This window comes from Inquilinus sp. YAF38 (assembly GCF_052113205.1).
Lineage (GTDB): Bacteria > Pseudomonadota > Alphaproteobacteria > DSM-16000 > Inquilinaceae > Inquilinus.
In genome coordinates this window covers 56,037-113,707 of record NZ_JBFRCU010000011.1, presented here as the reverse complement: position 1 = coordinate 113,707, position 57,671 = coordinate 56,037, and the positions used below count along the sequence as shown (strand labels likewise).

The following is a 57,671-nucleotide window of genomic DNA, read 5'->3' as shown; positions in this document are numbered from 1 at the left end:
AAGCCGTTGCGCGAGTACACCGACAGCCAGGGCCGCCGCCGGGTCAAGGGCAATGTCGACATCGATCTGGCGATCGACGCGCTGGAGATGGCCGACCGGGCCGACCACATCCTGCTGTTCTCGGGTGACGGCGACTTCAAGCGGCTGGTCGAGGCGATCCAGCGCAAGGGCGTCCGCGTCACCGTGGTCTCGACCATCAAGTCGAGCCCGCCGATGGTGTCGGACGAGTTGCGCCGTCAGGCCGACAATTTTGTCGAACTGATGGAGCTGTCGCCGCACATCCAGCGCATGAATGCCCCGAACCGCACTCACGCCGCTCCGGCGGTCGAGGGCGATGACGGCAATGTCGAGGAGACGGTGCAGCAGGCTGGCAGCTACGCCCGCTCGGCTTGATGTGGCCCAGGCCGGTTTCCCCGTGAGGGAACCGGCCTGCCGCGATCAGCCGCGGTCGCGCAGGACGCGCGACTTTTCGCGCTGCCAGTCGCGGGCCTTGATGGCCTCGCGCTTGTCATGCGCCTTCTTGCCGCGGGCCAGGCCGAGATCGACCTTGGCGAAGCCGCGGGCATTGAAGTAGATCGACAGCGGGATCAGGGTCATGCCCTCCCGCTTCACCTTCCCCAACAGCTTGTCCCGTTCCCGCCGGCGCACCAGCAGCTTGCGCGGGCGCTTCAGCTCGTGGTTGAAGCGCTGTGCCGGCCCGTATTCCGGGATATGGGCGTTGAACAGGTACAGCTCGCCCTGCATCTCGCCGGCATAGGCGTCCTGCAGGTTGCCGCGGCCCTCGCGCAGCGACTTCACCTCGGTCCCGACCAGGACGATGCCGGCCTCGACATTCTCGTCGATGAAATAGTCGTGCCGTGCCCGCCGGTTCTGCGCGACAAGGCGGCCCGGGGTCTTCGGCTGTGCCATGGTTCTGAATCCGCTCCGGTCAGTTGATCAGGCCGGCGAAGACCATCGCCTCGCGCACCTCGGCCCGGGTCGCCTCGCCCGGCGGCACCAGCGGCAGCCGGACGCGGTCGTCGGACAGGCCGAGCAGCTTGGCGCCGTACTTCACCGGCCCTGGGCTGGTCTCCAGGAACAGCGCCCGGTGCAACGGCATCAGCAGGTCGCGGATCGCCTCCATCCGCTTCAGGTTGCCCTCGGCCCAGGCGGCATGCATCTCGGCGCAGAGCCGCGGCGCCACGTTCGCGGTGACCGAGATGCAGCCATGGCCGCCCTGCGCCAGGAATGCCGTGGCAGTGGCGTCCTCGCCCGAAAGCTGGCAGAACTCGGGACCGATCCGAAGCCGCGTCGCCAGCGGCCGCACCAGGTCGGCGGTCGCGTCCTTGACCCCGACGATGCGCGGCAGCTCGGCCAGGCGGGCCATGGTGTCGATCGACATGTCGACCACGCTGCGGCCCGGGATATTGTAGATCACGATCGGCAGATCGACCGCGTCATGGATGGCCCTGTAATGCTGGTAGAGACCTTCCTGCGTCGGCTTGTTGTAGTAGGGCGTGACGACCAGCGCGGCGTCCGCGCCGGCCTTCTGCGCGTGCCGGGTCAGGGAGATCGCCTCATCGGTCGAGTTCGAGCCGGTGCCGGCGATCACCGGAACGCGGCCCTTGGCGACCTCGACGCAGAGCTCGACCACCCGCTCGTGCTCGGGGTGGCTCAGCGTGGGGGACTCGCCGGTGGTGCCGCAGGGCACCACGCCCTGGGTGCCCTCGCGGATCTGCCAGTCGACGAAGCCCTGGAAGGCCTTCTCGTCCACCCCGCTCTCGGTGAACGGCGTAATCAGGGCGACGATCGATCCCTTGAACATGGAAGCTTCCGTGGGCTTTGGAATGGTAAACGCAGTGTCATAGCCGCTGTGGTGCGGGCCGGCAAGCGCACGGCGCTCGCCACCGCCGCGGCGGCGCTGCTGATCACCGCCGCCCCGGCCCTGGCCCAGCCGGCCACGCCGGCCGAGATCAAGGCGGCGCAGGCCCTGTTCTTCGCCGTCGACCGCAACGCCTGGGATGTGGTGCGGACGGTCGAGACCCAGATGGCCAGCACCCTGGTCGGCCGGCTGGCGGCCTGGGCCGACCTGTCGCGCCCGGACAGCACCGCCGGCTTCGAGGATCTCGCCGCCTTCATCGTCCGCAACCCGGACTGGCCGAATGTCCAGGCCCTGCGCCGCCGCGCCGAGCGGACGATGCCGGACGGGTTGCCGGCCGACGCGGTGGTGGCCTGGTTCGACGCCTTCGCCCCGCTGACGGCCGAGGGCGCGCTGCATTTCGGCACGGCGCTGCAGACGGTCGACCCGATCCGCGCCCGGATCTGGGCCCGCGACACCTGGCGCGGCATCGCCCTGACCGGCACGCAGGAAACCGAGTTCCTGGGGCGCTTCGGCAACCTGCTGAATGCGGACGACCACTGGGCGCGGCTCGATGCCCTGCTGTGGGCCGAGCGTGGCGACGAGGCGCGCCGCATGCTGTCCCGGGTCTCAGGCGACCGCCACCTCGTCGCCGATGCCCGGCTGAAGCTGATGGCGCGCACGCCGGACGCCTCGACCGCGGTACGGGCCCTGTCGGCGAAGCTGCTGCAGGATGAGGGAATCCTGTACGAGCGCACCCGCTGGCGCCGCCGCAACGACGACGAGGCCGGCGCCATCGAGATGCTGGCGCAGCAGCCGAAGACCACGGCCCATGCCAAGGCGTGGTGGCTGGAGCGGCACATCATCGCCCGCCGGCTATTCGATGAGCAGTCCTACCGCAAGGCGTATCAGCTGGTCACCGCGCGCGAGCAGAGCGATCCGGTGGACCGGGCCGACAAGGATTTTCTCGCCGGCTGGCTGGCGCTGCGCTTCCTCGACCGGCCGGACGACGCCGTCGAGCATTTCGAGAAGCTGTATGCCGACGTCTCGATGCCGATCAGCCTGGCCCGCGGCGCCTATTGGGCCGGTCGGGCGCATGAGGCCGCCGGCCACAAGCAGAAGGCGGCGGATTGGTACCGGACGGCGGCGAAGCAGACACTGACCTTCTACGGCCAGCTCGCCGCCGACAAGCTCGACCAGCCCAGCATCGCCGCGCTGCCGGTGTCGGCGACGCCGAGCCCCCAGGCGGTGGACAATTATGGCGGCGACCTGGCCCGCGCTGCCCGGCTGCTCGACGCCGTCGGCCAGCGCGACCGCGCCGACCTGTTCCTGCGCAAGCTGATGGTCGACGCCGACACGGCGGAGAAGAACCGGCTGCTGGCGACGCTGGCGACCTCGATGAACTACCCCTTCGTCGCCGTCCGCGCCGGCAAGGCGGCGGCGCGCGAGGGCCTGACCGTAATCGACGCCGCCTATCCGCTGGTGCCGCTGCCCGATGATCTGAGCGGCCTGCCGCCGGCCCTGGTGCTGGGCCTGGCGCGGCAGGAGAGCGAGTTCAACAGCACCGCCGTGTCCAGCGCCGGGGCGATCGGGCTGATGCAGCTTCTCCCTGGCACTGCCCGCGACGTCTCCCGGGCGCTCGGCGTCGATCATACCACCGGCATGCTCAGCGGCGACCCGGTGCACAATCTGCGCCTCGGCAGCCGCTACCTGGCCGATCTGATCCGGCGCTACGACGGCAACTGGCCGCGGGCGATCGCCGCCTACAACGCCGGCTTCGGCCGGGTCGACACCTGGGCGCCGACGCCTTCGAAGACGCCGGAGCAGGTGGTGGACTGGATCGAATCCATCCCGCTGCCCGAGACGCGCAGCTATGTCCAGCGCGTGCTGGAGAACACGCAGGTCTACCGCCTGCGCCTGGGCGAGGCGCCGAAGGCCGGGGCGCTGGAGGCGGACCTGCTGCGGTGAAGCTTATGCTTCCCATAGCCTTCTGGCCCCTTTCCCCGTCATGGCGAGGCGCGAAGCGCCGTGGCCATCCAGAGGGCGGTGCCGCTGGATGGCCACGCCCCTGCGGGGCTCGCCATGACGGATCAATAACTTGTACCGTCAGTATTATAGACAAGCTTAAAAATCACCTTCATCTGTCTGAGAAAAAACGATGATCGTCTCCATCACCGACATCGAGGCCGCCGCCGGCCGTCTCCGTGGCCAGGCCGTGCGCACGCCGCTGCTGAGATCGCCGCTGCTCGACGCCCGGGCCGGGCGCGAGGTGCTGGTCAAGGCCGAGCCGCTGCAGCGCACCGGATCCTTCAAGTTCCGCGGCGCCTATAACCGCATCGCCATGATCCCCGAAGTCGACCGGGCCCGCGGCGTGGTCGCCTTCTCCAGCGGCAACCACGCCCAGGGCGTGGCGGCGGCGGCCAGGCTGTTCGGCATCAAGGCCACGATCGTGATGCCGGCCGATGCCCCGGCGATCAAGCGGCGCAACACCGGATCCTACGGCGCGACCGTCGTGGCCTATGACCGCTTCGGCGAGGACCGCGAAGTGGTGGCGGCGAAAATCCAGGCCGAGACCGGCGCCACGCTGGTGAAGCCCTATGACGACCCCGGAATCATCGCCGGCCAGGGCACCATCGGGCTGGAGATCGCCGAGCAATGCGCCGAGTTGGGCGTGCGGCCGGACGCGGTGTTGGTCGGCTGCAGCGGCGGCGGCCTGGTCTCCGGCATCTCGGTGGCGGTGAAGGCGCGGCTGCCGGGCACCCGGATCTATGCGGCCGAGCCGGAGGCGCTGGACGACATGCGGCGGTCGCTGGCCGCCGGGGAGCGGGTGAAGAACGATCCCGCGGCACGGTCGATCTGCGACGCGCTGCAATCCCCCACCCCGGGCGAGATCACCTTCGCGATCGCGCGCGAGACGCTGTCGGGCGGCGTCACCGCCCCGGACGACGCGGTGCTGCGGGCCATGGGCGTCGCCTTCGACACGCTGAAGCTGGTGGTCGAGCCCGGCGGCGCCATCGGCCTGGCGGCGACGCTGGAGCGGCGGATCCCGGACGACATCCGCTGCGTCGTCATCGTCTGCTCCGGCGGCAATGTCGACGCCGCCACCTTCCGCGACGCCCTCGCGACGCTGTGACCCGATGACCGGCCGCCCAGCCTTCTTCGACCGGCTGCAGGGCTGGTGGGACGGCCGCGCCGAGGGCGGGCGGCCGCCGCATCGCGACGCGCTGAGCCCGGTCGAGATCATGCCGATGCTGCCGCATCTGCTGATGCTCGACCTGTCCGGCCCGGCGCGGGTGCTGTGGGCCGGCACCGCGGTGAAGGAGGTGCTGGGCGGCAATCCGGGCGACCAGCCGCTGGACCGGACGCCGCTGGGCGGGCCGGAGGCCGAGGCCGCGATCGCCCGGATGATCGCCGAAGCCCGGCCGATCGAGGCCCGGCTCGGCGGCCGGCCGGTACTGCTGTGCCCGCTGGCAGACGGTAGCGGCGCAATCGGCGCGGTTCTGGCCGGGCTGGCGCCGCCGGATCCCTGATCCCGAATTCCGCCACAACCGCCCGTCACTCTATGGGCAGATCGTCCGATCCATCGCGGGCGTATCAAATTTTTCTGGAGAGACGACCCGGCCACAGCGGCCGCAAGGTCGCGAGCATCGAGTCAGTCCGGCACGCCGTTTTCATCGCTGCATAGTGTGACCGATTGAGGACCACCATGCCCGGATTCCGACGGATCGTTGCGATCCTGCTGCCGCTGCTGGCGCTCTCCCTTCCCGCCCTTGCCGCGGTCCCGAACGGCCCGCATCCCCGCATCTGGCTAACGCCGCAGGTGGTCGCCAGCTGGCAGGCGGCGCAATCCGTGCCCGGCAGCCCGGTGGCCCGCGCCATCGCCAAATGCACCGACGCCCGGCTGAATCCGGCCAGCTACGCCAGCGGCCAGTACCAGGGCTTCCGCTGGGTCGAGGCGCTGGATGCCTGCCTGGTGGCCCGCGCCGCCACCGGATCGACCCTGCACCGCGACACCGCGATCAAGTACTGGCAAGCACTGCTGGACGACGCCGACATCATCGGCGACGCCAACGGGCCGCGCTATCCGAACCTGACCGGCCCGGCCACGCCGTTCGGCATCGCCGCGCGCGATTCCGGCTATTCGATGCGCACCAATGGGGCCTGGGGCGCACTCGGCTATGACTGGCTGTACAACGATCTGAGCCCGGCGCTGCGGGCCAAGGCCGCCACCCGCTTCGCCCAGTGGATCACCTTCCACCAAGCTCCCGACACCTATCAGCGGGCCGAGGCCGGGGCCAACTACCATGCCGGCCACGTCCTGGCGGTCACCCTGATCGCGATCGGCCATGCCGATGCCATGGACGCCGCCAGCCCGGGCAGCGGCACGGCGCTGTGGACCTACGTCACCAACACCATGTGGGCCCAAGTGATGGCCGGCGGCATGGGCGCGCGCCAGCCGCTGCCCGGCGGCGACTGGGCCGAGGGCTGGCAGTACGGGCCGCTGTCGGTGCTGTCCTATGCCCTGGCCGGCCGCGCCATGACCGAGCGCGGCGTGCCCCAGCCCTGGATCGCCGCCTGGCTGCACCAGTCGCTGTACCGTTATGTCTACGGGTTGACGCCGGACGACCGGATGTTCGTCGGCGGCGACACCGACGACCCGACGCCGACGCTGGACGCCAACCCCCTGCCCCTCTACGCCGTGCTGGCCGGCCCGGCCGCCGCGATCGACAAGGCCCAGGCCAAGGCCGAGCTCGCCCGCCTGGCCCTGCCGGCGCCGCCGGCCAATGGCGATTTCACTTTGCTGTTCCAGGCGCTGGCCGCGGCCAAGCCGGTGACGGCCCAGCCGATCGACCGCGCCGCCCTGCCATCGGGCTGGCTGGCCGCCGGCGCCGGCAATTTCTACGCCCGCACCGGCTTCAGCCCCGGCGCCACCTGGATGGTCAGCCAGTGCCGCGGCATCATCAGCGCGCACCAGCATCTCGATGCCGGCAACATCGTGCTGTCGCGCGGCGCCGATGCGCTGGTGGTCGATCCATCGCCCTACGGCTCGCAATCGACGCTGACCGGCAACGCGCCGACCATGAGCCAGCCGCATTTCGCCGCCGATTACCGGCCGAGCCAGGGCGGCTGGGGCGAGGAGAACCCTCCCGATGTGCTGCCGCTGGCCCTGACCACCCGCTTCCTGTTCGCCGGATCCAGCGCGTCCTCGGGCGTGGCGGCGACGCAATGCGCCTATACCGGCCAGTTCCGCTTCCAGGGCAACGCCTCCGCGATCGTCTGGGGCACGCGGCGCGACCTGGTGCTGCTGCCCGGCGCGACCGGCGCCTCGGTGGTGGTGCGCGACCTGGTCCGCACCAATCCTGCGTGGAACCAGACGCCGAACCCGCTGCTGCTGCGCTTCCGCTCGCCCGGCACCTTCGTCCAGGGGCCTGGCGGCGACCGGGCGCGCGCGGTGGTCGGCGGGTCGGCGCTGCTGGTGCGGCGGCTGTCCGGCACCGCCACCACCGTGGCCCRCGCCGTGCCGGTGGATGATTTCTGCGACGAGCAGGGGTCCTGCATCGATGGCCGGTTCCCGGCGGGTGAATGGGCGGTGACGGTGCCCGGGCCGGACCCGGGCGCGATCCATCTGCTGGACGCCGATGCCGGCACCGCCGTGGCCCCGACCGCCTCCGCCATCCGCACCGGCTCGGTCATCCTGACCTCGGTGCTGCGCGAGGGCCGGCAATACTATGTCGCGTCGCACACCGTGGTCAGCGGCGCGGTGACCGGCTATGACGCCCCGGCGGTCGCCAGCACCCAGATCGTGCTCGACCCGCCTGCCGGCGCCCGGGTCAGCGTCACCGCGACCCTGAACCCGACGGCCCATACCTGCCGCTTCGCCCTGGCTGCGACTAGCGGCACCGCCGGGCTGCGGAGCCAGCCTCTGATCATGCGGGTCGGGCCTACCTGCGCCGTCCAGGAATAGGCCGGAACCATCGCCTCGCGCTGCTCGCTGACGTTCATCGAACCGTCATCAACCTGAAACAAATCAAACATTACAGATCGGTAAGGTCCGCCCCGGATTCGAAGCCCGCCGCCACGGCAGCCAGCCCAGAGGGGACCGAGATGGACCAGGATTCCACCCTGTCGCGCGTTCAGCGCTACGAGCAGCAGGACGACCGCAGCAGCAACCTCTCCGACAACCCCACCATGGGCGACATCGTCAACGCCCGTTTCGGCCGGCGCGGCATGCTGCGCGGCGCCCTGGCCGTCTCGGCGATCAGCGCGGTGGCGGGTCCGGCAGCGTTCCTGTCGAACAGCCGCCCGGCGCAGGCGACTGTGCCGTCGCGCTACGTCTTCGAGGAGCTAGAGGCCGGCGTCGACACCAAGCATCATGTGGCCAAGGGCTATGACGCCGACATCCTGATCCGCTGGGGCGACCCGGTGGTCAAGGGCGYGCCGGCCTTCGACGTGCAGAAGCAGACCGCCGACGCGCAGGAGAAGCAGTTCGGCTACAACAACGACTACATCGGCTATGTGCCGCTGCCGCTGGGCTCGAATTCGAGCGACCACGGCCTGCTGGTGGTGAATCACGAATACACCGACGCCGCGATCATGTTCCCCGGCCTCGTCGACGCGAAGGGCGAGTTCGAGCTGGCGCAGCAGAGCAAGGAGCAGGTCGACATCGAGATGGCGGCGCACGGCCAGTCGGTGATCGAGATCAAGCGCGGCGCCGACGGCAAATGGGCCGTGGTGCCCGACAGCGCCTATGGCCGCCGCATCACCGCGCGCTCGACCGAGTTCCTGGTCACCGGCCCGGCCGCCGGCCATGACCGCCTAAAGACCAAGGCCGACCCGACCGGAACCAAGGTGATCGGCACCATCAACAACTGCGCCGGCGGCACCACCCCCTGGGGCACCACGGTGCACGCCGAGGAGAACTTCAACGGCTATTTCGGCGGCGAGCTGAAGGACGACCATCCGGAGGCGCGCAACTACAAGCGCTACGGCATGGGCGAGGCGGAGTACGGCTGGAGCCTGCACCACGACCGGTTCGACGTGACCAAGGAGCCGAATGAGGCCAACCGCTTCGGCTGGGTCGTCGAGATCGACCCGACCGACCCGACCTCGACCCCGAAGAAGCGCACCGCGCTGGGCCGCTTCAAGCATGAGGGCGCCGAGAGCATCGTCGCCAAGGACGGCCGCGTGGTCGTCTACATGGGCGACGATCAGCGCTTCGACTACCTGTACAAGTTCGTCACCGCCGGCACGTTCAATGCGAACGACCGCAAGGCGAACATGGACCTGCTGGACCAGGGCACGCTCTACGTCGCCAGGTTCGACGCCGGCGGCAAGGTCGCCTGGATGCCGGTGGTGTTCGGCCAGGGCCCGCTGACCGAAGCGAACGGCTTCAACAGCCAGGCCGACGTGCTGATCGAGACCCGCCGCGCCGCCGACCTGCTGGGCGCCACCAAGATGGACCGGCCGGAGGACGTGCAGCCGAACCCGGTCAACGGCAAGGTCTATGTCATCCTGACCAACAACGACAAGCGCAAGGCCGAGCAGGTCGACGCCGCCAACCCGCGGCCGGAGAACAGGTTCGGCCACATCGTCGAGATCACCCCGGCCGATGGCGACCACACCGCCACCGCCGCCGCCTGGGACTTGCTGGTGAAATGCGGCGACCCGTCCGTGGCCGCGGTCGGCGCCACCTTCCATCCCGGCACCAGCAAGAACGGCTGGTTCGGGTCGCCCGACAATTGCGAGATCGACGCCGACGGCCGGCTGTGGGTCGCCACCGACGGCAACAACTACAAATACAGCGGCCGCGCGGACGGTATCTGGGGGCTTGAGACCGAGGGCGAGGCCCGCGGCACCGGCAAGCTGTTCTTCCGGGTCCCGGTCGGCGCCGAGATGTGCGGCCCGAAGATCACCCCGGACCTGACCACCTTCTTCGTGGCAGTGCAGCATCCCGGCGAAGGCGGCAAGGAATGGCCGGAATTCGGCCGCCCCAGCACCTTCGCCGACCCCTCGACCCGCTGGCCCGACTTCCAGGACGGCATGCCGCCGCGCCCCTCGGTGGTGGTGATCACCAAGCAGGGCGGCGGCAAGATCGGCGTGTAAGTCTCTGAAATAAACCGTCATTGCGAGCGCAGCGAAGCAATCCAGGGCCGCTTGGCGTGGCCCCTGGATTGCTTCGTCGGCTTCGCCTCCTCGCAATGACGGCGAGGGTTGTCTGACCCGAACCTCCCCTCGCGGGGAGTTTTTTTGTCGCTTCCCTGCCGTCGATCTTGCGGTGCGGTCGGCCCATATCGATAGTGGCGCGGGTTTCGCGAGACGATCGGACCACACGGATCATGAGACGCCTGAACGCGGCCGCCGCGGCCGCCATCATCGCCCTGCTCGGGTTGGTCAGCGCCGCCCGGGCGCAGAGTGACGACCTGTATGTGCTGGGCATCGCCCTGTTCGTCGCCTGCATCGGCGTGGTCATGCTGCTGCTCAAGCAGCATTTCGATGCCCGCGAGGACCGGCCGAGCCGCGCCTTCCTGCCGAGCGAGCCGGAGTCCTGCTTCGTGGTGACCTTCCTGCTGGGGCTCCTGGCCATAATCGGGCTGATCGCGGCAACATCGCCCGAACTGTACCGGGTCGGGCTGGGCGTGTTCATCGTCAGCGTCCTCGGCGCCGGCGCGGCGCTGAAACGGGGCTACGACCTGCTCGACCGCGGGCCTGCCCGGGACCATGCAGATGCGCATTGAAGCCATGCGTTGCGACGGCCCGCCGCAGCCCTCAACCCGGCCTTCGATTGCTTGACAATTCCGAATTCGCCCCCAAATCCATACTGCGGCCGGTGATGGTTCGTCCCCCCGACCATCACCAAGATCCTCCGATGGGATCGATTTAGCCGTCAGCCGGGCCGGACGCTCCCTCCCCTCCGAGCGGATCGGACCCAGGCTTAAGAACGGCCCCGACGCTTCCCCCCGCGTCGGGGCCACTTCTTTTTGTGCTTCAGGATCCAGCCGCAACGTATTGAATTATGTTGATTCGGCAGCAATGCCGATTTTTCGACGAGAGCTGACGACTTTCGAATCTGTCGCCGGTCGGCCGATATCCTTCGCCAAAGCGATTGACAAGCCCTTCGCAGCGCAACATGGATGCTTCACGCAGTTGCAGCATCGCGGCTGCCGCACGGGGATGCACCATGCCGGATACGCGCCCAGCCACGCCTCGGCCGGAGGACCTGCCCCTCGCCCGCGAGCTGACCCAGCTGCTGAAGCGCTACGAGAAGTCCCAGCGCGAGGATCCCTTCGCCAACCCGATCCAGCATCTGGCCCTGGAGCTGTCGCGCCGCCTGGCCGACGGTAAGCTGGGCTATCGCGACATCGAGGAGCTGATCGGCCATCTGACGGTCGAGGGCTTCAGCCACCGCGCCGCCCGGCTCGGCCGCTATCTCGGCGAGACCGAGCCCGAGGCCAATGATGCGACGCTGCGCGCCCTGTTCCAGCACCTGACACAGGATGAGGCGGGCAACACCGCGCCCTTCGCCGCCTTCCGCCGCCGGGTCGAGAGCGAGGCCTTCGGCGCCGTCTTCACCGCCCATCCGACCTTCAACTTGTCCGGCGCCCTGATGGCCGACCTGGCGGTGCTGGCGGTCGGCCGCAGCGCCGATGGCACGCCCCTGACCGAGGACGCCCGGGCCGCCCTGCTGGCCCGCGCCGCCGCGGCCGAGCACCGGCCGGACGAGGATCTGAGCCTGGCGCGCGAGCATGCGCTGTCGCTCGACGCCATCGCCAATGCCCGCGCCGCCCTTGGCCGGGCCTGGGGCATCCTGCTGGACGTCGCCCGCGACGCCTATCCGGAGGACTGGCGCAGCCTGACGCCGCGACTGGTCACCCTGGCCTCCTGGGTCGGCTACGACCTCGACGGCCGCTCCGACATCCGCTGGACCGACACGCTGCACAAGCGCCTGCTGGTCCAGGCGGTGCAGCTGGACCACTACCTGTTCGAGGTGCGGGCGATCCGGTCCGGGGTGCCGCGCGGCGCCGCCGACCTGCTGGAGACGCTGGACCTGCTGGAGAGCCGGGTGGCGCTGGCCATCGCCCAGATCGGGGACGAGGTCGCCGCCTTCGCAGTGGCCGATCCCGGCTCCGCCGCCGGGCGCGAGCAGATCCGCGTCATCAGCCAACGCATCCATGCCGGCCAGGCGCTGCGCCTGACCGAATCCGCCAGTCTGATCGCGATCGTCGACCGCGCCTTGGAGCGCACCGACGACCCCGACCTGTCGCGCCGCTTCTGCCTGCTGCGGGCCGAGCTGGCGACACACGGGCTGGGCGCCGCACACACCCATGTGCGGATCAACGCCACCCAGGTGCACAATGCCATCCGCAAGGCGGTCGGCATGGTGTCCGACCCGAACGACCCGCGCTACCGCCAATCCTATCTCGACCGGCTGAACGCCCTGCTCGACGCGGTCGAGCCGGTGACGGTCAATTTCGGCTCGCTGCTGTCGGAGCGCACCTCGGTCAAGCGCCTGTTCATGCTGCTGGCGCAGATGCTGAAATACAATGACCGCTCGGCGCCGATCCGCTTCCTGATCGCCGAGAGCGAGAGCGCCCTGACCTGCCTGACCGCGCTCTATTACGCCCGCCTGTTCGGGGTCGACGGCATGGTCGACATCTCGCCGCTGTTCGAGACCGAGAAGGCGCTGGAGAACGGCAGCCGGATCATCGAGCAACTGCTGGAGAACCCGCATTACCGCGCCTATGTCCAACGCCGCGGCCGCGTCTGCGTCCAGACCGGCTATTCCGACGCCGGGCGCTATCTCGGCCAGACCCCGGCCGGCGCCTCGATCGAGCGGCTGCGCCTCCGGCTCATCCGGGTGATCGCCAAGGCCGGCCTGCCGGACGTGCAGCTGCTGATCTTCGACACCCATGGCGAGTCGATCGGCCGCGGCTGCCATCCGGGCGGCATAGCCGACCGGCTGTCCTATGTCGACCCGCCGGCGACCCGGACCTTCATGGCCAGCCAGGGCGTCGGCTTCAAGCAGGAGGTCAGCTTCCAGGGCGGCGACGGCTACCTGTACTTCGCCCATCCCGACATGGCCTATGCCGTCGTCACCCGCATCCTCGAGCACATCCTGGCCGAGGTCGACGGCACCCAGGACGGCAAGATGGCGGACGACCCGTTCTACGACGAGGCCTCCTACATCCGCGAGTTCTTCACCACGGTGAAGGAGTTCCAGGTCCGGCTGATGCAGAGCCGCGACTACGGCGTGCTGCTGCAGGCGCTGGGTCCGAACCTGCTGTTCCCGTCCGGCAGCCGCGCCACCAAGCGGCAGCACGAGGACCCGAGCGAGCTGGACCACGCCATGCCGTCGCAGCTGCGCGCCATCCCACACAACGCGATCCTGATGCAGCTCGGCCTCTTGGCCAACAGCGTCGGCGGCGCCGGTGCCGCCATCGCCAAGGACCCGGAGCGGTTCCGCGAGCTCTACGCCGCCTCGCCGCGGTTCCGGCAGTTGATCGGCATCGTCACCTACGGCGCCTCGGCCAGCAACCCGGCGGCGATGCGGTCCTATATCGACGCGCTCGACCCCGGCTCCTGGATCATCCGCGCCGCCGCCACCGGCGACCGCGAGCTGGCGGACCGGATGGTGGCGCTGTCCGGCCATCTCGAGCCGATGCCGGTTTATGAGCGGCAGAGCCGCGTGTTCCGCGCCCTGCACAAGGATTTCATCCTGTTGCGCGAGGGGCTGGCGAGCGTGGCCGACGAGGCGCCGCATGTCGACCCGGCCAGCCGCGACGCGCTGGCCGTGCTGCACGCGGTGCGGCTGGCCCTGATCCAGGAGATCTTCCTGCTGGCGATGCGGATCCCGGAATTCTCCAGCCGGCACAACCTCACCGTGAAGCAGGTGATCGCCCGCATCCTGCATCTCGACGTGCTGCCGGCGGTGACGTCGCTGGAGGAGATCTTCCCGCTGACCGAGGACACCATCGCCGTGGCTGATTTCGGCGAGGCCGCGAGCTACAGCTCGGACGAGAGCCAGAACTATCAGTTCGAGAACGAGCGCATCTTCCGCCCGATGCGGCAGTTGTACGGCCTGGTGCGCGGAGTCTCGGCCGCGGTGGTGCATCGAACGGGGTTCTTCGGATAGACAGCCGGGCGAGGGCGTCGGTATGATAATATCATACCGGATGTCTCGAGGAGGCCGCATGTCCGCCACCGAAAAACGCACCTTCAGCCTGCCGGCCGAGCAGGCCGCCTTCATCGACCAGCTCGTTGCTTCGGGCGCCTATGCCACCAGCAGTGAAGTGATCCGTGCAGGCCTGCGTGCGCTCCAGGAACGCGATGCCGCCGTGGAGCGCTGGCTGCGGGAGGAAGTGGCGCCGACCTACGACGCCTGGAAGGAGGACCCTTCCAGAGTCATCCCGATCGACAATGTGTTCGACAGTATCCGCGCGCATCACGCCGCCCGCCTCAAGGGGGAGGCGTGAAGCGTCGCCGCGTCGTTCTGTTGCCGGAAGCGCAGGCGGACCTGCGATGGATATACGATACCATCGATCACGCCGCGGGCCCCGTCACGGCCATGCGCTATATCGAGCGTATCGAGACCTATTGTCGTGGTTTTGACTATGCCTCGAAACGCGGCACCCTCCGGAACGATCTGCGGCCTGGGCTTCGCATCGTCGGCTTCGAGCGCCGCGTGACCGTGGCCTTTGCTGTGGAAGCCGACGACGTGGTGATTTTCCGCTTGTTCTATGGCGGTGCCAACTGGGAGGCCGAACTGGCCGAGGGTAGCGAGACCTGATCCCTGCCCTTTTTGGTGCGACGCGCCAGGCACCGTCTTCAGGCAGGCGGACCGCGCGGCGGCGGCGTCCCGACCGCTCCCCCATTCCACCGCCGGCCGCGCTGGTCTAGACAGGAGATAACAACTCCTCCAGCGGCCGAGATCCGATGACCGATTCCACCAGCGCCCCGCGCACCGTCCGCCTCGCCGACTACCGCCTGCCCGACTTCCTGATCGACACGGTCGACCTGCATTTCGACCTGCGCGAGGACGGGGCGACGGTAACGTCGCGCCTGACCATGCGGCGCAACCCGGCGACCTCCGATCCCGCGGCGCCGCTGGTGCTGGACGGCCAGGGCCTGAGGCTGACCGGCGTCGCCCTGGACGGCGAGGCGCTGGGCGACAACCGCTACTCGGTCGATGCCGAGCACCTGACCCTGCCCGGCCTGCCCGGGTCTTTCACCCTCGAGATCACCACCGAGATCGAGCCGCAGAACAACACCTCGCTGCAGGGGCTCTACACCTCCGGCGGCAATTTCTGCACCCAGTGCGAGGCCGAGGGCTTCCGCCACATCACCTATTATCTCGACCGGCCGGACGTGCTGGCCCGCTACACCACCACCATCGTCGCCGACAAGGCCAAGGTCCCGGTGCTGCTGTCCAACGGCAACCCGGTCGGCTCCGGCGAGGCCGAGGGCGGCCGGCACTGGGCGAAGTGGGAGGACCCCTTCCCCAAGCCGTCCTACCTGTTCGCCCTGGTGGCCGGCGACCTGGTGGCGGTCGAGGACAGCTTCACCACCCGGTCCGGCCGGCCGATCGACCTCAAGATCTTCACCCGCAAGGGCGACGAGACCAAGGTCGGCCACGCCATGCGGTCGTTGAAGGCGTCGATGGCCTGGGACGAGCAGGCCTACGGCTTCGAATACGACCTCGACCTGTTCATGATCGTCGCCGTGTCCGACTTCAACATGGGGGCGATGGAGAACAAGGGCCTGAACATCTTCAACACGGCCCTGGTCCTGGCCAGCCGCGAGACCGCGACCGACGGCGACTTCCAGCGCGTCGAATCCGTGGTGGCGCATGAGTATTTCCACAACTGGACCGGCAACCGCATCACCTGCCGCGACTGGTTCCAGCTGTCGCTGAAGGAAGGCCTGACCGTCTTCCGTGACCAGGAGTTCTCGGCCGACACGAACAGCCGGCCGGTGCAGCGCATCGGCGATGTCCGGCGCCTGCGCGCCATCCAATTCCCGGAGGATGCCGGCCCGATCGCCCATCCGATCCGGCCGGAAAGCTATATCGAGATCAACAACTTCTACACGCCGACGGTCTATGAGAAGGGTGCGGAGGTCATCCGCATGATCCACACCCTGCTCGGGCCGGAGCGCTACCGGGAGGGCATCGACCTCTATGTCGAGCGCCATGACGGCGAGGCCGCGACCTGCGAGAACTTCGTCGCGGCGATGGAAGATGCGAGCGGCGTCGATCTGAAACTGTTCCGCCGCTGGTACTCCCAGGCGGGCACGCCCGAGATCGCGGTCGAGGAGGAATGGGCCGACGGCCGCTACAGCCTGACCCTGGCGCAGTCGACCGCGCCGACGCCGGGCCAGGCGGACAAACAGCCGCTGCACATCCCGGTCGCGCTCGGCCTGCTCGATGCGCAGGGCCGCGACCTGCCGGTACGGCTGGCGGGCGAGGCCGAGGCCGCGCCCGGCACGCGGATCCTGTCGCTGACAGAGGCGCGCCAGCGCTTCGTCTTCGAGGGGCTGGCCGTGCGGCCGGTGCCGTCACTGTTCCGCGGTTTCTCCGCCCCGATCAAGCTGGCGTCGCAGCCGCGCGAGCGGCTGGCCTTCCTGTTCGCCCATGACAGCGACCCGTTCAACCGCTGGGAGGCCGGCCAGCAGCTGGCGACGCAGCTGCTGCTGGAGGGGGTTGCCGCCCGCAAGGCCGGGCGCGAATGGCGGCTGGACCCGGATTTCGTCGCCGCCGTCGGCCGGCTGCTGGACGACCCGGCACTCGACGCCGCCTTCATCGCCGAGGCGATGGCGCTGCCGAGCGAATCCTTCCTCGCCGACCAGATGGCGCTGATCGACGTCGAGGGCATCCATGCGGTGCGCGAGGCGGCACGGCTGGTCATCGCCACGGCGCTGCGCGACCGGCTGCGGGCGCTGTATCGCGCCAATGACGACCAGGGGCCGTTCGACGTCTCCGCCGCCGCGGTCGGCCGGCGGGCGCTGAAGAATGCCTGCCTGGGGTATCTCGGCCTGCTGCCGGGCGACGCCGAGGCGACCGGGCTGGTTCTGGCCCAGGCCCGGAGCGGCGGCACCATGACCGACGTGCTGGCGGCGCTGACCGTGCTGCGTGACCGCGACATCCCGGAGCGGGCGCAGGCGCTGGAGGCGTTCTACGCCAAATGGCAGGACGAGCCGCTGGTGGTCGACAAGTGGTTCGCGCTGCAGGCGACCTCCGCCCTGCCCGGCACGCTGGACGCGATCAAGGCGCTGACCCGGCACCCGGCCTTCACCCTGCGCAACCCGAACCGGGCGCGGGCGCTAATCTCCAACCTGGCGATGGGCAACCCGCTGCATTTCCACGCGGCGGACGGCTCCGGCTACGCCTTCCTGGCCGACCAGGTGCTGGCGCTGAACGGGCCGAACCCGCAGCTGGCGGCGCGCATCCTGGTGCCGCTCGGCCGCTGGCAGCGGCACGAGCCCGGCCGGCGGGCGGCGATGCAGGCCGAGCTGGACCGGATCCTGGCGGCGCCCGACCTGTCGCGCGACGTCTACGAGATCGCGGCGAAGAGCCGGGCGTAAGGGCGCGTCGAAGCGTTGCAGATGAAACTTCGGCCGGGTCTCGGCCGAAGGAACAGGGGGAGGACGATCCGGATGACGCTATGGTCTGAGGGCAATTCCACGGCCTCGGCGCGAAACAGCTGCTTCACTTCGTGCCGTTGACCGGTCCGGGCTGGCACCTTACCTCGCCCTTGGCAGTCACTGGAGCACCGACCCCTTGGCCCCTACCTCGCCCCGATCAGCTTCGTCCGGCCCGATCGATCACCGCGCCGCCGGCCGCTGGCTGAAGCGGCAGGCCGGGCTGGCGCGCCGGCCGATCGGCCTGACCGCGGCGGCCGGCATCGCCCAGGGCCTGTGCGGCGTCGCCCAGGCCGGGCTGATCGCCTGGATCCTGCAGCGCGCGGTGTTGGAGGGCGCGGCGCTGTCCGACCTCTGGCCGCTCTTCGCCGGCCTCCTGGCCGCAGCCCTGCTGCGGGCCGGCGCCGCCTGGACCTGGGAGGCGCTGGGCGCGGTGGCGGCGACCCAGGTGAAAACCCGGCTGCGGCGGCAGATCCTGGATCGCGTCCACACCCTGGGCCCCGCCTGGCGGGCGGAGCGGCAGACCGGCGACCTGGCGGTCACGCTGATCGAACGAATCGAAGCGCTGGACGGCTACTACGCCCGCTTTCTGCCGCAGAGCCGGGTGGCGATGGTCCTGCCGATCCTGATCCTGGCCGCGGTCTACCCGATCGACTGGGTGTCCGGCGTGATCCTGACCGTCGCCGGGCCGTTCGTGCCGCTGATGATGGCGCTGATCGGCATGAAGGCGGCGGATGAGAGCCGCAAGCAGTTCCGCACCCTGGCGCGGATGAGCGCCTATTTCCTCGACCGGCTGCAGGGGCTGGCGACGCTGCGGCTGTTCGGCCGGGCCGAGGCGGAGGTCGAGGGCATCGCCCTGGCCGCCGACGCCTTCCGCGACCGCACCATGCGGGTGCTGCGCATCGCCTTCCTGTCCTCGGCCAGCCTGGAGTTCTTCGCCTCGGTCGCGGTCGCCGTCGTCGCCACCTATGTCGGCCTGGGCCTGCTCGGCCATATCGGCTGGGGCACGGCGCCGAACCTGACCCTGTTCAGCGGCCTGTTCGTGCTGCTGATGGCGCCCGACTTCTTCCAGCCGCTGCGGCTGCTGGCTGCCTATTACCACGACCGGGTGGCCGCGATCGGCGCCGCCGAGGGCCTGGCCGAGGTGCTGGACACGCCGGCCGACGCCCCTGCCGGCGTCCAGCCGATGCCGGAGGGCGAGCTCGAGATCGTGTTCGAGACTGTCTCGGTCGCCTTCGACGGCGGCACCCGCAGCGCCGTGCGCGGGGTCAGCCTGCGGATCGCGCCCGGCGACCACATCGCCCTGGTGGGGATGAGCGGCGCCGGCAAGTCGACCCTGCTGTCGCTGCTGCTGGGCTTCCGCCGGCCGGATGCCGGCCGGGTGCTGGTCAACGGCGTCGACCTGGCCGACATCGACCCCGAGGAGCTGCGCCGCCGCATCGCCTGGATCGGCCAGGCACCGGTGCTGTTCCACGGCACGCTGCGCGACAACATCCGGCTGGGGCGGCCGGAGGCTGACGACGCGGCGGTCGACCACGCCGCGGCCGAGGCGCGGGTGACGGAGTTCGCGGCGGCGCTGCCGCACGGGCTGGACACGCCGGTCGGCGAGCGCGGCATCGGCCTGTCCGGCGGCCAGGCCCAGCGCGTCGCCCTGGCCCGCGCCTTCCTGAAGGATGCGCCGCTGGTGCTGCTGGACGAGCCGACCGCGTCGCTAGACCGCGACACCGAGGCCGAGATCCTGGAGTCGATCCGCCGCCTGGCCCGCGGCCGCACCGTGGTGGTCGCGACCCACAGCCCGGCGGCGATGGCGATCGCTGACCGCCGGATCCTGCTCGACCAGGGTCGGGTGCAGGCGGAGGCCGCGTGATGGACCGTCGCGACCGCCCCCTGCTCGCCATCCTGCGCCTGGCGCGGCCGCAGCGGCGGAAGATGGCGTTCGGCCTGCTGCTCGCCATCGTCACCGCCCTGTCCGGGCTGGGCCTGCTGGTGCTGTCCGGCTGGTTCATCGCCGCCTCGGCCGTGGCCGGCGCGGCGGKCGCGACCGCCGCCGCCTTCAACTTCGCCAGCCCCTCGGCCGGCATCCGCGGCCTGGCCGTGCTGCGCACCGGGTCGCGCTATGCCGAGCGGCTGGTGACGCATGACGCCACCTTCCGCTTCCTGGCGGGCCTGCGGGTCTGGCTGTTCCGCGCCGCCATCCCGCTGGCCCCGGCGCGGCTGGAGGAGCAGCGCGGCGGCGACCTGCTGAACCGCATGACCGCCGACGTCGATGCCCTCGACGCCGTCTATCTGCGCGTGATCGTGCCCGCCGTGGTCGCGGTGCTCGCGGTGCTGCTGGTCGGCGGCGTGCTGCTGTGGCTGGATCCGGCCGCGGCGGCGATCGTGGTCGCGCTGGCGCTGCTGGTCGGCATCGCCCTGCCCTGGGCGATGCAGCGGATCGGCGCCCCGGTGGGCCGCGCGATCGCACTGGCCACGGCGGGGCTGCGCACCCGCATCGTCGAGGGCGTGCAGGGTCTGGCCGAGCTGAAGGTCTACCAGGCGGACAGCCGCCACACCGACGCGGTGCTGGCGGAGAACGAGACGCTGATGGCGGCGCAGCGGCACATGGCCCGGCTGTCCGGCGTCTCCACCGCGCTGTCCGGCCTGGCCGGGCAACTGGCGGCAGCGGCGATCCTGGCGCTCGGCGTGGCCGGTGTCGCCGCCGGGGTGCTGCCGGGGCCGGCGGTGGCGCTGATGATGCTGGGCGCGCTGGCGCTGTTCGACGCGCTGGTGCCGCTGCCCCTGGCCTTCCAGAATCTCGGCCGCACCCGCGCCGCCGCCCGCCGGCTGCTCGACTTCGCCAGGCTGGCGCCGCTGGTGCGCGACCCGGAGACGCCGGCCCCTGCCCCGGCCGGTAACAGCATCGTCCTGTCCGGCGTGTCCTACCGCTACCGCGCCGGCGACCGGCCGGCGCTGCACGACATCGACCTGGAGGTGCCGGAGGGAGGGCGGATCGCCCTGGTCGGCCCCAGCGGCAGTGGCAAGAGCACGCTGGCCGCCCTGATCCTGCGCTTCCGCGACCAGGATGCCGGCACCATCACCCTGGGCGGCGTCGAGCTGCGCCGCCTGCCGCAGGCCGAGATCTGGCGCCGCGTCGCCTACCTCTCCCAGCGCAGCCAGATCTTCGCCGGGACGATCCGCGACAACCTGCTGATCGGCGATCCCAAGGCCGGCGACGACCGGCTGGCCGCAGCGGTCGACGCCGCCGGCCTCTCGGCCTGGGTTGAGTCCCTGCCGCGCGGCCTGGACACCTGGGTCGGTGAGGCCGGGGTCCAGGTCTCCGGCGGCCAGGCCCGGCGCATCGCCCTGGCCCGCTGCATCCTGAAGGACGCGCCGATCCTGGTGCTGGACGAACCGACCGAGGGCCTCGACGCCGACACCGAGGCGCAGGTGATCGAGGCGCTGGAGCGGCTGACCGCCGGCCGCACCACGCTGGTGATCACCCACCGCCCGGCGCTGCTGCGCCTGGCCGACAGCGCCGTGCTGATGGCCGAGGGGCGGATCGCGGTGCAGGGCGTTCCGGCCGAGATCCTGGATGCCGCGCTGCCGGGGCGGGCGAAGCGCCATGCCGCGGTTTGACCTCAACCGGATCGGAGGCCTAGGCCCGACCACGCTGCGGTTGGTGCTGCAGCTGTTCGGCACGCTGTGCGTGATCGCCGGCATCATCGGAGTGTTCGTGCCGCTGTGGCCGACCACGATCTTCATGATCCTGGCGCTGTGGGCCTTCGCTCGGTCCTCGCCGCGGCTGCACAATTGGCTGCTGACCCATCGCCGCTTCGGCCCGCCGCTGCAGGCCTGGGAGCGGCACGGCGCGATCCCAGCCTGGGCCAAGCTGCTGGCGGTGGCCAGCCTGGCCGTCAGCCTGGCGATCCTGGCGTTCACCGTGCATTCGCATCTGGTGGTCGGGATCGTCGCCGCCTTCTTCGCGATCCTGATCCTGTACATCCTGACCCGCCCGAACGCCAAAATCTAACCGGGGCATGGGCCGGCCATGACACGCTTGTCATTTCCGAACCGCCCCGCCTCGTCGTAAGGTTCGGACCATGCGAATCCTCGTGATCGAAGACGACGCCCAGGCCGCGCAATACCTGACCAAGGGTCTGCGCGAGAGCGGATTCGTCGTGGACCATGCGCCGGACGGGCCGCAGGGCCTGTTCCTGGCGACCAGCGAGACCTATGACGCGATGATCGTCGACCGCATGCTGCCGGGCATGGACGGGCTGCTGATCGTCGAGACCATCCGGCGCAACGGCAACCAGACCCCGGTCTTGTTCCTGAGCGCAATGGGCCAGGTCGACGACCGGGTCCGCGGCCTGCGCGCCGGCGGCGACGACTATCTGACCAAGCCCTACGCCTTCACCGAGCTGCTGGCCCGGCTGGAGGCCCTGCTGCGCCGCGGCACCACGCCCGCGGCGGCGCAGACCGAGCTGCAGATCGGCGACCTGAAGATGGACCTGCTGTCGCGCAGCGTCACCCGGTCCGGCCGCAAGATCGACCTGCAGCAGCGTGAGTTCCAGATCCTGGAGTACCTGATGCGGCATTCCGGCCAGGTCGTCACCCGGACCATGCTGCTGGAGAATGTCTGGAACTATCACTTCGATCCGCAGACCAACGTGATCGACGTCCATATCAGCCGGCTGCGGCAGAAGATCGACCGGGACTTCGACGCGCCGCTGCTGCAGACCGTGCGCGGCGCCGGATATTGTCTCCGTGCATCTGATTAGGGTCCTCCGCAGCTCCACCTTCCGCTATGCGATCATCTACATGCTGGTGTTCGGGGTGTCCGTCGCCGGGGTGATGGGATTCGTGTACTGGCAGACGGTGCGGGTGATCGCCGCCCAGACCGACGACACCATCCAGGCCGAGATCACCGGCCTGGCCGAGCAGTACCGCCAGTTCGGCCTGGTCGGCCTGATGCGCATCATCCGCGAGCGCAGCCAGGCCGCCCCCGGCCGGCGCGGCCTGTACCTGCTGGCCGACCGCAACTACAACCGGATCGAGGGCAACCTGTCGTCCTGGCCGCCGATCGCGCGCAGCGCCTCCGACAGCACGGTCGATTTCCTGGTCGCGACCGATGCCGGCGGCGATTCCAAGCCCCAGGTGGCGCGGGCCCGCACCTTCGCCCTGGCCGGCGGCTTCTATCTGCTGGTCGGGCGCGACATGACCGAGCGCACCGATTTCACCAAGCTGATGACCGACGCGCTGATCGGCGGGCTGATCCTGACCGCGGTGTTCGGCATCGCCGGCGGCATCCTGATGAGCCGCAGCCTGCTGGCCCGGATCGAGGGCATCAACCGCGGCACCGAGGACATCCTGCAGGGCGACCTGACCCGGCGCATGCCGGTGCGCGGCAACCGCGACGAGTTCGACCGCCTGGCCACCAGCCTGAACGCGATGCTGGACCAGATCGACGGGCTGATGACCGGCATGCGCGGCGTCGCCGACAACATCGCGCACGACCTGCGCAGCCCGATCTCGCGGCTGCGCAGCCGGATGGAGGTCTCGCTGATGAGCGAGACCGGCGCCGACGGCTTCCGCCGGGCGATGGAGGATTCGATCCGCGAGGCCGACGGCATCCTCGCCACCTTCAACGCGCTCCTGGAGATCGCATTGGCCGAGGCCGGGGCGGTGCGCGACCGGTTCAGCCCGATCGAGCTGTCGGCGCTAGCCGCCGATGCCGGCGAGCTGTACGGCCCGGTGGCCGAGGACAAGGGCCAGACCCTGACGACCGCGATCGAGCCGGGCGTGACCGTCCCCGGCAACAGCCACCTGCTGGCCCAGGCCGTGGCCAACCTGCTGGACAATGCCATCAAATACACGCCGGAGGGCGGCCGGATCCGGCTCGCCGTCCGGCGCGACGGCGACGGCGCGGTGCTCGAGATCCGCGACAGCGGCCCAGGCATCCCCGAGGAGGCGCGCGGCCGGGTGCTGGACCGCTTCGTCCGCCTCGACGCCAGCCGCAGCGCCCCCGGCGCCGGGCTCGGCCTGTCCCTGGTCTCGGCGGTGGCGCGGCTGCACCGGGCGACGCTGACCCTGGCCGACAACGCGCCCGGGCTGCAGGTCGCGATGCGCTTCCCGCATGTGCTGGCCGGACACCCGGACGCGCCGCAGGACGGCGCCGCCCCGACGGGCCGGATCGCGTCGCAGTCCTGAACGCCTGGAGCGGGATGAGTTCAGGCCGGATCGGGTCGTCCGATAGCAGCAAGGCGTGAGGTAACGCCCACTGCGATCCCGTGAGCCATCGGCCCCAAATATTGATCCGTCATGGCGAGCCCCGCAGGGGCGTGGCCATCCAGGGCCGCTCGCACCCGGCCTGCTGGATGGCCACGTCGGCTTCGCCTCCTCGCCATGACGGGAAGGGGTTGTGCCGCCGGCTCGACATCCTGTCAGCGTTGGCCGGCGAGATCCTGCCGGATGATCTCGACCAGTCCGTCGAACACGCCCTCGGTGCCGCCGATGCGCTGGCGGCGGGCGCCGTCGCCGCCGGCGAGGAAGGCCGCCTGCTCGGTGAACCGCATCCGGGTCGTGGTACCGGCGGGGAGCAGTTCGACAGTCGCCAGCGAGGCCGAGACGCGCTGGCCGCCGAAGCTCATCTCATAGGCGTAGAGGATTCGCTGCCCGGCCACGATGTCGAGGTAATGGGCCCGGAAGGTCATCTCCTGCCCGTCGGGCATCCGCCAATGCTTGGCCTCGACGCCGCCGACCCGGAAGTCGAACAGGTCCTCGAGCACCGCCCAGTCGGGGTGGCAGTCGGTCCAGCGCCGCTTGAGTTCCGGCTCCGCCCAGAAGCGGAAGGCGTGGGCCGGGCTGCCGGGCAGCTCGCGCTCGACGACGAAGGTGTGGTGGTCGACGGTGGTCACGGTGTCTCCTCCGGGATCTCGCGCATCGCCGCCTCCAGCCGGTCGAAGGCGGCGTGCAGGGCGGCCTCCCGATCGCGAACCCAGTCGGCGATCACGGTCAGGGCGGCGGGCTGCAGGCTGTAGGTGCGGGCGCGGCCGGCCTTGCGCGACACGACGATGCCGCTGTCCTCCAGGATCCGCAGGTGCTTGACCGCCGAGGGCAGCCGCATCCCCGCCGGATCGGCCAGCTGCTTGACCGTCGCCGGGCCGCGGCTCAGGCGTTCGGCCATGCCCCGGCGGTTCGGGTCGGACAGGGCGACGAAGATGCGATCGACGGCTTGCGGCTCCACGGCTCGGACCTCTGGCTAATCGTGCAGGAACCGGTCCGGCATGGCCTCGCGATAGGGGAACATCGTGAAGAAGGGTCGCGCCTCGCGCAGCGTGCGCCGCATCGACGGCCGCGCCAGCAACCGCTCGAAATAAGCGGCGAGGTTGGCGTGCCCAGGGCCGAAGGGGTACACGATCGAGGCGTAGAACAGGGCCGGGCACGCGGCGCAATCGGCGATGGTGAAGCGGTCGCCGGCGGCCCAGTCCTTCCCCGCCAGCTGCGCGTCGATCATGGCGTAGGCGGTGTCGAGCGTCCCTCGCGCCTCGGCGACGCCGTAAGGATCCTGGCTGCCCTTGGGGCGGATCCGGTCGACGACGATCTTCTGCATCGGCGTGGCGACGTAGAGATCGAAGGCGCGGTCCCAGAGCCGGGCGTCGAGCGCCTGCTCCTCGTCATCCGGCAGCATCGGCACGGGCCCGGGATAGTGCCGCTGGACGTATTCGATGATGATGCTGGTCTCGGCGACGACACGATCGCGCGCGGTGTCATGGAGGACCGGGATCTTCCCGACCGGCCATCTCGCCATCAGCGCTGCCGCCTCGCCCGGATCCTGCAGGTCGACCGTCACCGGCTCGAACGCGACCTCGTTCTCGTAGAAGGCGATCAGGACCTTGTGGCAGAACGACGCCAGCGGGTGGAGGTACAGGGTCAGGGCCATCGTTCCGCTCCCATAGTTTCCTCAGAAGGAAACTATCTGAAGCCGATAATGGGAGCAACAACAGTTTCCGTAACTGGAAACCGTCTACCGACCAACTCTCATCGGACTCTCGACCCTCGTCATGGCGAGCCCCGAAGGGGCGTGGCCATCCAGCGCCGCTCGCACTGGCCCTGGATGGCCACGGCGCTGCGCGCCTCGCCATGACGGGTTAATATTCAGAGACGCCGGTACTTGGCCCTATCCCTTCACCGCCCCGGCCGACAGTCCCTCGACCAGGAAGCGCTGGAGATAGACGAAGCCGAGCGCGATCGGCACCACGGCGAGGACCGAGGCGGCCATCAGCCCGCCCCAGTCGGTCAGATGCGAGCCCTTGAACAGCATGATGCCGGGGGTCAGCGTCCGCCGCGCGTCGCTGTTGATCAGCACATAGCCGAACATGAACTCGTTCCAGGCGGTGACGAAGGCGAAGACCGCGGTGGCGAAGATGCCGGGCGCCGAGACCGGCAGCAGCACCCGCAGGATGAAACCGGTGCGGGAGCAGCCGTCGATCTCCGACGCGTCCTCCAGCTCGCGCGGCACGGCGTCGAAGAAGCCCTTCAGCATGAAGGTGCAGAGCGGGATGGTGAAGGTGCAGTAGACGATGATCAGCGCCGCATAGGTCGACAGCAGGCCGAGGCGCTGCATCAGGATATAGAGCGGCACCAGCAGCAGCACGCCSGGRATCATCTGCGACAGCAGCAGCGCGCCGCCGACCAGGCGCGACAGCGACAGATAGGCCCAGCGGCTGAGGGCATAGCTGCAGAACACCGAGACGGTGATGGTCAGGATTGTCGATCCGGTGGCGACGATCAGGCTGTTGCGGAAATAGGTCAGGAACTCGCTGTCCAGCAGCACCCGGGTGAAGTTCGACAGGGTCGGGCTGGCGATCCAGAAGCTGGGGTCGGCGCTGAGCACCTCCGCCACCGGCTTGAAGGCCGTGTCGATCATCCACAGGAAGGGGAACAGGCTGTAGGCCGCGAACAGCATCAGCGTGCCGTAGGTCAGCACGCCGCGCAGCGACCGCTGGGAGGCGCCGACGACCATGGCTCAGCCCTCCCGCCGGCGCCGGGCGACGCCGTAGTGATAGACGAAGAACAGGCTGGCCAGGAACGCCATCGACATCGAGGCCACGGCGCAGGCGGCGCCGACGTCGAAATCCTGCATGGCGTAGCGATAGATCATGATCGGCAGCGTCTCCGACGCGTTCAGCGGGCCGCCCTGGGTCATCACCCAGATGAAGTCGAAATTGATCGCGGTCCAGACGATGTGGATGAAGATCAGGGTCAGCGACACGGTGCGCAGATGCGGCAGGGTGATCACCCGGAAGCGGCGCCAGGCCCCTGCCCCGTCCACCGCCGCGGCCTCGTGCAGCTCACGCGGGATCGCCTGCAGCGCGGCCAGCAGGCTGAGGGTGTAGAACGGATAGCTGCGCCAGATGTTGACGAAGGTGACGGTCAAGAGCGCCGTGTCCATCTGGCCGAGCCAGGGATAGGGCGCGTCGAGCAGCCCGAGCTTCACCATCCAGATGTTCAGGATCCCGTAATCCGGCGTCAGCATCCAGGTCCAGTTCAGCCCGGCGACGGCGATCGGGATCACCCAGGGGATGATGATCAGGCCGCGGAAGATGGCCCGGGCCCTGACCGGCTGGGCCAGCGCCACGGCGGAGGCGAGGCCGAGCGCGTATTCGCCCACGACCGACAGCCCGGTCCAGATCGCGGTGTTCCAGAGCGCCGGCAGGAAGTCGCCGTCCTCCCACACCGTCCGGTAGTTGTCCCAGCCGGCGAAGCCGGTGACGGACGGGTTGACCAGGTTGACGTAGCGCAGGCTGTCCCACAGCACCCGCAGCAGCGGATAGGCGACCAGCACCAGGACCAGGATCCCGGCCGGCGCCAGGAACACCAGCGCGGTGCGCCGGATCCGGGCGGCGCGGGTCGGCGGACGGCGGGCGGCCCGGATCGGGAGGATCGGCGCCTGGGCTTCGGCGGCGGCCTTCATGTTTCCGATACCCTCCCCAGGCCTTGATGCGGATGCAAAGTCGCTTTTGTCCTTGCTGTCATTGCCCGGCTTAACCGGGCAATCCAGGGGCCACCAAGAACCGCTCTGGAAAGCCCCTGGATCCTCGGGTCAAGCCCGAGGATGACAGGCAGAAGGGTCCGCGACTGCCCTATGACGAGCTCAGCTCGCCGGACTGGCGCAGGGCGCGGTTGACCTGCTTGGCGAGCCAGGCGGCGACCTCGGCCGGGTCCTCCTTCTTCAAGAGCACGCGGCCGATCGATTCCTCCATCGCCCGGGTGATCTGGCCCAGCGCCACCGGCGGAAAGACCACGCCGGTCGAGGCCAGCGAGGAGAAACCCTCGCCCCAGACGCCGGGGCTGACCACGTCCTGGCGGATCGAGGTCGTCGGCCGCCCCGCCGCCTGATAGTCGCGGCCGGTCATGAAGGCGGCGAAGGCCCACACCTCCTTCGGGTGCTGGGTCGCCTTGTAGAGGAAGAAGGGGTTGATCTCGAAGAAGGTCGCCGGCTTCAGCTTGTACGGCGGCGGCGCCACCTTCACATCGGCCATGGCCTCGGGATTCTGTTGGGCGCGCGACTGCATCCAGGCGCCGTCGACCGCCATGGCGTATTTGCCGAGGGCGAAGTTGCTGTCCTCCTCCTCCCAGCCCCAGCCGGCGGCTTCGGGCGGCAAGGCGCCCTCGTCCAGCAGGCGGCGGTAGAAGGCGAAGACCTCGGTGGCCCGCGCCAGCTCCGCCGGGTCGTCGGCCCAGCTGTTCTTGTAGCCGCCATCCGGCTGGCGCCGGGCGATGGCGACGTCGTTCTGGGCCAGGTACATGATCAGCTCCTGCGGCGCCCGCACCCCGGTGCCGGCGATGCCGAAGCCGTACTGGCCGGTGGCCGCCTTGACCTTCGCGGCCGCCGCGATCAGCTCGTCCCAGGTCTTCGGCGGCGCCGCGACCCCGGCCTTCTTCAGCGTCTCCTCGTGGTAGAGCAGCGCCCGGATGCCGAGGTAATGCGGCATCGCCATCAGCTTGCCGTCAATGGTCAGCGCCTCGAGCACGTTCGGATAGATCGCCTCGCGCCCCGGCCAGTCGGCGGCGTAGGGGGTGAGGTCGAGCAGCGCGCCCATGCGGTAGAGCTCGCCGAACCATTCCGGCAGGCCCCAGCTGAGGTCGGGCGCGTCGCCGCCGGCCACCGCCGTCACCAGCTTGTCGTGCAGGGCGCTGAAGGCGATGTTCTGGGTCTCGATTTTAATGTCCGGATGCGCCTGCTCGAAGGCGGCGATCTGCGCCTGCATCGCCTTGGCGTCGGGCTGGGCCGGGTCCCAGGCCACCCAGAAGCGCAGGGTCACCGGCTCGGCCATGGCGGGCAGCGTCAGCAGCAGCCCCGCCAGCACCAGTGCGATCTTGGTCAATCTCATGGTCGCCTCCCCTCGATGATGGTCTCCGCCGGGCGTTGGCCGCCCGGCTATTCCGCGGCGTCGGCCTTGGTACGGGCCCGGGCCTCGCGCAGTTCGTCCACGCTGCGCACCGACAGGCGGGCGGCGCCGCCCCAGTCGCGCGTCGCCACGCCGCCGCGGGCCAGGCGCTGCTTCGCGCCATCGACGGCATCGGCGTATTGCGGCAGCCATTCGGCCTGGGCCACCAGCAGCTCGTCGACCATCTGCCAGACCTCGTCCGGGTTGCAGACGGCGCCGACCAGCGGGTCGTGCAGCACAGCCAGACGCAGCAGGTCGAGGTCGCCGGTCACCGCCGCCTGTACCGCCATGCGCTGGACATTGACCGAGGCGCTGCAGGTGGCGGCGCAGCCCAGCGGCAGCTTCAGCCCCGCCGCCATGTTCAGGCCGAAGCGGTCGACGAAGCCCGGCGTCTCGACGATGCAGTCCTGCGGCAGGTTCGTGATCAGCCCCTCATTGCGCCGGTTGAAATGGCCGCGATAGAYCCGGCCGGTCTCCAGCGCCTCGATGATGTAGCTGCCATGCTCGTCGGAGCGGCGGTAGTCGGACAGCGGCGCCCCGGCTTCGGACAGCCAGCGCGGGAAGTCGGTCTCGAACCAGTTCCGCTGCTCGGTGCAGTGGCGCAGATAGCCGCCGGTCTCGCCGTTGATCCAGTTCGACAGGTCGATCCAGCGGTTGATCTCGTCCGGCCGCTTCCGGTACCAGGGCAGGTATTCGCTGAGATGGCCGTTGCTCTCGGTCGAATAGCAGCCGAAACGGCGCAGCACGTCGATCCGAACCTTCTCCTCCTGGCCGTAGCGCGGGTGGCGCTCGAACGCCTCCAGCAGCTCCGCCGCCTCGATCTTCCGGCCACGGAAGCGGATGTCGGTGTACCAGGTCTGGTGGTTGATGCCGGCGCAGATGTAATCGACCTCGTGCGGATCCTCGGCGCCCAGCACCTCGGCGATCTGGTGCCAGCCATGCTGCACGCCGTGGCACAGGCCGATGGTGTTGGCGACGCCGCCATGCTCGATCGCGGCCCAGGTGTTCATCGCCATCGGGTTGGCGTAGTTCAAGAACCACGCCCCCTCCTCCGCCTCCGCCCGGATGTCGCGGCAGAAATCGAGGATCTGCGGGATGTTGCGCTGGCCGTACAGGATGCCGCCAGCGCAGATGGTGTCGCCGACGCATTGGTCGACGCCGTATTTCAGCGGGATCTCGATGTCGCTGGCGAAGGCGCTTAAGCCCCCGATGCGGACGCAGCTGATGATGTAGCGCGCCCCTGCCAGCGCCCGGCGCCGCTCCACGGAGGTGGTGACCCGCGCCGGCAGCCGGTTGGCCTCGATGTCGCGACGCAGGATCTGCGCCACCATGTCGAGGTTGTCGGCATTGATGTCGTGCAGCGCGAATTCGGTGTCCTGCAGCTCCGGCACCTTCAGCATGTCGCGCACCAGCTTCCGGGTGAAGCCGACGCTGCCCGCGCCGATCACGGCAACCTTCATCGCATCCTCCCGGAGCCCATCGGCTCCTCGGCAAGCCATTTCGTGCTATGGTCTATGGGGCCGCGAAAAGCGGCGAAAGAGGAATTTCGTGCGATCATGGGACATTCCATGCTGCCGACGCTGCGCGACCGCGCCCCGGGCGGGGTCTCGGTGGTGTTCCCGAAGGATCGCTACCGGCTGCACGCCATGGTCACCAGTGCCGGCTACGACCGCTGCACCGACCCCGGCTATGACTGGCACGGGCTGAGGCGCGGCGACGCGCCCTTCGTGCTGCTGCAGCACACCATCGACGGCCGCGGCCATCTGCGGGTCGAGCGCAAGCGCTGGGAGCTGCGGCCGGGCCAGACCATGCTGCTGCGCTTCCCGCAGGACAACCGCTACTGGCTGGGCCGCAACCCGGAATGGGAGTTCTTCTGGCTGTGCCTGAATGGCCGCGAGGTGCTGCGGGTGTGGCGCGAGGTGATCGCCGCGCATGGCCCGGTGGTGACGCTGCCGGAGGCCGCGGTCGAGCGGCTGGCGGGCCTCTGCCTGGCGGCGCTGCAGGGAGAGGCCGCCAGCCCGGCCCGTGCCTCCGCCCTCGCCTACTCCGCGGCGATGGGGCTGGCCGAGGAGTTGCTGCCCTGGGGCGAGGCGCCGGCGGATTCGCCCCGGCCGGCGGCGGTGGAGCGGGCCGTGTCGCTATGCGCCGGCCAGCCGGCGGAGCGGATCGACGTCGCCCGCATGGCGAAGGCGGCCGGCTACAGCCGCTATCATTTCAGCCGGGTCTTCGCCGCGCATGAGGGCACGACGCCGGCCCGCTACCTGCTGCGCCTGCGCATGGAGGAGGCGGCGCGGCTGCTGCATGTCGACGAGGCGCCGGTCAAGGTGATCGCCCAGCGCTGCGGCTTCGACGATGCCAACTACTTCGCCAAGGTGTTCCGCCGCTTCTACGGCATCGGGCCTCGGGATTTCCGACGCAGCGGCATGTATGGCGGGGCGATGCGGGCCGGTCGGGCCGACGCATGACCGACACTGGCGTCACGGCACGGCCGCCCCCTCACCCTCCCGGCCCAAGCGGGCCGGGCCCCTCCCTCTCCCCAAGGAGAGGGAATAGAGCGCTGCCCCAATACCTCTCCTTGGGGAGAGGTCGAMATCGCGCAGCGATTTCGGGTGAGGGGGTGGTTCCGGCCCGGCCACCCGCCGCAGCTTGGAGGCTCATACCTCGACCCGGATCGTTGCCGACAGCAGCGCCTCGCGCTCGGCCCTGGTGCCGACCAGGATCTCGATCTCGCCCGCCTCCAGCACCGGCTTCAGGTCGAGGCCGGGGAACTGCAGCGCCTCGGCCGGCAGCGGCAGGCGCAGCACCTGCTTCTGGCCCGGCGCCAGCGCCGCCTTTGCCATGCCCTTCAGCTCCAGGAGCGGCCGGGCCACGCTGGCGACGGGATCGCGGGTGAACAGGAACACCGTCTCCTCGCCCGGCACCGATCCGGTGTTGGTCACCGCCACCTCGACGGTCAGCGTCTCACCCGAGTGCAGCACCGGGGCCGAGACGCGGAGGTCACCCAGGTCGAAGCGGCTGTAGGACAGGCCGTGGCCGAAGGGGAATTGCGGCGTCGACGGCAGGTCGATGTATTTGCTGGTGTAGTGCTGCTCCGGGTCGGTCGGGCGGCCGGTGTTGCGCTCGCCGAAATAGATCGGCACCTGGCCGACATCGCGCGGCCAGGTCAGCGGCAGCCGGCCGGACAGGTTGACCGCGCCGGTCAGCACATCGGCCACGGCATGGCCGGCCTCGTGCCCGAGGAACCAGGTGGCGACGACCGCCGCCGCGCGCTCGAACAGCCAGGGCAGCATCAGCGGCCGGCCGGAGGTCAGCAGCGCCACCACCGGCACGCCGAGGTCGAGCACCGCCTCGGCCAGGTTGCGCTGGCGGCCCGGCAGCTCGGGCCGGGCCCGGCTCGCCGCCTCGCCGCTCATGATCGCGGCCTCGCCCAGGCACAGCAGCACGATCTCGGCGCCGCGCGCAGCTTCGACTGCCGAGGCGATGCCGGCGTCGCCGCCGGTCTCGATCTCGGTGCCGGGGACATAGGCGATCTCGGCCTGCGGCAGCGCGGCCTTGAGGCCCTCGAGGATGGTCACCGCCTCCTCCCACCGGCCGGCGCCGGCCCAGGAGYCGAGCATCTCCGACCGCGCCTCGGCCAGCGGACCGATCACGGCGATGCGCCTGGCGGACGGCGCCAGCGGCAGCGCGCCCTTGTTGGTCAGCAGCACGATCGACTTCGCCGCCGCCTCGCGCGCCAGGCGCCGCCGCTCCGCCGCGTGGAAGGCGTCGGGCACGGCGACGACGCGGCGRTACGGGTCGTCGAACAGGCCGAGCCGTTCCTTCAGCCGCAGGACGCGGCGGACCGCATCGTCGATCTCGTCCTGGGTGACCAGGCCGCGCTGCAGCGCCGTCGGCAAGCCGGCGGCATAGGCGCCGCTCATCATGTCCATGTCGATTCCGGCCTTCAGCGCCAGCGCCGCGGCCTCGACCGCGTCGGCGGCCACGCCATGGCTCAGCAGCTCCATGATCGCGTTGTAGTCGCTGATCACCGCGCCGTCGAAGCCGAGCTCGCCCAGCAGCGTGCCACGCAGCAGGCGGACATTGGCGGTCATCGGCACGCCGGCGACGTCGTTGAAGGCCGGCATCACCGTGGCGGCCCCGGCGGCGACGGCGGCGGCGAAGGGCGGCAGGTAGACCTCGCGGATCGCCCGGTCCGACACGTCGGCCGAGTTGTAGTCGCGGCCCGCCAGTGCGGCGCCATAGGCCAGGTAGTGCTTGGCGCAGGCCGCCACCGCGTCGGGCGCCGCGAGGTCGGCGGTCTGGTAGCCGCGGACCTTGGCCTCGGCGATGCGGCTGGCGAGCCAGGGGTCTTCGCCCGGACCTTCGGAGATGCGGCCCCAGCGCGGGTCGCGGGCGATGTCGAGCATCGGCGAGAACACCAGGTCGAGCCCGTCCTCCGCCGCCTCCATCGCCGCCTCCCGTGCCGTGTGCTCCCATAGCTCGGGCGAGAACAGCGCCGCCTCGGCCAGCGGGATCGGGAAGATGGTGCGGTGGCCGTGGATCACGTCGAAGGCGAAGAACAGCGGGATCTTCAACCGCGACTCCTCCACTGCCAGGCGTTGGGTTTCGCGCACCCGCTCAGGCCCCCAATGGTTGAACAGGCTGCCGATGCGGCCGGCGCGGATGCCCTCGGTGACGTCGCCGGGCAGCACCGGCCCGGTCACTGCCAGCGTCGAGGACATCATGGTGAGCTGGCCGATCTTCTCGTCGAGCGTCATCGCCGCGAGCAGGGTCTCGATCCGATCCAAGGGCCTACTCCACCGTTGTCGCCTCCTCGGAGGCACGCCCGGGATGAAGGCAAAAAAAACGGGCGCCGGAAAGGGGAATCCGGCGCCCAGTCGAGGGGAGGAATGAAGAAGCCCGAGGGGATCAGGCCTTCGGCAACTTCAGCGCGACGAAGCGCTGGTCGCCCTGGTGATTGATCAGCAGCATCACGGCGTTGCGGTCCGCTTCCTTGGCCGCCTTGACCTGCTTGGCAACTTCCGACGGGGTCTTCACCGCCTCGCTGCCGACCCGGACGATGACGTCGCCGGGGCCGACGCCGGTCTCGCGCGCCGGGCCATCGTCACGGATGCCGGTGACCAGCACGCCCTCGATCTCATCCGGCACGCTGAATTCGCGGCGCACCTTCGGCGTCAGGGCCGAGAGCGACAGGCCGAGCTGGTCGTCGACCGCCGGGCCGTTCTCGTCGGCGCTGGCGACCTTCTCCTGCGAGGCCGGCAGCTTGGCGATCTCGACCGAGACGGTCTCGGTCTTGCCGTTGCGCAGCACCTCGACCGGCACGGTCTTGCCGGCGGCGGTGTCGGCAACCAGACGCGGGAGATCCGACAGCTGGTTCACCGGCTTGCCGTCATAGGTGGTGATCACGTCGCCCTGATGCAGGCCGGCCTTCAGCGCCGGGCTGTCGTCCTGGACATCGGCGACGAGGGCACCCTTGGCCTTGTCCAGGCCGAGCGCCTCGGCCATCTCCGGCGTCACCGACTGGATCTGCACGCCGAGCCAGCCGCGCTGGACGCTGCCATGGTCGCGGATCTGCGCGATCACCGACTTGGCCAGGTTCGACGGGATGGCGAAGCCGATGCCGACCGAGCCGCCCGACGGCGAGTAGATCGCGCTGTTGATGCCGATCACCTTGCCGCTGGTGTCGAAGCTGGGGCCGCCCGAATTGCCGCGGTTGATCGGCGCGTCGATCTGCAGGAAGTCGTCGAACGGGCCGGAATGCAGGTCGCGGCCACGGGCCGAGACGATGCCGGCGGTCACGCTGCCGCCGAGGCCGAACGGGTTGCCGACGGCCACGACCCAGTCGCCGACCTGGGCGGCGTCGCTGTCGCCCCATTCGACCGCGGTCAGCTTCTTGTCGGTCTCGATCTTGAGCAAAGCGAGGTCCGTCTTCTCGTCGGTGCCGATCACCTTGGCCGGGATCTCGGTGCCGTCATTGAGGGTGACGGTGATGTTGTCGGCGTCTTTCACCACATGGTTGTTGGTCACGATGTAGCCGGCCGGATCGATGATGAAGCCGGAGCCGGCGCCATGGATGATCTGGTTGCCGTCGTCGCCACCGCCGCCGCCACGCGGCCCGCGGCGGCCCGGCTGCTGCTCGTCGAAGAAGCGCTTGAAGAAGTCGTCGAAGGGCGAGCCGGGCGGGAACTGCCGCTGCATCTGGCCGCCCTCATCCTGGTCGGCCATCTGCTGCGACGCCGACGGATGCTCGGTGGTAGAGACATTGACCACGGCCGGCGTCACCTGGCGCACCAGGCCCGCGAAGGAACCCGGGGCGGACGGGACGATCGAGGTCGGCGCCTCAGTCTGGTTCTGGGCCACGGCCGAACGGTCGAAGGTCAGGACGGCCCCGACCGGCACGCCGATCAACGCGGTGCCGAGCAGCAACGCCGCCGTCATCCGGCGGAGGCCGGTCCGCGGGCCGCGATCGTCGGAACCGAGGGGGGTCTTCATCTGCATCATCTCCACCACTGTCCAAAGCGCCGACGCGATTGGCCGGCGTGTGGTGATGAAGATGGGGTACCGGCCTTTAACCTGCTGTTTCGACGCCATTAATTCGGATTAATATTGGTCGGCGGCCAGCCCCCGACAATTGTCGCGATCCTTTCCCCAACCTTAACGAAAGTTATGTTGCCGGCTCCTGACCCGAGGCGCAAAACCAGGACGTGACTTCGGCCCAGGCTGGCGGCGCGCATCCGCTTCCGCCGGCATCCGACCAACTATCGTCGGCCCGATCGTTGCGACGTTCAGGCCGGTGACACTGAAACCCAGTGATTGTTCCTTGGCGTCGGCCTGCCCATATCTTGGGTATCGGCGGATATGGCCGGGAACCGATCCCGATGTTCACCCGTCACGGTGAGCGGGAGAGTGATGTGATGATGACAGCTTTTCTGGTCCTCTGGGCCGTCATCGGCCCTTCCGTCGGCCTCGCCGTCGGCGCCTGGTGGTGCAGCCGCGAGCGAGAAGAGCCGACATACCCCGACTCCCGCCATGCGATACCGTCCGCCGGACGATCGCTGGCCCTCAGATGATGGTCAGGAGCGACTGGAACTCGGCCGGGTCGATCTCCGGCTGCGGGTCGCCCCAATAGGCCGGCACCTCGTCGGTGATCTGGCTGAGGACATGCACCCGGACATCGGCGCAGCCATCGATCCGCTGCTGCACCGACGCGTCCACCGGCCAGACCGTGGCGACCAGCATCAGCACGTAGGAGAGGTCGTCGGTGGCGTCGGAGAGCGGCAGCAGCAGGGTCCGCTTGCGGACGCTGTCGAGGCCGTCGGACAGCGCGAATTCGGCATAGATCGGCCGCTCGGACAGCTGGACCGACATCAGCCCGCGCCGGATCGCGTCGTGGCGCTCGCCGCTGCACAGTTCCTCCAGCGGCCGTCCGGGCAGATTCCGGTCCGACGGCAGCCCCGCACCCTGGGCGTCCAAAGCGAAGCGGAACGTTCCCTCGCACGGCATCCAGGCCCACAGCAGGATCGGCGGAGGCAACCGGCTGAGGCTGGCGAAGATCATGTCGTCGCAACCCGGGAGACGCCCTCGCGCCGCGAGCCGCGCCCATATTCGATAGACCGTTCGAAGCTGCCGGTCTGAAATCGCCTGGTCGAACCCCACGCTAACCGTCCCCCCACAGGAAGCTCGCCGCACACGCGAACAAACTCTGCTCTCACATCCAAAACTATGCATCCCCCAATTGGAGGATGACATCGAAAGTTTTCAGCTTCGCGACATGATTCGTCGCGACCTGTTGCCGGAATGTCGAGCAGGCGTGACGCCGGCCTCGCGCCGGAGTATCCCACGCTTCAACTGCGGATTTTGACGAGTCGACGCGATCATGTGCCGCTGGCTGAGCTATTCGGGTGCCCCGATCTTCCTCGAGACGCTGCTGTTCGAGCCCGAATTCTCGCTGATCGCGCAGAGCCTGCGCGCCCGCAAGGCGGCGGTAGCGACCAATGGCGATGGCTTCGGCGTCGGCTGGTACGGCGAGCGGCCGGTACCCGGACTGTACCGCGACATCCTGCCGGCCTGGGCCGACCCGAACCTGAAGAGCTTGGCGCACCAGATCCGGGCCAGCACGTTCTTTGCCCATGTCCGGGCCTCGACCGGCACAGCGACCAGCCGGGCCAACTGCCACCCTTTCAGCCAGGGGCGCTGGCTGTTCATGCACAACGGCCAGATCGGCGGCTACGACCGGATCCGGCGGCGGCTCGACGCGCTGATCCCGGACGAGCTGTATGCCCGGCGCGGCGGCACCACTGACAGCGAGCTGATCTTCCTGGCGCTGTTCGGCTTCGGGCTGGAGACCGATCCGGCCGGGGCGCTGCGCCGCACCGCCGCGGCGATCGGCGAGGCCATGGCGGATGCGGCGATCGACGAGCCGTTCCGCATGACCGCGGCGCTGAGCGACGGCTGCAGCGTCTGGACCGTGCGCTACGCCACGGACGAGACGCCGCCCTCGCTGTTCTACTGCGCCGATGACGGCCAGCGGCTGATCGTGTCGGAGCCGCTGGACGGCGATTTCGGCCACTGGCACCAGGTGCCGCCCGGCCACCTGCTGGTGACCGACTGCGCCGGCCGGCTGGACCTGGAAGCGTTCCGCCCCTGATCCGCCGGCCGGCATCGGGTCAGGCCCGCAGCCGCTCGTTGTTGGGATCGAAGGGCGATTCCTCGATCACCATGGCGCGGTGCGGCTTGCCGAGGATGCTGACGTCAAGCTCGGTGCCGATCTCGCCGAGATCCGGCCGGACCATGGCGAGCGCCAGCGACTTGCCGACGCGCCAGCCATAGCCGCCCGAGGTGCAGCGGCCGACCAGCTCCCCGCCCTTGGTGATCGGCTCGTTGCCGCGGGCATCGGCATCGGTGACGTCGAGCACCTCCAGCGTCACGAAGCGGTTCTTGAAGCCGCGCTCGCGCCAGGCCACCAGCGCGTCGCGGCCGATAAACTCGCCCTTGTTCGGATGGACGAACCGGTCTAACCCCGATTCCAGCGCCGAATACTCGATCGACAGCTCGCGCGGGATCAGACGGTAGGACTTCTCCAGCCGCAGCGAGTCCATGGTGCGGATGCCGAAGGGCTTGAGGTCGAATTCGCGGCCGGCATCCATCAGCAGATCGAAGATGGTGTTCTGCATCTCGATCGGGTGATGCAGCTCCCATCCCAGCTCGCCGACGAAGTTGACGCGCAGGGCCTGGGCCTGTGCGATGCCGACATTGATCGGCTTGCCCGACAGCCAGGGGAAGGCGGCGGTCGACAGGTCGGTGTCGGTCAGCTTCTGCAGCAGGGCGCGGGAGCTCGGGCCGGCCAGGACGAAGACGCCGGCCTGGGTGGTGATGCGCTGCAGCTCGACCGAGCCGTCGCGCGGCCGCAGCTTCTGCAGCGTGTCGAAGTCGTGCCGCTCATAGGCGCCGGCGCCGACCAGGTAGTAGCGGTTCGGCGCCTCGCAGTAGATCGTGAACTCCGACCGCACGCCGCCGTTCTTCGACAGCAGATGGGCCAGGGTCATGCGGCCCGGCTTCTTCGGCACCCGGTTGGCGACGATGCCGTCCAGCCAGGCGGCCGCGCCCGGCCCGCTGACCGTGTATTTGGCGAAGGCCGACATATCGAGCAGGCCGACCTTCTCATGCACATGCCGGGCCTCGCGGCCGACGAATTCGAAGTAGTTGGAGCGGCGGAAGCTCCACTTCTCGCGGATCTTCTCGCCCGGCTTCACCGGGGCATGGTTCTCGTTGACCAGCGTGTCGGGCTTGTTTAGCTCCGCCTCGCTCAGGCTGTAGCCCTCGGGCGCGAACCAGTTCGGCCGCTCCCAGCCATAGACGGTGCCGAACACGGCGCCGAGCGCCTTCATCCGGTCGTAGCACGGCGCCCGCTTCAGCGGCCGCGCCTCCGCCCGCTCCTCGTCCGGGTAATGGACGGTGAAGACGTTGCGGTAGGCCTCCTCGTTCTTGGCCTTGAGGTAGCCGCGCGAGGCGTAGGGGCCGAAGCGGCGCGGGTCGACGCCCATCATGTCGATCGAGGGCTCGCCCTCGACGATCCATTCGGCCAGCTGCCAGCCGGCACCGCCGGCGGCGGTGACGCCGAAGCTGTGGCCTTCGTTCAGCCAGAAGTTCTTCAGGCCCCAGGCAGGGCCGATGATCGGGCTGCCGTCCGGGGTGTAGGCGATGGCGCCGTTATAGACCTTCTTGACCCCGACCTCGCCGAAGGCCGGCACGCGGGCGATCGCGGTCTCGATATGCGGCGCGATCCGCTCCAGGTCTTCCTGGAACAGCTCGTATTCCGACTGCTCGTCCGGGCCGTCGAGATAGCAGACGGGCGCGCCCGGCTCATAGGGGCCGAGGATGAAGCCGCCGGCCTCCTCGCGCAGGTACCAGGAGCTGTCGGCCTCGCGCAGCACGCCCATCTCCGGCAGGCCCTGGCGCTGCCGCTCCTGCACCAGCGGGTGCGGCTCGGTGACGATGTACTGGTGCTCGACCGGGATCACCGGGATGTCGAGCCCGACCATGGCGCCGGTGCGGCGGGCGAAGTTGCCCGAGGCCGAGACCACATGCTCGCAGGTGATGTCGCCCTTGTCGGTCTTCACCAGCCATTCGCCGGACGGCGTCTGCTCGATCCCGGTCACCGTGGTGAAGCGATGGATCTCCGCCCCCATCGCTCGGGCGCCCTTGGCGAAGGCCTGGGTCAGGTCGGCCGGCTGGATGTAGCCGTCATCCGGGTGCTGGATCGCGCCGATGATGCCGTCGGTCTCGCACAGCGGCCAGATCTCCTTGATCTGGGCCGGGGTCAGGATGTTGACCTTGATCCCGATCGTGTCGGCCACGCCCTTGTAGTACATGAACTCGTCCCAGCGGTCCTTGGTCCGCGCGAGACGGATGTTGGAAACCTGGCGGAAGCCGACATGCTGTCCGGTCTCGGCCTCGAGCGAATTGTACAGCTTGACCGAGTATTTGTGGATCTGCCCGACCGAGTAGCTCATGTTGAACAGCGGCAAGAGGCCGGCGGCATGCCAGGTCGAGCCCGAGGTCAACTCCTTGCGCTCGATCAGAACGACGTCCGACCAGCCCTTCTTCGCCAGGTGGTAGAGCGTGCCCACGCCCACCACGCCGCCGCCGATCACCACCACGCGCGCTGTTGACTTCATCGCTCGAACCGCTCCCTGCAGGCTCATACGGCCATCCTGAGACAAGTGTCCGGGCGGGGCCGGTTCGGGGCTAATCCAGCCGCGACCTGTGATGTCGCAGGCCCGCCAAAGGCCAAATCACGTCAAAGATTGGCGATGTCGCAACCGGACTGGCCGGCCGCGCCGGGATCGGCATGCTGGCGGCAGGACCATGCGAGGCCGACCATGACGCTGCCGCCGAACCCGAAGATCGTCTTCCTCGACCGCGAGACCCTGGCACCGGCGATCCGGCTGCGCCCGCCCGCCTTTCCGCATCGCTGGGAGGAGCACCAGCGGACCGCGTCGGAGCAGGTGCCGGAGCGGCTGCACGGGGCCAGCGTCGCCGTGATCAACAAGGTGCCGCTGCGCGAGCCGGTGCTGGAGCAGTTGCCGGAGCTTCGCCTGATCGCGGTCGCCGCCACCGGCACCGACTGCGTCGACACCGCCTGGTGCGACCGCAATGGCGTCGCGGTCTGCAACATCCGCGGCTATGCCGTGCACACGGTGCCGGAGCATGTCTTCACCCTGATCCTGGCGCTGCGCCGCTCGCTGCTGCCCTATCGCCGGTCGGTCGAGGCCGGGCGCTGGCAGGAGGCGAAGCAGTTCTGCTTCTTCGACCACCCGGTGCTGGACCTGCACGGCGCCCGGCTGGGGCTGATCGGCGGCGGGTCGCTGGGCAATGCCGTGGCCACGATCGGCCGGGCCTTCGGCATGGATGTGGTCTTCGCCGGCCGCAAGGGCGAGGCCGCCCCGGCCGAGGGCCGCGTGCCGTTCGACGAGGTGATCGCGACCAGCGACGTAATCTCGCTGCACTGCCCGCTGCGGCCGGAGACGCGGGGCCTGATCGGCGCCGCGGAGTTCGCCCGGATGAAGCCGGAGGCGCTGCTGATCAACACGGCGCGAGGCGGGCTGGTCGACGAGGACGCGCTGACCGAGGCGCTGCGCACGGGGCGCATCGGCGGCGCCGGCTTCGACGTGGCGATGCCCGAGCCGCCGCCGGCCGACGCGCCGCTGATGCGGCTGCTGGACCTGCCGAACTTCATCCTGACGCCGCATGTCGCCTGGGCCGCGCGCGGCGCCATGCAGACCCTGGCCGACCAGCTGATCGACCTGATCGACGCCTTCCGGCAGGGCAAGCCGTTCAACCTGGTGGCTGGTAAGCCTGCCTGATTTTGCGTAGCCAACGCTCATTCCTCGCCGTCATTGCGAGGAGGCGAAGCCGACGAAGCAATCCAGGGGCCGGTGCGTGCGGCCCCTGGATTGCTTCGCTGCGCTCGCAATGACGGTGTTGGGAATTCGAAAGAGGTCAGACAAGCGGGAGAGGCACGCAAAAGCCTGCTGCCCTTTGTCACCCCACCTTGGACCTCCGGCGGACTTGGCGGCGGCCCTGACGCGAGTCACACTGGTCCCGAACGGTTCGCCCGCACTGGCACCTCCCTGCCCTCCTCGCCGCGGCCGCTCCCACAGAACGCAGAACGGCCTGATCGGAAGGACGGACGCATGACGACGGATTCCAGCATTGCGCATCGCCGGCTCGGAGGCCTGTCGGTCTCCGCCATCGGGCTGGGGCTGATGCCGCTCTCGGGCGTCTACGGCGCCGCCGACGACGCGGCCTCCGAGGAGCTGATCCGCCGCGCCATCGATCTCGGCGTCGACCATCTCGACAGTGCCGACATGTATGGCTGGGGCCACAATGAGGAACTGCTGGGCCGCGCCATCAAGGGCCGACGCGACCGCGTCGTGCTGGTGACCAAATTCGGCCAGATCCGGCGCGAGGGTGCTCCGAACGGCGTCGACGGCCGGCCCGACTATGTGGCCCAGGCCTGCGAGGCCAGCCTGCGGCGCCTCGGCGTCGACACCATCGATCTGTACTACCAGCACCGGGTCGACCCGGCGGTGCCGATCGAGGAGACGGTCGGCGCCATGGCCCGGCTGGTCGAGCAAGGCAAGGTCCGCCATCTCGGCCTGTCCGAGGCCGGGGCGGAGACCATCCGCCGGGCCCATGCCGTGCATCCGATTGCGGCAGTGCAGACCGAATACTCGCTGCTGTACCGGGCCGAAGCGGAGGCCACGCGACAGGTCACCAAGTCGCTCGGCATCGGCTTCGTCGGCTACTCCCCGCTCGGCCGCGGCTTCCTGGCCGGCGCGATCCAGGACATCTCCCAGATCGACGGCCGCCGGGCGGCGCATCCGCGCTTCCAGCCCGAGAACTTCGCCCACAATCGCGGGCTGGTCGACCGGTTCGAGGCGCTGGCGGCGGAGAAGGGCTGCAAGCCGTCGCAGCTCGCCCTCGCCTGGGTACTGGCCCAGGGCGACGACGTGGTGGCGATCCCGGGCACCCGGTCGATCGCGCGGCTGGAGGAGAATCTCGGCGCCCTGCAGGTGACGCTGACACCGGACGACCTGGCCCGGCTGGACGCCGCCATCCCATCCGGCGCCGCCGCCGGAACGCGCTATGCGGCCGCCGGGATGCAATCGGTGCAGATCTGAGGTTCACACCGGGGTCCAAACTCTAGATCCGTCATGGCGAGCCCCGAAGGGGCGTGGCCATCCAGTGGCACCGCCCTCAGGATGGCCACGTCGGCTTCGCCTCCTCGCCATGACGAGGAAAAGGACTGGGCGTCAATCTCGAGATCAGTCCTCCTCCTCCCGCGCGTCGAACGCCTCGCGCGCGGCGTCCAGCGCCGGGAAGTTGCGTTCGGCCCAGCGGTCCAGGGCGGCGAGGGTTTCGCTCAGGGATTCGCCGAGCGGGTTGAGGCGGTATTCGACGCAGGGCCGGGCGGTGTGGAAGTCCTGGCGCAGGACGAGGCCGTTGCGCTCCAGGTCGCGCAGGGTCTGGGCCAGCATCTTCTGCGAGATACCGCCGATCCGGCACAGCAGGGCGGCATTCCGGGTTGGGCCGCCGGCCAGGGCGGAGAGGATCAGCACCGACCATTTCGACGCGACCAGCTCCAGCGCGTGGCGGGCCGAGCAGGTCTCGTCGAATACATCCGGCGCGCAAGCAAGGGCGGGTTCGGGCCGGGGCGCCATGGTTACCTCGAGGTGCGTAATTGCGGGCCGCGGGCCCATTCCCGATACATGGACTCCTATCGTGGATTGCAAGCCTCGTGAGGAGACAAATGAAGGCCCTCATCCTCAGCTCCAGTCCCCGGCGCGAGGGGAACTCCGCCGCCCTGGCTGGCGCTGTCGCGGCCGGGCTGGCCGAAGCCGGCCATGCCGCCGAGACGGTCCATCTGGCCGACGCCATCGGCGGCTTCCTGCGCGATTGCCGGCAATGCCGGCGGCCGGATGGCAGCTGCGCCATCGGCGACGGGTACCGGCCGCTGTTCCTCGACCGCTTCCTCGCCGCCGACGGGCTGGTCGTGGCCACGCCGATCTACTGGTACGGCATGTCGGCCCAGCTCAAGGCGTTCTTCGACCGGATGTTCTGCTACGTCGCCGCTTCCTACCCCGAATCCGAGACGGTGAAGGCGCGGATGACCGGCAAGCGGATCGGCCTCGTGCTCAGCTCCGAGGAGGCCTATCCCGCGGTCGCCGGCGCGATCGTGCATCAGATCCAGGAATACAGCCGCTACACCCGGTCGCGATTCGTCGGGATGGTGCATGGCTACGGCAATGCCCGCGGCGAGGTGCGGCGCGACCCGCTGGACCCGCTGGCCGAGGCCCGCCGGCTCGGGCGCGGCTTGTTCGACCGCTACGCCTCGGACTACCTGATCGATACCGACCGCCCCGGCCGGGTCTGGCCCGAGGCGGCAGCCTGATCCAGGAGCCGCGGGTTGTGCCCACCGCCCGGATGGGACAGGATCGCGCCGCGCCGAGGTGCAGGATTCGATCGCGGAGGAAGAGTATGACGTCTCGCCTGTTCAGATCCGGCTGGACCTTCGGGGCGGCGCTGCTCCTGCCGCTCCTGGCCGCCGGCCCGGCCCTGGCCGATTTCGGCTCTTGCGTCGCCGGCCTGGCCGAGTCCGCGGCGAAGGCCGGGGTCGACCGCGACGTCACCACCCGCGCCTTCGACGGCCTGACCCAGCCGGACGACAAGGTGCTTCGCTTCCTGCAGACTCAGCCGGAGTTCGTGACGCCGATCTGGGATTATCTCGCCTTCCTGGTCGACGACCAGCGCATCGCCGATGGCCGGGCGATGATGTCGAAATACGGCCGCGTGCTGCAGCAGGCGGAGCAGCGCTACGGCGTCGACCGCACCGTGATCGTCGCGGTCTGGGGCGTCGAGAGCGACTACGGCAAGGAGCGAGGCAGCTACTTCCTGCCGCACGCTCTGGCCACGCTGGTCTGCGCCGGCGAGCGGCGTACCGATTTCTGGCGCGGCGAGTTGATGGCCGTGCTCAAGCTGGTCAGCGCCGGCGACCTGCGGCTGGACGAGATCTACGGCTCCTGGGCCGGCGCCTTTGGCCAGACCCAGTTCATCCCCTCGACCTATCAGCGCCTGGCGGTCGATTTCGACGGCGACGGGCGGCGCGACCTGGTCAATTCGATCGCCGACGCGCTCGGCTCGACCGCCAATTACCTGAAGCGCTCCGGCTGGCAGGAAGGCCAGCCCTGGATGATCGAGGTCAAGGTCCCGGCAGGCTATAACGGCCCGACCGGGCGCAAGGACAAGGACCCGCTGTCGGCCTGGGCCCAGCGCGGCGTGGTCCGGGCCGACGGCGCGCCGCTGTCCGGCAACGCCCAGGCCGGGCTGCTGCTGCCGGCCGGGCCGCAGGGGCCGGGCTTCCTGGTGTTCCGCAATTTCGACGCGATCTATTCCTACAACGCGGCGGAATCCTACGCGCTCGCCATCTCGTATCTCGCCCAGCGGCTGTCCGGCGGGCCGGCGCTGCGCACGCCCTGGCCGACCGACGACCCAGGCCTGTCGCGGGCCCAGCGCCTGCGGCTGCAGCAGCTGCTGCTGGCCCAGGGCTACGACATCGGCGGCCAGGCCGACGGCAAGATCGGCCCGGCCACCCGGGCCGCGATCTCGGCGGCCGAGCAGCGCCTCGGCATGCCGCAGACCGGCCGGGCCGGGCTCAAGGTGTATCAGGCGCTGGGCGGGCAGTAGAGACCGTCTGATAATGCTACTGGCGCGGCCGTCTGATGGCGGCTTCTCCGCTTCCGGTGCTCACGGACCAACGTCCGCTGCGCGCCGGTTCTCGACGCCACCACCAGCCGACTCACGCCAGCGCATTCTCAAACGGTCTCTAAGAACAAGCTGGATGGGTAAATCCGAGGCCGGCATCTGAAGCCGGCCCCCGTCAGTGCGACCAATAGAGGTCGAAGCGGTCGTCGTCCTGGTCCGACTGGCACAGCGTCGCATGGATCGGCCGGGAGACGTGCGGGTCGCGGATCTGCACATTGTAGGCGACCGGCGGCTCCTCCCGTCGGCAGGCCCAGGCGCCGCCGATCTCGTTGTCGCCGGAATAGATCAGGAAGTCGGGCGCCTTTGGGCTGCCCGCGGCCTGCGGGTTCGGAACCAGCCGGATCCGGTCCTGGAACAGCAGCGTCTTGACCGGCCCCTCGATGACGTCGCGGTTGCGGTAAAGCGTGCCGATACCGATCGTGGTCATTGCTGGTTCCCAGTGACAGAGCCGCGCGCCCGGCCGGTCCGGACGACCACCCTGGCAGTGACTAGCGCCCGATGCCCGCCGCGCCGCGACGGACCCAAGACTCCATCAAGGAACTCTGCCAACGCCCCAAGGTTCCAGTTGACAAAAGACCTGACGTTTTTTAGTAAATTTTCCATCCGCCCGACACTTCCACAAACGATACACCTGCGGAATCACGACCGTGACCAAGTCATCACTTCAGTCCTGATTCCGATCCCGAAGAAAGGGGGGGCCGCCCCCCTTTTTCAGCACGGCATTTCAGCCGAAACCTGATCCTGGTGCGAACCGGGCAGCAGGACTAGGATTCGTGGCCACTCCCATCCTGGAAGATGCTGCCATGACGGCCGGTGAACAGACATCCCGCGCATTGGTGATCGAGGACCAGGACCTGATGCGCCTCGCCCTGATCGGCGAGCTGAAGGCCGCGCTGCGGGACTGCATCGTCCAGGGTGCCGCGACCTGGGAGATCGCCTCCGGCCTGCTGCGCGAGCACAGCTTCGACCTGGTGATCATCGATCCGGGCCTGCCCGGCTTCGACCCGACCTCGCCGCAGCACCGGCTGGCGGTGGTCAAGGCGGTGGTCGACGCCTCGCCCGACGCGCTGCACATCGTCGTCACTGGATCGGATTCGGTCGAGGAGGGCGAGGCGTGCCGGATGCTCGGGGCCAATGCCTATGTCGGCAAGACCGGCCTCGATCGGGACACGCTGTCCAACATCATCGACGAGATCTCGGACACCCGGTTCTCGCTGTCGCTGTCCGCGGTCAAGGCCGTGACGCCGGAATTCTACTATTCCGGCCTGACGCCGCGGGAGCAGGAGATCATCGATTTCATGCGGAGCCGGCCGAAAGGGGTCAAGCGCAAGGAGATCTACGAGAAGATGGGCGACCGCTTCGGCATCGACCCCTATACGGTGGAGAAATACTACAAGCAGGCCCGCGCCAAGCTGCTGAAGAACGGGTTGTTCCCGAAAGGCGCCTGAGGATGGCCGCCGCGCCCGATCCCCGCCTTTTCCCCGCCCAGGCCGGCTGATGCTCCATTTTCTCCGCATGGCGCTGACCACCGCCGCCATGCTGGCCATCGCCGGCGGTGCGGCCGCCGCCCCGGTCGGCTACGAGGACCCCCACATCCTGCGGGTCGAGAGCTCTCCGGGCCAAGCCATCGTCACCTACACGCCGGACCAGATCCGCAGCGCCTTCCCGCAGCGGGAGATCGACACGGGCACGCCGTGGAGCGAGGCCGGCGAGACCGTCCGCTACCGCGGCCCGGACCTCAAGGACGTCCTGGCCCGCAGCGGACTGGGCGAGACCGCCACCATCGAGGTGTTCGCCTACGACGATTTCATCACCACCATACGGATGGACGAGATCAAGGACTACGAGCCGATCCTCGCCATCGAACGGGCCTGCTCCGCGGCCGACCACAAGACGGCCCGGTGCGCCGAAGGACAGGAGTTCCGGCCGCTCGACCTGGCGGATTCCGGGCCTTATTCGATCATCTGGCCGCTCGACAAGCTGCCCAAATCCTACACGGCCGGACGCAACGCGATCTGGGTCTGGTTCGTCGTCGCCCTGCGGCCCAGCCCATGAAGGCGCTGCGGCGGTGGCTGGATTTCGTGCCCTATCTCGGGCTGGCCGTCGCCATCCTCTTGGGATCCTGGTCGTTCATGCGGTCCGAGCACTACCGCGAAGAGACCGACATCCTGCTGATGCAATCCTACGAGGTGCAGTGGCGGGGCTCGCAGATCCGGGAAAGGCTGGCCAACATCGTCGGGCTGTTGCGCCTGTCGATGGCCACGGGGGACCGCGAGCCGCAGCTGGCGCAGGAGGTCGGGCTGCTGCAGTTCAACATGGTCGCGCTGCGCAACCTGCAATATATCGACCACTTCCTCGACCCGCAGGATTTCGCCCGGATCGACCGCAGCATCCAGACCATCCGGACCCGGATCCTGCCGAATCTGAGCGCGACGGCGAACGACCGGGACACGCTGGCCCTGCTGACCGACATCCAGCAGGACATGTTCCAGGTCTCGGGCACCACGGGCGCCCACAGCCGCACCCTGAACGAGACCGCGCATATCGCCGAGAACGCCCTGCGCAACGTGGCCATCTTCGTGCTGGCGCTGTCGGCCGTCATCGTCGTCGGGGTGATCATCCACCAGCAATCGATGATGGCGCGGCGCAAGGACCAGCAGATCCGCTCCTTCTCGTCGCTGTTCGCGCACATGACCCGGTCGCGGGTCGCGGCGCTGGCGCTGTTCATCCGGGGCCTGCGCGACGGCGAGCCCCCCGACCCGGAAATGGTCGCCGCCGCCGCGCGGGCCGCGGCCGAGCTGGACAGCATCAACAACGGCCTGGTGAAGATCGGCTATTCGGCGAAGCCGGCCCGGAACGTGGCGCTGCACAGCATCCTCGACGCCCTGTCGCAGGATCACGGCGGGCGGATCCAGTTCGACGTCCCCGAAGAGGCGCGGACGGCGCTGGTGGCGTCGCCGCAGTTCCACCTGATCCTGGACGAGCTGATCCGCAACGCCGAGCACGCCGTGGCCGCGGCGGGGAAGCCGGAGTCCCGGGTGATCCTCCGCGCCCGCCTGACCCGGCGCTTCCCGTTCGGGCGCCGCCTGGCGCTCGAGGTGATCGACAACGGCCTCGGCATGTCCCGTGCGGTGCGCGCCAAGGCGGCGGAGCCGTTCTTCTCGATGCGGGCCGGCAGCCATGTCGGGCTAGGGCTGACCGGCTGCGCCGAGATGGTCAAGGCGCTGGGCGGCCGCTTCCGCATCGACTCCGCCGAAGGCCGCGGCACCTCGGTGCGGATCCTCTATCCGCTCCGCCGCGAGACCGGGACGACGGCCGAGCGCGCTTCAGCCTGAGACCCGCTGGGTCCACTCCTCCTGCAGCATGGCGAAGATCAGCTCGTCGCCCCAGGTGCCGTTGAACCGGTCGTTCTGGATCAGATGCGCCTCCTGGCGCATGCCGAGCCGCTTGAGGACGTTGACCGACCCGGTGTTCAGCGCGTCGCAGCGGGCGAAGATGCGGTGGAAGTCGAACCGGCCGAAGCCGAGGCCCAGCACCGCCCGCGCCGCCTCAGTGGCGTAGCCGCGGCCCGCCGCCTCCGGCGCGAAGGTGTAGCCCAGCTCGGCCTGCCGGGCCTCGCGGCTGACCCATTTCAGCACCACATCGCCGAGCAGGGCGCGGGTCTCGCGGGACTCGACCGCAAGCACGATCTCGTCGCCCTCGCCCTCGAACTTCATCGTGCCGAACCGCTCCAGCGCCGACCGCGACTGCTCCGGCGTGCGCGGATGGCGGTACAGGAAGCGGGCGACCTCGGGCAGGCGGTGATAGCCGTGAAAGGCCTCGAAATCCTGCGGCACGAAGCGGCGGAGGATCAGCCTCTCGGTCTCGAACGGCACGATCGGGTCCGGCATCGCGGCGTCCCTGGGTGAGTCGGCGGGATAATCCGTCGTACAACCGGAACGGCAGGTCGCTCAATGATTCCGGTGACTCAGGCGGTCAGCGCCCGGCAATCGGCCGCGGCCCAGCCGACGGTCACAGCCTCGCCTGTCGCCAGGGCCGGCCGGCCGTCGGCATTCGGCAGCTTGAGCACGAAGTCGTCGCGCCCGAGCAGCGACAGCCGGGCGCGAGTGTGGTCGCCGTGGAAGATCAGCTCCTCGATCCGGGCCGGAAAGCGGTTCGGCCCGGCCTCGGCACCGGGCGACAGACGCACCCGCTCGGGCCGGATCGACAGGGTGGCGCGGGCGCCCTGCCCGCCCGCCCCGACCGGTGTCGCCAGCACCGAGAAGCCGCCATCGACCGCGACCGTGCACTGCCCGCCGCCCAGGGTCTCGACCGTCCCGGCCAGCTTGTTGTTCTCGCCGATGAACTGGGCGACGAAGGCCGTCTCCGGCCGGTCGTAAAGGTCGTCCGGCGCCGCCAGCTGGTCGATCGCGCCCTCGTGGAACACGGCGATGCGGTCCGACATGGTCAGCGCCTCGCCCTGGTCGTGGGTGACATAGACCACGGTGACGCCGAGCGACCGGTGCAGATGCTTGATCTCGAGCTGCATGTGCTCGCGCAGCTGCTTGTCGAGCGCGCCCAGCGGCTCGTCCATCAGCACCAGGCGCGGCCCGAACACCAGCGCCCGAGCCAGGGCGACGCGCTGCTGCTGCCCGCCGGAGAGCTGGGCCGGGCGGCGGCCGCCGAAGCCGGTGAGCTTGACCATGTCGAGCGCGCGCTCGACCCGCTTTTCCGCTTCCGAACCGGTGATGCCACGCACTTTGAGCGGAAAGGCGACGTTCTCACGCACCGTCATATGCGGGAACAGGGCGTAGTTCTGGAACACCATGCCGATATCGCGGCGCCAGGGCGGCAGCGTGTCGATCGCCTTGCCCTCCAGCAGGATGCGGCCGCGGGTCGGCGTCTCGAACCCGGCCAGCATCATCAGCGTCGTGGTCTTGCCCGAGCCGGAGGGGCCGAGCAGGGTCAAGAACTCGCCCTGCCGGATGGCGAGGTTGAGCCCTCGCACCACCAGCGTCTCGCCGTCATAGGTCTTGGCCACGTCGACGAATTCGACGAAGGCCCCTGCTTCCCTGTCCGCCATGCCGTCCCTGTCCGTTTTGTTCTGCTTTTCAGCGCCACTATCCCATGACTGTCATTGCCGGGCTTGACCCGGCAATCCAGAAGATGTCGACAGTCTCTGGATGCCCGGGTCAAGCCCGGGCATGACAATAAGGGGAATCCCAGCCGATACTGTCGCCCTATTCCTCTGCCAGCGCCTGCTCCAGATCCGCGATCAGGTCCTCGACCGCCTCGATGCCGATCGACAGGCGCAGCAGGTCGTCGGGCACGATGCCATCCTCCTTCTCGATCGTGGCGCGATGCTCGATCAGGCTCTCGACCCCGCCCAGCGAGGTGGCGCGGATGAAGATGCCGACGCGAGAGATCGCGCGCAGCGCCGCCTCGCGGCCGCCGGCCAGGCGCAGCGACAGCATGCCGCCGAAGCCGCCCTCCATCTGCCGCGCCGCGACGGCGTGGCCGGGAAAGCCTGGCAGGCCGGGGTAGCAGACCTGCGCCACCCCCGGGTGGCCGTCGAAGCGCTCGGCGATGCGCTGGGCGCTGGTGCTGGCGGCGCGCACCCGCACGAACAGCGTGCGCATGCCGCGCAGCAGCAGCCAGGCCTCGAACGGCCCCAGCACCGGGCCGGCCAGGAAGCGGATGCGGCCGATGCGCCGCCACAGCGGGCTGTCGGCCGCCGTCACCACCGCGCCCGCGACCACGTCGGAATGGCCGTTCAGGTATTTGGTGGCGGAATGGACGACGATGTCGGCGCCATGCGCGATCGGCCGGCACAGCGCCGGCGAGGCCGAGGTGTTGTCGACCGCCAGCAGCGCCCCGGCTTCATGCGCGATCGCGGCGACGGCGGCGATGTCGGTGACCGACCAGATCGGGTTGGCCGGGGTCTCGACATAAACCAGCCTGGTCACCCCGGGGCGGATCGCGGCGCGCAGGGCGTCGAGGTCGGTGGTGTCGACCAGGTCGCAGGCGAGGCCCCAAGGGATCAGGAGCTCGCGCAGCAGCTTGGCCGTGCCGAAATACATGTCGCGCGAGCAGACGACGTGGTCGCCCGGCGCCAGCGCCTGGAACAGCGCCGCGATCGCCGCCATGCCGGAGGCGAACAGCATCGCCCCCGTCCCGCCCTCCAGCCGCGCCAGCAGCGCCTCGGCCTGCAGATAGGTCGGGTTGTCGTCGCGGCTGTAGCCCCGGCCGCCGACCTGGGCGTAGTCGGCATCGCGGGCATAGGTTGAGGACGGATGGATCGGCGGCACGATCGCGCCGGTGTCGCCGCAGAGATAGCCGTCGAGGCGGGCGGCGAGGGTTTCGGGGCGGCAGGGCGGCCGATCGTCCATGGGAACTCCGATTGCCTTCCGGGTGTAACCCCGCTGACGCGCGCCTGCAATCCATGGCAACGTGGTCGGTCGATCGCGGGAGCATGTAGATGAGTTTCGAGAACGGGTTCGGGATCGATCTGGGGCTGGCGCCCGGCATGTGGGTGCGGCACCCCGACCAGCCCGACTGGGGTCCCGGCCAGGTGCAGTCGGTGATCGGCAGCCGGATCACGGTGAATTTCGAGAACCGCGGCAAGGTGCTGATCGACGGCTCGGTGATCCAGCTGGAGTTGGCTGAGGAGGAATAGCATCGGGCGCGCCGTCCCTCACCGCGTCGTCATTCCCGCGAAAGCGGGAATCTCCCGCCCATTACGAAGAGGTCCCGTGTCTGCGCAGCGGCACTTCGCGCCGCAGCGCGCACGGGATGACGACTCTAATTTACAATCGTATATTGATAATAAAGCCGACAGCCCCGCGGGCTGCGGATTTTCCGCTGGCGCGCTTTCCACGCTCCGCTATGATGGAAGCCCGTTATTTACAATAATATCAGGCACAATTGATGCGCGTCGAGCTTCGCGGGATCGAGAAGCGGTTTCAGGAGTTCAGCGCCCTGTCGGGGATCGGCCTCGACATCGAGGCGGGGCATCTCTGCGCCCTGCTCGGCCCCTCCGGCTCGGGCAAGACGACCTTGCTGCGCATCATCGCCGGGCTGGAGCATGCCGATGCCGGCAGCTTGCGGATCGGCGGCACCGACATGTCGGCGGTCGATGTCCGTGACCGCCAGGTCGGCTTCGTGTTCCAGCACTATGCCCTGTTCCGGCACATGAGCGTGCTGGACAATATCGGCTTCGGCCTGAAGGTGCGGCCGCGCCAGACCCGGCCGGAGGCGGAGGCGATCCGCACCCGGGCCAAGGAGCTGCTGGCCCTGGTGCAGCTGGAGAAGTTCGGCGACCGCTACCCCGACCAGTTGTCCGGCGGCCAGCGTCAGCGCGTGGCCCTGGCCCGCGCCCTGGCGATCGAGCCGCGCATCCTGCTGCTGGACGAGCCCTTCGGCGCGCTCGACGCCCGGGTGCGCAAGGACCTGCGGCGCTGGCTGCGCGAGCTGCACCAGACGCTGAAGCTGACCACCGTCTTCGTCACCCACGACCAGGAGGAGGCGCTGGAGCTGGCCGACCAGGTGGTGGTGATGGATCACGGCCGGGTCGAGCAGATCGGCAGCCCGACCGAGGTCTATGAGCGGCCGGCGACGCCCTTCGTCTACGAGTTCCTGGGCCAGGCCGTGCGCCTGCCCTGCCGCATCGGGCCCGACCGGGTCGATGTCGAGGGCGCGGTGCTGCCGCGGCCCGCGGGCTATGCCGGGCCGGACGGCGCCGGCGAGATCTTTGTCCGCCCGCACGACCTGGTGCCGCAGGAGGCGCGCGGCGACGCCTTCCCGATCGCGATCCGCAGCGTCAACGTCATCGGCCCGCTGGTGCGGGTCGAGGCGGTGACCCAGCACGGCGCCATCCCGCTCGACCTGGAATGGCACCGGCGCCAACTGGCCGCCCGCTTGCCCGTTGCGGGCGAGACGCTGCAGGTCGGCACCAGCCATTTCGGCCTGTTCCCGGCGCGCCAGGCCGCCTGAGCATTCTGGAGATTTCGATGAAGCGTTCCTTCCTGGCGCTGGCGCTGGCCGCCGGCCTGCTGAGCGGCGGCACGGCCGCGGCCCAGACCACCATCCTCAACGCCTCTTTCGATGTCGGACGCGAGCTCTATGTCGACATCAACCCGGCCTTCCAGACCTATTGGAAGGGCAAGTCCGGCCAGGATGTGACGGTCGAGCAGTCGCATGCCGGCACATCGAAGCAGGCACGGTCGATCCTGGAGGGGCTGCAGGCCGATGTCGTCACCTTCAACCAGGCGACCGACATCACCGCGCTGGAGAAGGGCGGTGCGGTCAAGCCGGGCTGGCAGTCGGCCTTCCCGAACGGCGCCTCGCCCTACTATTCCTTCCCCGCCTTCCTGGTGCGCAAGGGCAATCCGAAGGGAATCAAGGACTGGGGCGACTTGGCGCGCGACGACGTGCAGGCGGTGTTCCCGAACCCGAAGACCTCCGGCAATGCCCGCTACACCTATCTCGCCGCCTATGCCTGGGCGCTGAAGGCCAATGGCGGCGACCAGGGGAAGGCCCAGGAGTTCGTCAAGGCCGTTCTGTCGCATGTGCCGGTGTTCGACACTGGCGGCCGCGGCGCCACCACCACCTTCGTCGAGCGCGAGACCGGCGACGTGCTGATCACCTTCGAGGCCGAGACCCGCGGCATCCAGAAGCAATACGGCGACCGCGGCTTCGAGGTGGTGGTGCCGCCGACCAGCCTGAAGGCCGATTTCCCGGTGGCGGTGGTCGACAAGGTCGCCGACGCCCGCGGCACGGCCGAGGTCGCCAAGGGCTATCTCGACTTCCTGTACCAGCCGGCGGGGCAGGAGATCCTCGCCGAGCATTTCTACCGCCCGACCCTGGCCGAGGTCGCCGCCAAGCACCAGTTCTCGGCGGTGACGCTGGCGACGGTCGACGAGGTGTTCGGCGGCTGGGACAAAGTCAATGCCGAGCATTTCGCCTCGGGCGGCATCCTCGACACCGTGTTCGTGAACCAGTGAGCCGCGGCGCCCGATGACCAGCGTCGCCCTCGCCGCCCCCCGTCCCGCCCGGCGCCGGGTGCTGCCCGGTTTCCGGCTGACGCTGGGCTGCACGCTGGTCTATCTGGCGGTGATCGTGCTGCTGCCGCTGGCCGCCCTGGCGCTGAAGGCGGCCAGCCTGACGCCGGCCCAGTTCCTAGCCATCGTCACCTCGCCGCGTGCCCTCGCCAGCTACGAGGTCACCCTCGGAATGGCGCTGGCGGCGACGGTGTTCAACGGCGTGGTCGGGCTGCTGCTGGCCTGGGTGCTGGTGCGCTACCGCTTCCCCGGGCGGCGGCTTTTGGACGCCATCGTCGACCTGCCCTTCGCCCTGCCGACCGCGGTGGCCGGCATCGCCCTGACCGCGCTGTTCGCCAAGAACGGCTGGTTCGGCGCGCCGCTGGCGGCGATCGGCATCCCGGTCGCCTACACCCCGCTGGGCATCGCTGTGGCCATGGCCTTCACCAGCCTGCCCTTCGTGGTGCGCAGCGTGCAGCCGGTGCTGGAGGACCTGGACGCGGGCGTCGAAGAAGCCGCCCGGACGCTGGGCGCCGGCGACTGGTCGACCCTGCGCCATGTGGTGTGGCCGGCGATCCTGCCTGCCTTCCTGGCCGGCTGCAGCCTGGCCTTCGCCCGCAGCCTGGGCGAGTTCGGCGCCGTCATCTTCATCGCCGGCAACCGGCCGATGCAGACCGAGATCGCGGCGCTTCTCGTGTTCATCCGGCTCGAGGAATACGACTACGCCGCCGCCGCGGCCCTGGCGCTGACCATCCTGGCTGCCGCTTTTGTGCTGCTGCTGGCCACCAACATCCTCCAGGCCCGGTTCCTGCGCCATGTCGATCGCCGTTGACCATCAACCGGCCACGGCGGCCGTGACTGCGAATACCGTCGCCAGGCCGCGGCGGTCGCCGCGCATCGGCGAGGGGCGCTGGACCCGGCGGATCCTGATCGGGCTCGCCCTGCTGGCCGCCGGGCTGGTGCTGGTGGCGCCGATCATCATCATCTTCACCCAGGCCTTTTCCGCCGGCCTCGCCGTCTTCGCCCGCAACATCGGCCAGAGCGAGACGCTGGATGCGATCGGGCTGACCGTGACCACCGCGCTGATCGTGGTGCCGATCAACACCGTGTTCGGCATCATGGCGGCCTGGGCGATCGCCAAGTTCCAGTTCCGCGGCCGGCGCCTGCTGACCACGCTGGTCGAGATCCCGTTCTCGGTGTCGCCGATCGTCGCCGGCGTCGTGTACCTGTTCCTGTACGGCGCCAACGGCCTGTTCGGCCCCTGGCTGCAGGACCAGGGCATCCGCCTGATGTTCACCCCGGTGGCAATCGTGCTGGTCAGCCTGTTCGTCACCTCGCCCTATGTGGCGCGCGAGCTGATCCCGCTGATGCAGGCGCAGGGGCGCGACGAGGAGGAGGCGGCGGCGACGCTGGGCGCCAATGGCTGGCAGACCTTCTTCCGCGTCACCCTGCCGAACATCAAATGGGCGCTGCTGTACGGCGTGGTGCTGTGCAACGCCCGGGTGATGGGCGAGTTCGGCGCCGTCTCGGTCGTGTCCGGCCACATCCGCGGCCAGACCAACACGCTGCCACTGCAGATCGAGCTGCTGTACAACGACTACAACGCCGTCGGCGCCTTCGCCGCGGCCTCGACCCTGGCGCTGCTGGCCCTGGTGACGCTGGCGGCCAAGGCGCTGGTCGAGCGCCACAGCCGCCGGACGGGCCGGCCGGGGCATTGACCCCGAGGGAGCTGCTTCCACATTCCTGATGGCCCGGGCGCCGGATCGCCGCGATCCGGTCGCCGTCACCAATGTGTCAACCATCCGGCCTAGTCTGGCACCGCCGCAACGATCAACGGAGCCCAGCAATGGCATCGCCCACCCTCGCCCTGTCCGTGGCCGTCCTCGGCCTCGTCTGCGGGGCGCTGACGCCGGTGCTCGCCCAGGATGCGCCGCCTTCGGGGATGAAGCCGCTGGTCGGCGAGCTGCTGCCGACCGGCCAGCGCCTGACCCCGACGGCAATGCCCGGCTCGAAGCTGGACTCGCTCAATCCCAATCTCCCCGGCCTGCCCGACTTCACGGCCGGGCAGGCCTCGGCGATGGCGCTGTCGCCCGACGGCACGACGCTGCTGGTGCTGACCTCCGGCTACAACCGCAATGTCGGCCCGGACGGCAAGCCGATCGCCGAGCTCTCGACCGAATATGTGTTCGTGTACGACGTGTCGGGCCCGCTGCCGGTCAAGCGGCAGGTGGTGCAGGTGCCCAACACCTTCCTTGGCATCGCCTGGTCGCCGGATGGCGGCCGGTTCTTCGTCTCCGGCGGTGTCGACGACGTGGTCTATGACTATGCGTTCAGCCAAGGCAAGTTCGCGCTCACCGGCACGGTCGCGCTCGGCCACAAGGCCGGCATCGGCGTCGAGGGAACCAAGCCGGAGGCGGCGGGCCTCGCCGTCTCGCCCGATGGCAAGCGGCTCCTGGTCGCCAATTACCAGAACGATTCGGTCAGCCTGATCGATACCGCCGAGCACAAGGTGGTGGCCGAAGCCGATCTGCGCCCCGGCGTGATCGACCCCGCGAAGTCGGGCCAGCCCGGCGGCACCTATCCGAACCTGGTGGCCTTCGTCTCGGACGGGAAGGCCTATGCCGCCAGCCAGCGGGACCGCGAGCTGATCACCCTCGATATCCGGGCGGACGGCCTTGCGGTCGCCGGTCGCCAGACCGTCGACGGCCAGCCCTCGGCGATCGTCCTCAACCGGCAGCGCAGCCGCGCCTATGTCGCGCTCGACAACACCGACCGGGTGGTCAGCGTCGACACCGGGACCGACAAGGTGATCGAGGACATCGCAGCCGCCGCGCCGGCCGAGGTGTGGCTCAACCCCGAAGGGCTGCACGGCGCCAACACCAACGGCTTGGCGCTGTCCGGTGACGGGCTGACGCTGATCGCCACCAATGGCGGGCTCAATGGCGCCGCGGTAATCGAGCTCGGCGAGGGCTCGATCGATCCGGAGACAGCCAAGACGGCCAAGGACGCCAGGGCCAAGAAGGACGACGACGGCGACGAGATCGAGGAAGAGGGCAAGCTGCCCCAGGCGTCCCGCGTCATCGGCCTGCTGCCGACCGGATGGTATCCGACCTCGGTCGCGGTGCGGCCGGACGATGCCCGCATCTATATCGCCAACGGCAAGTCCAATGCCGGCCCCAACCCGCTCGCCTGCCGCAACACGCTTGCCCCCGAGAAGGCGGCGCTCAATCCCTGCAAGCAGGCCGACCAGTATGTCTGGCAGCTCGAGAAGGCCGGGTTGCTGACGCTGCCGATTCCTAAGCCGCGCCAACTCGMCGAGATGAGCTGGCAGGTCGCGGTCAACAACAGCTTTCCCAGCGCCGCCGGCCATGGCAGCCGGTCCGAGACGATGGCGTTCCTCCACAGCAAGATCGACCACGTGATCTA

Annotated in this window: 49 protein-coding genes (2 of these 49 cut by a window edge); 31 read left to right on the top strand and 18 right to left on the bottom strand. The window is 69.5% G+C overall.

What is annotated here, in order from left to right:
* On the top strand, positions 1-393 hold the 3' portion of the coding sequence (locus AB4Z01_RS07580; protein WP_441692136.1) for a LabA-like NYN domain-containing protein. Its footprint begins 234 nt before the window's first position; the window shows 393 of its 627 coding nt (coding positions 235-627); its start codon lies beyond the left edge, outside the window; the stop codon is at positions 391-393.
* Between the two features lie 45 nt (positions 394-438).
* Here AB4Z01_RS07580 and smpB read toward each other — a convergent pair whose 3' ends face one another.
* Together smpB and dapA are read right to left on the bottom strand one after the other, a co-directional pair.
* A complete protein-coding gene (smpB, locus tag AB4Z01_RS07575) occupies positions 439-909 on the bottom strand; it encodes an SsrA-binding protein SmpB (protein ID WP_429229810.1) in 471 nt (156 codons plus the stop codon).
* A 19-nt stretch (positions 910-928) separates the two neighbouring features.
* Entirely contained in the window at positions 929-1,804 is an 876-nt protein-coding gene (gene dapA, locus AB4Z01_RS07570) for a 4-hydroxy-tetrahydrodipicolinate synthase (RefSeq protein ID WP_441692133.1), read from the bottom strand.
* A gap of 51 nt (positions 1,805-1,855) precedes the next feature.
* On the opposite strand from dapA, the gene AB4Z01_RS07565 reads away from it, so the two are divergent.
* The 15 genes from AB4Z01_RS07565 to AB4Z01_RS07495 all read left to right on the top strand — a co-directional run bounded on the left by AB4Z01_RS07565 (position 1,856) and on the right by AB4Z01_RS07495 (position 23,659).
* Entirely contained in the window at positions 1,856-3,805 is a 1,950-nt protein-coding gene (locus AB4Z01_RS07565) for a lytic transglycosylase domain-containing protein (RefSeq protein ID WP_441692132.1), read from the top strand.
* 190 nt (positions 3,806-3,995) lie between these two features.
* Positions 3,996-4,970: a threonine ammonia-lyase gene (locus AB4Z01_RS07560; RefSeq protein WP_441692130.1), complete on the top strand. Its 975-nt coding sequence runs from the start codon at positions 3,996-3,998 to the stop codon at positions 4,968-4,970.
* A 4-nt stretch (positions 4,971-4,974) separates the two neighbouring features.
* Entirely contained in the window at positions 4,975-5,367 is a 393-nt protein-coding gene (locus AB4Z01_RS07555; protein WP_441692128.1) for a hypothetical protein, read from the top strand.
* Positions 5,368-5,543: 176 nt separating this feature from the next.
* The gene (locus tag AB4Z01_RS07550; RefSeq protein ID WP_441692126.1) at positions 5,544-7,802 is read left to right on the top strand and encodes a hypothetical protein; all 2,259 of its coding nucleotides are present in this window, start codon (positions 5,544-5,546) and stop codon (positions 7,800-7,802) included.
* Between the two features lie 140 nt (positions 7,803-7,942).
* Entirely contained in the window at positions 7,943-9,940 is a 1,998-nt protein-coding gene (locus AB4Z01_RS07545; protein ID WP_441692124.1) for a PhoX family protein, read from the top strand.
* 233 nt (positions 9,941-10,173) lie between these two features.
* The gene (locus AB4Z01_RS07540) at positions 10,174-10,572 is read left to right on the top strand and encodes a hypothetical protein (protein ID WP_441692123.1); all 399 of its coding nucleotides are present in this window, start codon (positions 10,174-10,176) and stop codon (positions 10,570-10,572) included.
* A 443-nt stretch (positions 10,573-11,015) separates the two neighbouring features.
* A complete protein-coding gene (locus tag AB4Z01_RS07535) occupies positions 11,016-13,967 on the top strand; it encodes a phosphoenolpyruvate carboxylase (protein WP_441692122.1) in 2,952 nt (983 codons plus the stop codon).
* A 58-nt stretch (positions 13,968-14,025) separates the two neighbouring features.
* Positions 14,026-14,307 (top strand): type II toxin-antitoxin system ParD family antitoxin, encoded by a 282-nt coding sequence (locus tag AB4Z01_RS07530; protein ID WP_441692120.1) that lies wholly within the window; start codon positions 14,026-14,028, stop codon positions 14,305-14,307.
* Positions 14,304-14,621: a type II toxin-antitoxin system RelE/ParE family toxin gene (locus AB4Z01_RS07525; RefSeq protein WP_441321217.1), complete on the top strand. Its 318-nt coding sequence runs from the start codon at positions 14,304-14,306 to the stop codon at positions 14,619-14,621. The genes AB4Z01_RS07530 and AB4Z01_RS07525 overlap by 4 nt, the downstream gene beginning before the upstream one ends.
* A 146-nt stretch (positions 14,622-14,767) precedes the next feature.
* On the top strand, positions 14,768-17,413 hold the full coding sequence (gene pepN, locus AB4Z01_RS07520; protein ID WP_441692118.1) for an aminopeptidase N: 2,646 nt from the start codon (positions 14,768-14,770) through the stop codon (positions 17,411-17,413).
* A gap of 196 nt (positions 17,414-17,609) precedes the next feature.
* Entirely contained in the window at positions 17,610-19,337 is a 1,728-nt protein-coding gene (gene cydD, locus AB4Z01_RS07515) for a thiol reductant ABC exporter subunit CydD (RefSeq protein ID WP_441692117.1), read from the top strand.
* A complete protein-coding gene (gene cydC / locus AB4Z01_RS07510; RefSeq protein WP_441692116.1) occupies positions 19,337-21,085 on the top strand; it encodes a thiol reductant ABC exporter subunit CydC in 1,749 nt (582 codons plus the stop codon). The genes cydD and cydC overlap by 1 nt, the downstream gene beginning before the upstream one ends.
* Positions 21,072-21,479 carry a YbaN family protein gene (locus AB4Z01_RS07505; RefSeq protein ID WP_441692114.1) on the top strand — a complete coding sequence of 136 codons (408 nt, stop codon included), beginning with the start codon at positions 21,072-21,074 and terminating at the stop codon, positions 21,477-21,479. Before cydC ends, AB4Z01_RS07505 begins: the two co-directional genes overlap by 14 nt.
* 70 nt (positions 21,480-21,549) lie before the next feature.
* The gene (locus AB4Z01_RS07500; protein WP_429229823.1) at positions 21,550-22,230 is read left to right on the top strand and encodes a winged helix-turn-helix domain-containing protein; all 681 of its coding nucleotides are present in this window, start codon (positions 21,550-21,552) and stop codon (positions 22,228-22,230) included.
* Positions 22,217-23,659 (top strand): sensor histidine kinase, encoded by a 1,443-nt coding sequence (locus AB4Z01_RS07495; protein ID WP_441692112.1) that lies wholly within the window; start codon positions 22,217-22,219, stop codon positions 23,657-23,659. Before AB4Z01_RS07500 ends, AB4Z01_RS07495 begins: the two co-directional genes overlap by 14 nt.
* 233 nt (positions 23,660-23,892) lie before the next feature.
* Here AB4Z01_RS07495 and AB4Z01_RS07490 read toward each other — a convergent pair whose 3' ends face one another.
* The 7 genes from AB4Z01_RS07490 to AB4Z01_RS07460 all read right to left on the bottom strand — a co-directional run bounded on the left by AB4Z01_RS07490 (position 23,893) and on the right by AB4Z01_RS07460 (position 30,362).
* Positions 23,893-24,366, bottom strand: coding sequence for an SRPBCC family protein (locus AB4Z01_RS07490; RefSeq protein ID WP_441692111.1), 474 nt, complete (start codon positions 24,364-24,366; stop codon positions 23,893-23,895).
* Complete coding sequence (locus AB4Z01_RS07485; protein WP_441692109.1) at positions 24,363-24,695, bottom strand: ArsR/SmtB family transcription factor; 333 nt, start codon at positions 24,693-24,695, stop codon at positions 24,363-24,365. The genes AB4Z01_RS07490 and AB4Z01_RS07485 overlap by 4 nt, the downstream gene beginning before the upstream one ends.
* A gap of 15 nt (positions 24,696-24,710) precedes the next feature.
* Positions 24,711-25,391, bottom strand: coding sequence for a glutathione S-transferase family protein (locus AB4Z01_RS07480; RefSeq protein ID WP_441692108.1), 681 nt, complete (start codon positions 25,389-25,391; stop codon positions 24,711-24,713).
* 237 nt (positions 25,392-25,628) lie between these two features.
* Entirely contained in the window at positions 25,629-26,474 is an 846-nt protein-coding gene (locus AB4Z01_RS07475) for a carbohydrate ABC transporter permease (RefSeq protein ID WP_441692106.1), read from the bottom strand.
* Positions 26,475-26,477: 3 nt separating this feature from the next.
* Entirely contained in the window at positions 26,478-27,425 is a 948-nt protein-coding gene (locus tag AB4Z01_RS07470; RefSeq protein WP_441692105.1) for a carbohydrate ABC transporter permease, read from the bottom strand.
* 169 nt (positions 27,426-27,594) lie between these two features.
* Positions 27,595-28,845 carry an ABC transporter substrate-binding protein gene (locus AB4Z01_RS07465; RefSeq protein ID WP_441692103.1) on the bottom strand — a complete coding sequence of 417 codons (1,251 nt, stop codon included), beginning with the start codon at positions 28,843-28,845 and terminating at the stop codon, positions 27,595-27,597.
* Between the two features lie 47 nt (positions 28,846-28,892).
* Entirely contained in the window at positions 28,893-30,362 is a 1,470-nt protein-coding gene (locus AB4Z01_RS07460) for an alpha-glucosidase/alpha-galactosidase (RefSeq protein WP_441692102.1), read from the bottom strand.
* 96 nt (positions 30,363-30,458) lie between these two features.
* On the opposite strand from AB4Z01_RS07460, the gene AB4Z01_RS07455 reads away from it, so the two are divergent.
* Complete coding sequence (locus tag AB4Z01_RS07455) at positions 30,459-31,367, top strand: AraC family transcriptional regulator (RefSeq protein ID WP_441692100.1); 909 nt, start codon at positions 30,459-30,461, stop codon at positions 31,365-31,367.
* A 189-nt stretch (positions 31,368-31,556) separates the two neighbouring features.
* On the opposite strand, the gene AB4Z01_RS07450 is transcribed toward AB4Z01_RS07455, so the two are convergent.
* From AB4Z01_RS07450 to AB4Z01_RS07440, 3 genes are all read right to left on the bottom strand, one after another.
* Entirely contained in the window at positions 31,557-33,689 is a 2,133-nt protein-coding gene (locus AB4Z01_RS07450; RefSeq protein WP_441692099.1) for a glycoside hydrolase family 3 N-terminal domain-containing protein, read from the bottom strand.
* 121 nt (positions 33,690-33,810) lie between these two features.
* A complete protein-coding gene (locus AB4Z01_RS07445; protein WP_441692097.1) occupies positions 33,811-35,394 on the bottom strand; it encodes a DegQ family serine endoprotease in 1,584 nt (527 codons plus the stop codon).
* Between the two features lie 570 nt (positions 35,395-35,964).
* Positions 35,965-36,459 carry a hypothetical protein gene (locus AB4Z01_RS07440; protein WP_441692095.1) on the bottom strand — a complete coding sequence of 165 codons (495 nt, stop codon included), beginning with the start codon at positions 36,457-36,459 and terminating at the stop codon, positions 35,965-35,967.
* 319 nt (positions 36,460-36,778) lie between these two features.
* Here AB4Z01_RS07440 and AB4Z01_RS07435 point away from each other — a divergent pair, with 319 nt between their 5' ends.
* Positions 36,779-37,549: a class II glutamine amidotransferase gene (locus AB4Z01_RS07435; RefSeq protein WP_441692093.1), complete on the top strand. Its 771-nt coding sequence runs from the start codon at positions 36,779-36,781 to the stop codon at positions 37,547-37,549.
* A gap of 19 nt (positions 37,550-37,568) precedes the next feature.
* On the opposite strand, the gene AB4Z01_RS07430 is transcribed toward AB4Z01_RS07435, so the two are convergent.
* Complete coding sequence (locus AB4Z01_RS07430; protein ID WP_441692091.1) at positions 37,569-40,079, bottom strand: GcvT family protein; 2,511 nt, start codon at positions 40,077-40,079, stop codon at positions 37,569-37,571.
* A 204-nt stretch (positions 40,080-40,283) separates the two neighbouring features.
* On the opposite strand from AB4Z01_RS07430, the gene AB4Z01_RS07425 reads away from it, so the two are divergent.
* Complete coding sequence (locus AB4Z01_RS07425; RefSeq protein WP_441692089.1) at positions 40,284-41,267, top strand: D-2-hydroxyacid dehydrogenase; 984 nt, start codon at positions 40,284-40,286, stop codon at positions 41,265-41,267.
* Between the two features lie 330 nt (positions 41,268-41,597).
* Entirely contained in the window at positions 41,598-42,587 is a 990-nt protein-coding gene (locus tag AB4Z01_RS07420) for an aldo/keto reductase (RefSeq protein WP_441692087.1), read from the top strand.
* A 144-nt stretch (positions 42,588-42,731) separates the two neighbouring features.
* Here AB4Z01_RS07420 and AB4Z01_RS07415 read toward each other — a convergent pair whose 3' ends face one another.
* Positions 42,732-43,127, bottom strand: coding sequence for a winged helix-turn-helix transcriptional regulator (locus AB4Z01_RS07415; protein WP_441692086.1), 396 nt, complete (start codon positions 43,125-43,127; stop codon positions 42,732-42,734).
* Between the two features lie 89 nt (positions 43,128-43,216).
* On the opposite strand from AB4Z01_RS07415, the gene AB4Z01_RS07410 reads away from it, so the two are divergent.
* Together AB4Z01_RS07410 and AB4Z01_RS07405 are read left to right on the top strand one after the other, a co-directional pair.
* Positions 43,217-43,858, top strand: a complete 642-nt coding sequence (locus tag AB4Z01_RS07410; RefSeq protein WP_441692085.1) for a flavodoxin family protein — start codon at positions 43,217-43,219, stop codon at positions 43,856-43,858.
* A gap of 86 nt (positions 43,859-43,944) precedes the next feature.
* Positions 43,945-45,150: a lytic murein transglycosylase gene (locus AB4Z01_RS07405; RefSeq protein ID WP_441692084.1), complete on the top strand. Its 1,206-nt coding sequence runs from the start codon at positions 43,945-43,947 to the stop codon at positions 45,148-45,150.
* 193 nt (positions 45,151-45,343) lie between these two features.
* Here AB4Z01_RS07405 and AB4Z01_RS07400 read toward each other — a convergent pair whose 3' ends face one another.
* Complete coding sequence (locus tag AB4Z01_RS07400) at positions 45,344-45,655, bottom strand: DUF736 domain-containing protein (protein WP_441692082.1); 312 nt, start codon at positions 45,653-45,655, stop codon at positions 45,344-45,346.
* Between the two features lie 376 nt (positions 45,656-46,031).
* On the opposite strand from AB4Z01_RS07400, the gene AB4Z01_RS07395 reads away from it, so the two are divergent.
* From AB4Z01_RS07395 to AB4Z01_RS07385, 3 genes are read left to right on the top strand one after another with little or no spacing between them, the layout of a single operon-like run.
* On the top strand, positions 46,032-46,676 hold the full coding sequence (locus tag AB4Z01_RS07395; RefSeq protein WP_441692080.1) for a response regulator transcription factor: 645 nt from the start codon (positions 46,032-46,034) through the stop codon (positions 46,674-46,676).
* Positions 46,677-46,725: 49 nt separating this feature from the next.
* A complete protein-coding gene (locus tag AB4Z01_RS07390) occupies positions 46,726-47,283 on the top strand; it encodes a hypothetical protein (RefSeq protein WP_441692079.1) in 558 nt (185 codons plus the stop codon).
* Positions 47,280-48,563, top strand: coding sequence for a sensor histidine kinase (locus tag AB4Z01_RS07385; protein ID WP_441692077.1), 1,284 nt, complete (start codon positions 47,280-47,282; stop codon positions 48,561-48,563). Before AB4Z01_RS07390 ends, AB4Z01_RS07385 begins: the two co-directional genes overlap by 4 nt.
* Here the strand turns inward: AB4Z01_RS07385 and AB4Z01_RS07380 are convergent.
* From AB4Z01_RS07380 to AB4Z01_RS07370, 3 genes are all read right to left on the bottom strand, one after another.
* Positions 48,555-49,118, bottom strand: a complete 564-nt coding sequence (locus AB4Z01_RS07380; protein WP_441692075.1) for a GNAT family N-acetyltransferase — start codon at positions 49,116-49,118, stop codon at positions 48,555-48,557. The two genes, AB4Z01_RS07385 and AB4Z01_RS07380, sit on opposite strands and share 9 nt — an antisense overlap.
* Positions 49,119-49,195: 77 nt before the next feature.
* A complete protein-coding gene (locus tag AB4Z01_RS07375; protein ID WP_441692073.1) occupies positions 49,196-50,290 on the bottom strand; it encodes an ABC transporter ATP-binding protein in 1,095 nt (364 codons plus the stop codon).
* 157 nt (positions 50,291-50,447) lie between these two features.
* Positions 50,448-51,596 (bottom strand): trans-sulfuration enzyme family protein, encoded by a 1,149-nt coding sequence (locus AB4Z01_RS07370; protein ID WP_441692071.1) that lies wholly within the window; start codon positions 51,594-51,596, stop codon positions 50,448-50,450.
* An 89-nt stretch (positions 51,597-51,685) separates the two neighbouring features.
* Here AB4Z01_RS07370 and AB4Z01_RS07365 point away from each other — a divergent pair, with 89 nt between their 5' ends.
* From AB4Z01_RS07365 to AB4Z01_RS07340, 6 genes are all read left to right on the top strand, one after another.
* Positions 51,686-51,883 (top strand): DUF3553 domain-containing protein, encoded by a 198-nt coding sequence (locus AB4Z01_RS07365; protein WP_441692069.1) that lies wholly within the window; start codon positions 51,686-51,688, stop codon positions 51,881-51,883.
* 251 nt (positions 51,884-52,134) lie between these two features.
* The gene (locus AB4Z01_RS07360; protein WP_441692068.1) at positions 52,135-53,199 is read left to right on the top strand and encodes a sulfate/molybdate ABC transporter ATP-binding protein; all 1,065 of its coding nucleotides are present in this window, start codon (positions 52,135-52,137) and stop codon (positions 53,197-53,199) included.
* A 17-nt stretch (positions 53,200-53,216) separates the two neighbouring features.
* The gene (locus AB4Z01_RS07355; RefSeq protein ID WP_441692066.1) at positions 53,217-54,209 is read left to right on the top strand and encodes a sulfate ABC transporter substrate-binding protein; all 993 of its coding nucleotides are present in this window, start codon (positions 53,217-53,219) and stop codon (positions 54,207-54,209) included.
* A 13-nt stretch (positions 54,210-54,222) separates the two neighbouring features.
* On the top strand, positions 54,223-55,077 hold the full coding sequence (gene cysT / locus AB4Z01_RS07350; RefSeq protein WP_441692064.1) for a sulfate ABC transporter permease subunit CysT: 855 nt from the start codon (positions 54,223-54,225) through the stop codon (positions 55,075-55,077).
* Between the two features lie 22 nt (positions 55,078-55,099).
* A complete protein-coding gene (gene cysW, locus AB4Z01_RS07345) occupies positions 55,100-55,963 on the top strand; it encodes a sulfate ABC transporter permease subunit CysW (RefSeq protein WP_441692063.1) in 864 nt (287 codons plus the stop codon).
* A 128-nt stretch (positions 55,964-56,091) separates the two neighbouring features.
* Positions 56,092-57,671, top strand: partial view of a bifunctional YncE family protein/alkaline phosphatase family protein gene (locus tag AB4Z01_RS07340; protein ID WP_441692061.1) — the 5' portion only. Its footprint extends 1,411 nt past the window's final position; only the first 1,580 of its 2,991 coding nucleotides appear in the window; the start codon lies at positions 56,092-56,094; its stop codon lies off the right edge, out of view.

Excerpts from the sequence above, each read along its gene's own strand:
- AB4Z01_RS07535 (WP_441692122.1), top strand. The coding sequence starts at position 11,016 with ATGCCGGATACGCGCCCAGCCACGCCTCGGCCGGAGGACCTGCCCCTC.
- AB4Z01_RS07425 (WP_441692089.1), top strand. The coding sequence starts at position 40,284 with ATGACGCTGCCGCCGAACCCGAAGATCGTCTTCCTCGACCGCGAGACC.
- AB4Z01_RS07385 (WP_441692077.1), top strand. The coding sequence starts at position 47,280 with ATGAAGGCGCTGCGGCGGTGGCTGGATTTCGTGCCCTATCTCGGGCTG.
- AB4Z01_RS07400 (WP_441692082.1), bottom strand. The coding sequence starts at position 45,655 with ATGACCACGATCGGTATCGGCACGCTTTACCGCAACCGCGACGTCATC.
- AB4Z01_RS07480 (WP_441692108.1), bottom strand. The coding sequence starts at position 25,391 with ATGGCCCTGACCCTGTACCTCCACCCGCTGGCGTCGTTCTGCCACAAG.
- AB4Z01_RS07530 (WP_441692120.1), top strand. The coding sequence starts at position 14,026 with ATGTCCGCCACCGAAAAACGCACCTTCAGCCTGCCGGCCGAGCAGGCC.
- AB4Z01_RS07430 (WP_441692091.1), bottom strand. The coding sequence starts at position 40,079 with ATGAAGTCAACAGCGCGCGTGGTGGTGATCGGCGGCGGCGTGGTGGGC.
- AB4Z01_RS07390 (WP_441692079.1), top strand. The coding sequence starts at position 46,726 with ATGCTCCATTTTCTCCGCATGGCGCTGACCACCGCCGCCATGCTGGCC.
- AB4Z01_RS07360 (WP_441692068.1), top strand. The coding sequence starts at position 52,135 with ATGCGCGTCGAGCTTCGCGGGATCGAGAAGCGGTTTCAGGAGTTCAGC.
- AB4Z01_RS07445 (WP_441692097.1), bottom strand. The coding sequence starts at position 35,394 with ATGAAGACCCCCCTCGGTTCCGACGATCGCGGCCCGCGGACCGGCCTC.
- smpB (WP_429229810.1), bottom strand. The coding sequence starts at position 909 with ATGGCACAGCCGAAGACCCCGGGCCGCCTTGTCGCGCAGAACCGGCGG.
- AB4Z01_RS07410 (WP_441692085.1), top strand. The coding sequence starts at position 43,217 with ATGAAGGCCCTCATCCTCAGCTCCAGTCCCCGGCGCGAGGGGAACTCC.
- AB4Z01_RS07505 (WP_441692114.1), top strand. The coding sequence starts at position 21,072 with ATGCCGCGGTTTGACCTCAACCGGATCGGAGGCCTAGGCCCGACCACG.
- AB4Z01_RS07365 (WP_441692069.1), top strand. The coding sequence starts at position 51,686 with ATGAGTTTCGAGAACGGGTTCGGGATCGATCTGGGGCTGGCGCCCGGC.
- AB4Z01_RS07405 (WP_441692084.1), top strand. The coding sequence starts at position 43,945 with ATGACGTCTCGCCTGTTCAGATCCGGCTGGACCTTCGGGGCGGCGCTG.
- AB4Z01_RS07455 (WP_441692100.1), top strand. The coding sequence starts at position 30,459 with ATGGGACATTCCATGCTGCCGACGCTGCGCGACCGCGCCCCGGGCGGG.
- AB4Z01_RS07380 (WP_441692075.1), bottom strand. The coding sequence starts at position 49,118 with ATGCCGGACCCGATCGTGCCGTTCGAGACCGAGAGGCTGATCCTCCGC.
- AB4Z01_RS07435 (WP_441692093.1), top strand. The coding sequence starts at position 36,779 with ATGTGCCGCTGGCTGAGCTATTCGGGTGCCCCGATCTTCCTCGAGACG.
- AB4Z01_RS07470 (WP_441692105.1), bottom strand. The coding sequence starts at position 27,425 with ATGAAGGCCGCCGCCGAAGCCCAGGCGCCGATCCTCCCGATCCGGGCC.
- AB4Z01_RS07420 (WP_441692087.1), top strand. The coding sequence starts at position 41,598 with ATGACGACGGATTCCAGCATTGCGCATCGCCGGCTCGGAGGCCTGTCG.
- AB4Z01_RS07560 (WP_441692130.1), top strand. The coding sequence starts at position 3,996 with ATGATCGTCTCCATCACCGACATCGAGGCCGCCGCCGGCCGTCTCCGT.
- AB4Z01_RS07395 (WP_441692080.1), top strand. The coding sequence starts at position 46,032 with ATGACGGCCGGTGAACAGACATCCCGCGCATTGGTGATCGAGGACCAG.
- AB4Z01_RS07375 (WP_441692073.1), bottom strand. The coding sequence starts at position 50,290 with ATGGCGGACAGGGAAGCAGGGGCCTTCGTCGAATTCGTCGACGTGGCC.
- AB4Z01_RS07465 (WP_441692103.1), bottom strand. The coding sequence starts at position 28,845 with ATGAGATTGACCAAGATCGCACTGGTGCTGGCGGGGCTGCTGCTGACG.
- AB4Z01_RS07555 (WP_441692128.1), top strand. The coding sequence starts at position 4,975 with ATGACCGGCCGCCCAGCCTTCTTCGACCGGCTGCAGGGCTGGTGGGAC.
- AB4Z01_RS07415 (WP_441692086.1), bottom strand. The coding sequence starts at position 43,127 with ATGGCGCCCCGGCCCGAACCCGCCCTTGCTTGCGCGCCGGATGTATTC.
- AB4Z01_RS07440 (WP_441692095.1), bottom strand. The coding sequence starts at position 36,459 with ATGATCTTCGCCAGCCTCAGCCGGTTGCCTCCGCCGATCCTGCTGTGG.
- cysT (WP_441692064.1), top strand. The coding sequence starts at position 54,223 with ATGACCAGCGTCGCCCTCGCCGCCCCCCGTCCCGCCCGGCGCCGGGTG.
- dapA (WP_441692133.1), bottom strand. The coding sequence starts at position 1,804 with ATGTTCAAGGGATCGATCGTCGCCCTGATTACGCCGTTCACCGAGAGC.
- AB4Z01_RS07370 (WP_441692071.1), bottom strand. The coding sequence starts at position 51,596 with ATGGACGATCGGCCGCCCTGCCGCCCCGAAACCCTCGCCGCCCGCCTC.
- AB4Z01_RS07540 (WP_441692123.1), top strand. The coding sequence starts at position 10,174 with ATGAGACGCCTGAACGCGGCCGCCGCGGCCGCCATCATCGCCCTGCTC.
- pepN (WP_441692118.1), top strand. The coding sequence starts at position 14,768 with ATGACCGATTCCACCAGCGCCCCGCGCACCGTCCGCCTCGCCGACTAC.
- AB4Z01_RS07500 (WP_429229823.1), top strand. The coding sequence starts at position 21,550 with ATGCGAATCCTCGTGATCGAAGACGACGCCCAGGCCGCGCAATACCTG.
- AB4Z01_RS07355 (WP_441692066.1), top strand. The coding sequence starts at position 53,217 with ATGAAGCGTTCCTTCCTGGCGCTGGCGCTGGCCGCCGGCCTGCTGAGC.